The sequence below is a fragment of the Shewanella sp. 6_MG-2023 genome, from assembly GCF_030547195.1.
GTDB lineage: Bacteria > Pseudomonadota > Gammaproteobacteria > Enterobacterales > Shewanellaceae > Shewanella.
Genome location: NZ_JAUOQU010000021.1, coordinates 1 through 57,671, shown reverse-complemented (window position 1 = coordinate 57,671; position 57,671 = coordinate 1). Strand labels below are relative to the sequence as shown.

Below are 57,671 nucleotides of genomic sequence, written 5' to 3'. Positions count from 1 at the left end.
CTTGACAGCACTAACGGATAGCGGGCTTCAATAAGGGCTCTGACTTCTTCGCTAGAACAATGACGACTGCGTTTACGCTCATCAATAACCCCTAGTGGCATCTCTTCAATAAAGGTGATGTCTAGTTCACGATCACGGCAAAAGTCGATTAAATCTAAGATTTCATGATCGTTTTTGCCACGTAAAATCACGGCATTGATTTTGATATGCTTAAAGCCTGCGGCTTTAGCGGCATCAATACCAGCAATGACTCGTTCAACTTTACCGTTGCGAGTCATTTCAGTGAATAGCTCAGGGTTGAGGGTATCTAAGCTGATGTTCAAGCGCTTTAAACCAGCATCATGCATGGGCTGAGCAAGTTTACTTAAGCGTGAGCCATTGGTGGTCATCGATAAATCATCTAAACCAGGCAATTTACCTAATAACTCAATAAGCTTATCGCAATCGGTTCTTACTAAAGGTTCGCCGCCAGTTAAGCGGATTTTCTTTACTCCGAGTTCGGTAAAGGCTTGTGCAATCCATGCGAGTTCTTCTAAGGTAAGTACTTGCTCTCTAGGCAGAAAGCTTGGATCTTCGCTCATGCAATATACACAGCGAAAATCACAGCGGTCAGTGACCGATAAACGTAAGTACTCTACTTTTCGATTAAAACTGTCGACGATCAAACTCATGAATTAGTACATCTTATGGTTAGTTATAACAGTTCAGCAAAAGGCTGAATGAAGACTTGCTGGCCAGGCATGACGGCATCTTCGGCTTCACCGATAATAACCAGACAATTTGCCTTAACCATGGAGTTCAACATCCCTGAACCCTGTGCCCCTGTTGAGGTCACATGTAACCGTCCATCATTGCTTAACGAGTAAACACCGCGCACAAACTCTGTTCGACCTGTGCGGCTTTTTAAGATGCTATCTGTTATTGCTGGTAAATATTGTGGCTGCCAATTACTTTCGCCAGCCAGTTTACGAATTGCAGGTTGCACAAATTGTAAAAACGACACCATTACCGCCACGGGATTACCCGGTAAGCCAAAGAACAAACAGTCGTTGACTTGGCCAAAGGCTAATGGTCGACCTGGACGCATATTAATGCGCCAGAAGTTTATTTTACCAATTTTAGCCAATACTGTTTTGATGTAGTCAGCATTTCCGACAGAAACTCCACCGGAGCTGATCACAATATCGGCATCAACACTGGCTTGTTGTAGCGCAGCCGTTAATGATGCTTCGCTATCTTCAATAATGCCTAAGTCAATGACTTTACAGCCTAACTTTTGCGCCATTGATTTAATGGTGTAGCGATTAGAGTCGTAAATACAGTTGGCTTTTAACGGCTCGCCCGGTTGACTCACTTCATCGCCAGTGGAAAACACCGCCACAACCGGTTGTTTAACAACATCTGCAGAGGCTAAACCCAATGAGGCTAATAAGCCTTGTTCAGCGGCTTGTAAGCGATGACCTTTTGCTAATGCTAAGGCATCTTTGGCAATATCTTCACCTGCAAGTCTGACATGCTGACCCGCATCCACTTTGCCTTGTAATTGCACTTGGCCATCTTGTTCAACCACCAATTCACGTGCTTCGACAGTGTCTGCGCCAGTTGGCACGGTTGCGCCTGTCATAATGCGTACGGCTTCACCGGGGTTTAATGTGCCTGGATATTGGTGCCCAGCAAGCACTTCACCCATCAATTTTAATGGCGCAACTGGGTTGCTTGGGCTGTTATCAGTACTATAAGCAAAAGCATAACCATCCATTGCTGAATTGGTTTGCTGGGGCACGTTAACAGGTGAAATCGCATCGCTAGCTAGTACTCGATTTGCTGCGTCATCGATGGTGACTTGCTCACTAGCGGTAAGCGGCGTCACCATGGTCATGAGTTGCTCTAAGCCTTGGGCAACTGATAAAAATTTCTGCTCATCGCTTACAGGTGTTGCAACGGTTGGGATCGGTAAAGCCACTTCAGGTGTTTGCCACTTTTGACTGTATTCAATCACAAAGTCGGCAATTTGGCCGACGTTATTTAAATCGAGTCGGGTTAACTCGGCCGGTGTTTCGGTGTCGTCACAACACGCGATAGCGACAATGTTTTCATCATGGGTATGGATCAGTGGCTTGCCGTGGGCGGCGCGGTGCAGCTCAATTTTAGGCAGTTGCAGCTTTTTAAAGCCCTCAACAAGCACGATATCCACTTTGTCCGTTTCAATTTGCTTTAGTAAGTGCGGTAATTGTGGGTCACCATCAACCGCATCTTCAGTCATTAATGCCCAGCGAATATGGGAGGCAACCAGCATTTGCTTAGCACCTGCTTTACGCATTTCGTAACTGTCTTTTCCCGGAATATCCACATCAAAATTATGGTGTGCGTGTTTAATTACTGCTAAACGTAACCCTCGACGATTTAATTCGGGAATAAGTTGTTTTAACAAGGTGGTTTTACCGGTGCCGCTATAGGCACAGAATCCAAGAACAGGAATACTCAGCGGATTGGAAAACGGTATACTCATAAAGACCTCATTGTTGGCTTGTTACTGTGTTGCCACAGCTTACTTGGCATTCTCGATGACAAGTTTTTGTTCAAGTGTGTTCACATTAACAAATGCATTAGGTTGATCGGCAAAGCTGGTTACAACGTGTTTTTGCTTTTCATACCATAAAAATATTTTTCGATCGCCGGCATCTAAAAAGGCCTGCATCGATTGTTTTAATTCAGGTTTTAATAACATCACCACAGGTTGGTGATGTTCGCCATCGCTGGCTACCGCGATATCAGCATCGGCTTCTTTTAACGAGGCATACATGCGCTCACATAAATCTGTTGGTAGCATAGGGCTATCACAAGGAACCACTAATAATAACTCGGCATCAGTGTGCGCCATCGCGGTCACCATGCCTGCGAGTGGGCCTAAATAACCACTGTCATTGTCACTGATAACCTCAAAACCTAGCTCAGCATACTGTTGCTGGCTTCTATTGGCATTAATGATGATGCGATTCACTTGTGGCTGAACTCGCTCAATGGTGTGGCTGATCATTGGCTTATTATTGAGCTCAACTAAGCCTTTATCTATGCCGCCCATTCTTCTGGCCATGCCGCCGGCTAAAATAACGGCATCAATTTGCACTGACATATTGAAACTCCTGTGATTGTTCAACGCTAGGGATATGATTGCTGGCCACAACGTTGTTGTCAGCAATATGCCAATGCTTTTTGCACAAGGCTGTTAAGCCGCAGGTTTGATGACTACTAATAATTAGACCTGTGCCTTCTTGTTTTAATTGGTTAATCATCGCTAAAACCAGTTTTTGCGATTGCTTATCCATATTAGATATTGGCTCGTCTAGCATTAACAGTTTGGGTTGGCTTATCCAAGCTCTGGCTAGCGCTAATCGTTGGCGTTCACCGCCAGATAAATCAGTGGCATTACTGTGTAATAATGCCCCCAGCTGCGCCATATCAATAGCTTGACGAATACGCTGTTGAAGCTGCTCGGCGCTAAACTTGTCCTTTGGTAAGGCGTAGCGCAAGTTGTAGTCCACATTACCATCAAACAGGTAGGCATGTTGGTGAAGATAAACCGCTTTGCCTAGTAAGGTACTTGGTTGCCACCATTTTGGCGCGGCAAATCCTTCAGCTGTTACCTTACCTAATGACGGTTTTACGATCCCCGCTAATAGTTTCATAAGGGTGGATTTACCACTGCCATTGTCCCCTTGCAGGTATATGACATCGCCTTCACAAAAACTTAGGCTGTCAAAAGCAAACAACTTTCTTGCTTTAAATTGCACCTGAATGTTTTTCGCGGTCACTTTAACCATGATTACTGACTCCTTGGCATGGCCTTGCCACGCAGTGAGCCGATGGCAAAATTAATCACAATCGCTAAAATCAGCAGCACTAATCCTAGTGCGATAGCTTGGGCAAAGTCGCCTTTACTGGTTTCTAAGGCAATGGCGGTGGGAATATTACGGGTGTGGTGTAAAATATTGCCCCCCACCATCATTGAGCAACCCACTTCAGTCAAAATTCGGCTAAAAGCAGCAATAATGGCCAATAATAACGGTACGCGAAGTTCGCGACATACGGTCCAAATAGCACGCTGCCACGATGCGCCAAGGGTGCGGGAGGTTTCCCATGCACGGCGGTCTACACTACTAAATGCCGCTTGGGATAATGCGATAAGTACCGGGGCACAAATTATCATTTGTCCTAAGATCATTCCTTGTTGGGTAAACAACCAGCGTAAGTCGCCCATTGGCCCATTTCTGGTGAGCAGCAAATAAGCCAGTAAGCCGATCACAACTGTGGGGATTGATTGTAAGGTTTGCACAATATTGGTGACAAACCAGCGACCAGGAAATTGGTAAGATGCCAGCAAAAAGCCCAACACAATTGATGGGATCAAGGTGATGAGCAGCGCCGCAAAAGAGACGGAAAAAGATACACTTATGATAGACCATACATCAGGGTCTAACGAAAGCAGCAAGCTAAATGCTTGCTGCAGTAGGGCTAACCAGCCTTCATTCATTACTTATATGTTGCCTTAAATAATTGCTCTCCCTGAACTTTAAAGTCATTAATCATCTGCTGAGCCGCTGGGCTAATAAACCAATCGCTTAATGCCTTAGCACCTTGATGATTCAATTCAGGGTATTTTTCTGCGTTAATTAGGATAATTTGATAAGGGTTTGCTAAATCGGCGCCGCCTTCGAATGTAATTGCCAAATCTAATTTAGCTTTGTAAGCAACAAACGTTCCACGATCTGTCAGTGTATAGGCTTGTTTCTCATTGGCCATCAGTAACGTTTTACCCATACCTTGGCCAATTGAAGTATAGCCTGAAAAATCTGGCGTTACAGAAGCTTGTTTCCAAATTGCGAGCTCTTTCATATTGGTGCCAGAATTATCACCGCGTGAGATAAAACTGTTGCCCGATGCTGCGATTTTTTGAAACGCTTCAACGACATCATCGCTTGTTGCTAGTTTAGCGGGATCAGCAATTGGGCCTAAAACCACAAAATCGTTTTCCATGATCCCGCGAGGATTAGTGCCATAACCGTCTTTAACAAACTTAGCTTCAGCAGCAGGTGCATGGGTCATTACCACGTCTACATCACCTTGACTGGCCAGTTTTAGTGCTTTACCAGTACCTGTGGCGATAACCTGTACCTTATAACCAGATTCAGCTTCAAATGTCGGCAAAATAGCGCGTAAAAGACCTGAATTATCAGTGCTGGTGGTGGTCGCAAGCTTAATAATTTCTTCAGCATTTACTGTCGCGCTCATCATGGTGCTAGTTAATAATGCGACACTGAATGTTGCCGTTAAAGCTGATTTTAGACTAAACATTTTTAATTCCTTGAAGAGATAATCATTAAAACATCATATTTATGGTTAAAAAAACAACATTTACATTAACTTATCTTAGTTACAAATAGATACAGCAAATAATATGCCAAGGGCGTTTCTGAAAATTTGGATCACGACTAAATTTAAAATTGTGATCTAGATCGCGTGCGAATTATGTTTTTACAGACATATTGTCCCAGTAAGCTAATTCTGGTGGGCAAACTGACCCAGCAATAGATTTTTAGTGATACGATAAGCTTAAATATAGTCAAAATGTCCAAAGTAGGCCCTCATATGAACACCAATGACTCAAACGAAAAATCGTTACCAACTGCTGTTTCGGTATTGATTGTGGATGATGAGCCTGGAATGCGTAGCTTTCTCAAAAAGGCGTTGTCAAAAAAATTCGCTTTAGTAGAAACTGCCTCCACCATTGGCGAGGCAGAAAAGCTGCGTAGCCGTGGCCATTTTGATTTATTAATTGTCGATATTCGCTTGCCTGATCGCTCTGGTATCGATTGGCATGAGGCGCTAAATGAACCTGACCGCCAATCGGACATTATCTTTATGACTGGCTATGCCGATATGGATGTGGCGATTAAAGCCTTAAGAGCGGGCGCTTCAGACTTCATTATGAAGCCGTTTCATCTCGAGCAAATGATGACTTCGGTTGACCGTTGTATTGAACGAAGGTTATTAAAGCGTGAAAACTTCATGCTTCGTCGTGAGCTTTCAACTGGCCACTCAACCACCATGATTGGCAACAGCGATGCCATGATGGAAGTGAAACAAGTCATTGAACGCGTTGCGCCAACAAATGCCGTGGTGCTCATCGAAGGTGAGTCAGGTACTGGTAAAGAGCTGGTGGCAAGGCAATTACACCAGCTAAGTGGCCGCACTGGCGCATTTGTCCCAGTTAACTGTGGCGCCATTGCCCCCGAGTTGCTGAGTAGTGAACTTTTTGGCCATACCGCAGGTGCCTTTACTGGCGCGAAAGGCGCCCGTGAAGGGTTATTTAGTTTTGCGTCAGGCGGAACGATTTTCTTAGATGAAATTGGTGAAATGCCAATGAAAATGCAAACTGCACTATTGAGGGTTTTAGAGCAAAAATCTATCAGGCCCGTGGGCAGTGAAAAAGAAGTCGCCATTGATGTCAGAGTGGTGGCGGCAACAAACCGCTTGTTATCAGAAGAGGTAGCTGCTGGTAACTTCAGAAGTGATTTATATTATCGACTCAATGTACTCAATATCTTGATCCCTCCTTTACGCACACGTCCTGAGGATGTGATTGAATTAACCCATCATTTTACTTGGCAACTAGCCCGCGAGTTAGGGGTTAAAGAGGTGATTTGGAGCCATGAAGATATACAGGTACTGCAACAACATGAGTGGCCAGGGAATATTCGTGAACTGCGTAATATGATTGAGCGCTGTATTTTATTGGGTAAGCCGCCTGCAGAGTATTGGAAAAAAGCGCCAGAAACAGAAGCGATGACTCAAGCCGGTTACCCACTAAGTTGGCCACTAAAAGAAGTGGAAAAACAACACGTCATGAGTGTTGTCGATGCCAATAATGGCAATAAATCGGCGGCTGCCCGCGATTTAGGGGTGTCTCGAAAAACCTTAGATCGAAAATATAAAGAATGGTTTGATGCTGAACCGGATAAGGAAGCGTAAATCGTGTCGGTATTTAGTCAAATATTTGGAGTCAGCTGGCAGCAAATGCAGGCCAAAGTGCGTTATCGGATTTTAATCCTGACATTGCTGCCCATCTTACTGACCCTGATAAGCCTAGTGTTCATTACCATTTACTGGAATATCAGTTATACCGGTAAACAGTTGTTTATGAAGGTTAAGGCTGATTTGACTGTGGCCACCAATACCCTTGAAGAGGTTCAGCGACAACAAGAAATTCAATTGCTCAATGTGAGTCAATCATGGGACTTTCAGAATGCCTTCCAGCAAATCAAGCAGGGCGACTCATCCCAGATAGACAAAATTAATCAATACCTGGAACAACAAAAGCAGTTTTTACAACTTGATATATTAAGGCTAATCAAAGTTGAGCAAGCCGCGGCCGATCCCGATTTGCGGATAATGTTACCCAAAATCCAACAGCAACAACCCTTGTCTGGTTTGATGGTGTTATCAGCCAAGCGTTTGGCTCGTCTCGACCCCGATTTAGCCAGTATCGCCCGCATTCCTATATCGGCTACTTTAAGGGCGCAAGAGCCCACCAAAAGTGAAGAAACACGTGGCATGTTAAGCCGGAGTTTATTGCCCATATTAAATGAAAATGGCCAAGTGAATTGGTATCTTGATGGTGGGATTTTATTTAATCGCAACACGGTTATAGTCGATCATATTCGAGACTTGGTGTACGACGAGGGCACCTTGCCTGAGCGCTCAATTGGTACTGTGACTATTTTTCTTGATAATGCCCGCATTAGTACCAATGTGCCTATGGATCTATTTTCGACCCATGAAACAGCGAGCCAATCGAGGGCATTAGGCACCTTAGTGTCAGAAGATGTGCGCCAGAGAGTCTTGGTTGAAGGGGAGTCGTGGGTTGACCGTGCCTTTGTATTAAATGACTGGTTTATTTCAGGCTACTCACCCCTTAAAGATATTCGTGGTAAACGTATTGGGATGATTTATTCAGGTTTTTCTGAGTCGCCTTTTATACACACCTATATTCTCAATATCCTCGAGCTTGGCACCATTTTAATGCTGGTGTTGTTGGTGTCTGGTTTCTTGGTTTATCGAGGGGCTAATAGCTTACTTGAGCCCATTGAGCGCATTCATCATGTGGTAAAAGCGGTGCAGTCAGGCCGAGACTTACGTATCGGCGAGCTGGGATTAGAGCATGATAATGAGCTATCTAATTTGGCTGAGCAATTTGACCACATGCTGGACTTACTGCAGCGGCGTAATAACCAAATTCAGCTAGCGGCAGAGCAGCTTGAAGTGAAAGTGGAGCAACGTACCCGTAGCTTGCAAGATAAAACCGAAGAGCTGCAACGTAACGTGGCCTTGCTAAATGAAACAAGACATCAACTGGTCACCAATGAAAAGTTAACCGCCTTAGGGGAGCTTACAGCCGGTATTGCCCATGAAATTAATAATCCTACCGCGGTAATTTTAGGCAATATGGAACTAATGAAGTATGAGCTTGGCAGTAAGGCTGTTGCTGTTGAAGAAGAAATTGAATTAGTTATTCAGCAGGTTGGTCGAATAAGTACCATTATTCGCAGCTTGTTGCAGTACAGTCGCCCCGGTGAGTTTAATGCGCCGCTTGAAATGCACCCTGTGCAACCGATGATCGAAGAAATGTTAGTACTGGTTAGGCATTCGATTGAAAAGCAAGAAGTGGAGCTCATCAAAGACATTAATACCCAATGCACAGTGCAAGTGAATCAGCCGCAAATTTTACAAGTGCTCATTAATCTAGTAGTTAACGCTGCCCACGCCATTGAAAGTAAAGGGCGTATTTGGGTCAGAGCTAATGATTGGCTTGAACATGACGAGATTGTCGGCGTGAAAATTGAAGTGGAAGACGAAGGCATGGGGATTAAACCTGAGCGCTTGAGTCGTATTTTTGACCCTTTTTACACCACCCGTAAAGATGGTACTGGTTTAGGCTTATCGCTCAGTTACGGCATTATTAAGCGCATTGGTGGCACCATTGAGGTGAAGTCGACCCTAGGTAAAGGTACGGTATTTACTATCGGGCTTTATCATAAGGCGAAAGAAGAACAAGAAAATAATCCCTATGATGGACTGCATTTTGAAGACAGTAGCCGCTTAAATAGTGACTCTTAGCTGTTTATGGTATTAGTTGCTTATAGCGTTGATCATAGTAACTTATAGAAATGAGTATTAGTGGCTTATAGTATTTAACTTTGCTTAATCAACTGATTTTTATATATTTATAGCGTGTTGTGTGAGTGTTTTCGCTAGTGAGCTTTAGTGGCTTGGTTGAGGAATTCAGATTGCAATTGAGTCAATCGCAGATAAAAAAAAGCCAGGTGATGAGCCTGGCCACTAAGAGTGTATGAGCAATGTCGTGCTTGCAGACTCAGAGGGTATTAATAGGAGATGAAGCTATTAATAAGAACTGAGTTTTGGAACGCGCATGAATAGTAATCATTATCATTTAGATTTGCAACTTGTTAGTTAAATTATTTTCAACTTTACAAACCCTTTACAAATGCTCTGCGAGCTCTTTGAGGCAGTCGAATAACTTTTATCGTTCAAATCGACACTGCCTATCTTGGTTGTTAAGCTAATTCTTTATGCAAAAACAACTTGTTATCTGCCGAGTCAGTGGCTGATTCAACCTGCGTAATGTGGTATTGGTTAGTGACCAACATCGTCAGCATGGCGTTAAATTGGTTGCGAGTTTTAACTTCAAGGCGTTGATAACCTTGCTCTGTCGCCCACTTTTCTTGGTACTCGAGCATAGATTTTGCTAAACCAAGTTGCCTGAAATCAGCATCAACTCCGCCAAGCCAGCTGTAAAAACGCTTATTATCAAGTTGATATCCTATTTTAAACCCAGCAAGTTCGCCCTCAACATAAGCTAATAAAATCAAACAAGCTTGATTGTCTAATTTGCTATGTAATGATTCGATAGTTTGAGCGCGATCGAGTTCGTTGATACGGGCACTGATAGCGGCAATATGATTAGCCACCTCAGTAGTTAGCTCAGTATGAGCTTCAATTTGGATAGTTAGCATGTAAGATTTACTTTTAGTCGGGCCATGTGGCTTCAATATCAGCTCGGCTGATATTGAGCTAACAACAGCGAAAATATCGCCGCATGTTAACTCATCGTACCAGTTAATAATGCGGCATAGCTTAAAAAATCACTAGAAAGTGTGTTTTGTCAGCAGTGGCTAGCGGTGATTTATCGACATTAGAGCGCGGAAGAGGCGCGGGTTGTATCAGTTAAAACCAATCTATCAGTGAGCACTTTCAGTAATACCCCATATGCAGGTAAAAATAACCCTAAGCTAACCATAAGTTTAAAGGCGTAATCGACCGTGGCAATTTCAGGCCAGTGACTTGCCATAAACGGATCTGATGAGGCGTAAAATGCAATACTGAAAAACACGACAGTATCAACCAAGTTACCAAATAGAGTCGATGCGGCAGGGGCTACCCACCAGGCTTTAGCTTTACGCAATTTAGCAAATACAGTGATATCCATTAACTGTCCGACTAAGTAAGCCACAAAGCTGGCAAGTGCGATACGGAACACAAATTGATTCCACTGGGCTAATGAATCAGCGCCTTGGAAAACCCCTTGATGGAAAATCACCCCCATGACATAGGAGATCACCAATGCAGGTAACATGGCTTTGAAAATAATACTGCGAGCCGCTTGTTGGCCAAATATTCTGACGGTTAAATCTGTGGCTAAATAGACAAAGGGAAAGCTAAACGCCCCCCAAGTGGTGTGATAACCAAAAATCTGAAACGGGAGTTGTACCAAATAGTTGCTTGCGCAAATAATGATGATATGAAAACTGACAAGAAACATCAGTGCACGGCGACATTGCGCCTGAGAGAGCATTAACATGTTATGGCCTTTTTTATTGGGTTAGACGGGGTGAGGGAACCCGTATATCTATGTACTTGGCGTTGCTGATTATATATTTTAGCTGACTTTAACTTGCTCAAAGAGTTTATTGAGTGGTGTCATTTTCGCCAAGGAGGACGCATTATAGTGAGCAAAAAATAAGATGCAACTAGCAAGGGAGCGCAAATGCGCTATTTGTGACTAAAACCCAGCCGTCAGCGGCACATTTATGTGCAGAAAGACTTTTAAGTGATTGTTTAATTGGTTGATTATTTAGTTGGGTTACAGCTCAACTAAAATGGACAAAATAGTGGTGAGTTTATTTTCTAATTCTTGCCATTCAGCCAGTGGATCTGAACCGGCAACAATCCCCGCGCCAGCAAACAGATTAATTCGCCCTGGTTCAATTAAGGCGCAGCGAATGGCAACAGAAAACTCACTCTCGTACTTATTTAAATAACCACATGCGCCCGCATACCAGCCGCGATTATAGCCTTCACGTTGACGGATAAAGTTTAATGCTGATTCTCGCGGTAAGCCGCCCACGGCAGGGGTTGGGTGTAAACCTTGAAGTAATTGAAAGTCATTAACACCGGCTTTTAATTCAGCGCGAATAGAGCGATGTAAGTGCTGAATATGAGTTAATTTAAAAATTTTGGCAGACTCATCCGCACCAACGTAATGGCTTAATGGCGTGAGTACATCAACAATTTGCTGCCTAACCAGTTGGTTTTCATTGCTGTTTTTACTGTCTTCTAGTAGCTGATTGGCAAGAAAATCATCTTCTTCTTGGTTTAAACCGCGCACAGTTGTTCCGGCAAGGGCTTCGGTAAATAACTCTTTTTGGCGGCGTAAGTATAAACGCTCAGGCGAGCATGAAATAAAGGTGCGCTCAGGGCTAAATTGAAACCCAAATTGAAAGCTGTTGGGGTTGCGCCCTTGCCAGCAGGCTAATACCATCCAAGGATCGACCACATCATTAATTTCTAACTGAGTTTGGCGCGATAGCACCACTTTAGGGGTGGTGGCATTAAATTTAGGGTTAGTCACTTGCTCAACCAATTCTTTCCAGCGTGGGTAATTTGGCAAGTCACTGCGGCCCATTAAAGGCAGTTTATTAGGTGGTGACAATGGTTTGGCTGGTTTGAGCTGATTGATGGCTTCAATGGCCGCATTACACTCATCATCTTGACTATTATCTTCAAAATTTAAATTTACTAAAATTTTGATGATGTTGTCATGACGGCGCAGTTCTATGCGAGGCAGCACAAAGCGAGTGCGGCCAAATTCAGGCCAGCATTCTACGGTGCGGTCAAAGGCGACGCCGCCGTAGTAGCGAATATCTTGATTACTGCTTTTTCCACGCTGGGATTGGTAAATCGATGCCAGTAGCTCGTCATTAATTTCTTGTTCTTGCTTGAAGTCTTTGCAGGCGCCTACAGCGGCCACTTCTTCTTGTTTGTCACGGGCATGCCAATATATGCGTGGATATTGAGTTTGCGCCCCTAACCAAGATAATAACGGCAAGGATTTAGCTTCTACTGAGACCTGCACAATCGGCTCTTTGACGTGAGCCAACTTCATAGCGTGTAACTTTTTGATTAACTCGTTAAAGTGCTCAAAAAAAATATGGCCAGCCAATGCAGACTCCAGAGTCAATATCTCAAATAATTGAAATGAAAAAGCGTAAAAGGATTTATATGAATTATGCCTTAAGTTAGTTAAGGGTTCAAAAACTGTCAATCTTCAGGCATCGATGCTGTGATCATAATGGCTTATATCATCAGTTACTAGGCTGTTTTTAAACTTACTTATCATTGGCTGCGTTATTTTTACATGAGCTTACACTTTGCTATATTTATTTTAGTTAATTTTGCTTAAAAAGGATAAAATGCATTTTTAATAATTACATGTCGGGCACATAAAACTCAACATGTTAGCAATTATTTACATGATATTAAGGTTTTTAGGAGAGTTCCCCATCAATGACGGTATTACCTGAGTCCCAAGACATTATCCGTATTCCGGTAGAGCGCTTAAGTCTGGGGATGTTTGTGGTGGCGATTGATCGCAATGATAGCAAAGTGGCGATTAGTAATGCTGGGCAGATCAAGCATAAAGACGCCATGGTAAAGCTTGCCAAAGCCGGTATTAAAACCGTATGGGTTGATGTTGAGCGTTCAGCTGATGGCTGCGGTTTAAAGAAAAAGCCCAATTCCCCACTGGTAAAAAAGATAACCAACACCCGAGAATATAAACAAACTCAAGCTAAAAAAATCCTCACTGAAGCAAAAACATTAGTGCGTAAAGTATTGTCTGAAACCTACCAAGGCAAGGCTGTCGAGGTGGCACCATTTGAAGATGTGGCCGACAAAATGCTCGAGTCGGTGATGGATGATGCCGATGCACTTAGGTGTGTGTCAGCATTAAGAACCAAAGATGCTTATTTACTTGAGCATTCAGTTAACGTGGCATTTTTGCTAGTGACCTTTGGTAAGCACCTAGGTCTTGATGCCTCACTGCTTAAAGAGCTTGCTGTGGGTGGGATCTTGCATGATATTGGCAAGGTGCAAGTGGATAACAAAATACTCAACAAGCCAGGTAAATTAACGGCAGAAGAGTTTGAACTTATCAAGATGCATCAGGTGTATGCCATCGACATCATGAGTGATACCCAAGAGATATCTCAGGTGAGTAAAGATGTGTGTTTGATGCACCATGAAAAGCTTGATGGCAAAGGTTACCCCAAAGGCCTTAAAGGCGACGAGATCCCGCAACATGGGCGTATGAGTTGTATTGTGGATATTTATGATGCACTTACCGCGACCCGCTGCTACAAAGAAGCCATGAGCCCAGCTGCTGCATTTAAAATTTTAATGAGTTTGACCCCGTTCCATCTTGATCAAACATTGGTGTACGAATTTATCCGCTGTGTGGGCATTTACCCTGTGGGCTCATTAGTGCAACTGTCTGATGAACGTGTGGGCATTGTATGGGAGTCAGCAGGCAGAGATGCGTTACATCCAGTGGTAAAATGCTTTTATTCACAAAAGCATCAGCGCTATACCGAAGTTACCTTAGTTGATTTACGCAAATGTAACCTCAATATTGACCGCGGTGTATCGCCACGGTCATTAGCTGTGGACCCAAGCCCTTTTTATTAGCCAATACCAATCTCAATACCATGGAGTTGTAGATGAAGTCGCTACTGAGCATTGTTGTGATAATCCTGTCGCTGGCGCTATTAATTCCCGGGGTGACTCAACCCATTTTGACCATCCAAGGCTCCATCGAAAAGTCGGAGTTAGTTGAAGCCGGCGTGACCATGTTTACCGAAAGCTTATCTGAAGATAACCGCAGTAATGCCCGCAGTATGCTGGATATGGCGGTGAGTATGCTCGGGTTTGATAATATTGAAGGAGAGGTAGAGGTTTTTTATAAAACCCGCAGTATTGTTGATACCGTCAATGAGTTATATCAATCCAATAATATTTTAGTTGCAGCATTAGTGGGTTTATTCAGTATCGTTTTTCCGGCGATTAAGTTACTGACTATGTTGATGGTCAATCTGCCAATATTTAAGCCGTTGCAATATGGATTAATGAGATTCATTGGTGCGATTGGAAAGTGGTCAATGGCAGATGTATTTGTGGTGGCGCTAATCATAGTTTATATGGCGGGCAATGCTTCTGCCGGTATGGGCGAACTATTGACAACCACTGCCCACTTTGAAATAGGCTTTTATTATTTTAGTGCTTATTGTGTGTTTTCAATTGCCAGTCATTGGTTAATGGCCAGTAGCGTTAACAAGCGTCATACCAGTAAACCGTCGCTGTAATTGTATAACATAGTAAAAATAGATATTGGCGGCTTAAACGGACAGTTCCGATAATAACCTTTCATATTCAGAAAGGTTGTTATCTCATTATTATGTTTCGGCTGCTAAATTCAAAAATCATTAAAGCCTGCGCGATAGTTTGCCTGTGCATTATTGCCATTGTTGCCTCGGTGCAAACAACGGGTTTAACCCGCGCTGTGATTGAGCTACTAGCATTTAGTGGCCTGATTGCACTGGCGTTAGCTAAACCTGATATTCAGCAAGAACAGTCAGAGGTTATTAAGCAGCAGAATAACCAACAAGACCTTTAACAGCATTTCGCGCAGACATTGCCGCAACAGCTACTCAAGTTAATCTCCCGTCAATAAAATATACCCAAGTGATGTACTGCCAATCGCCAGCCATAATATGATCCCCAACATTAACGGTTTTGGCCCATTAGCGCGCATTTTACTGACCGTGATACCAGCGCCAATTAAAAACAAACACACAATAAGCAACTGCTTGGATACGCTAAACAGCACGTTATAAACGGGCTGGCCTTGTGGAATAAAGTAAGCAATAAGAATGGCTAAGCAATAAAAGCCAATAAAATACGGGATAGATATTTTTGATTTATCACCGTCAAAAATTATTGCACTCAATAACGCGATAGGAATGATCCAAAGCGCTCTAGCCAGTTTAATGGTAGTGGCGGTTTTAAGGGCTTCATCACCATAAACAGAGGCGGCGCCAACCACAGATGAAGTATCGTGAATGGCAATCGCACTCCAAACACCAAAATCATATTGGCTAAGTGATAACGCATGGCCAATGGTGGGAAATAAAAATAATGCAGCAGAGTTGAGTAGGAAAATACATGCCAGTGAAACCGCAATTTGATCGTTCTTAGCATTAATAGCAGGCGCGACTGCGGCTATCGCGCTACCGCCACAAATCGCTGTGCCGCAACTGATTAAATGGCCCGTCTTAACTTCTAATTTCATTAATCGGGTTAAACCAATGCCGAGCATGAGTGTAAAAAAAATAGAGCCGACGATTAAGCCAAGATTATGACTACTGGCAGCAAGCGCTTCAGGTAAATTAATTCCAAAACCTAAACCAACAATTGAATAGGCTAATAACTTTTTAGTGAGCTTATTTAAGTCAATATGGCTTGGCACCATGCCAATACTGGCAAGGGTGAAACCCATTAGCAAGGCAACAGGAGAAGAGATAACAGGCGTTAAGCAAACTAAGCCAACAACAATAAATAGCCACAGTTTAAAGCGCGAAGAAAAAGCAGTTGTCATGAGGCTTTGATGATCTCTGAAATTAAATGTTGCAGCGGTTTATGGCGAACTCTTGTGACAGCCGTCACCAAGTCTGCCCGCAGCGTCGATGCTTGAGTGTAACAACTAGATTGCCATGGCACGATTAAATTGAACTGAAAGTTTTTAATTATGCTGCATTTCAACGGCTACCTGTTGTTAATCGCCGCTAAAATCACAGCTTTATTGTTCACGAGTATATTGACATTGCTTGATGGTCAAAATACTATTTATGACAAATAGTTTGATTGTCAAACAAAGATGGCTTTTGAAATTTTTAAATCAACATCATCATCAATTTAGTTCGTTGCACAATAAAGGTGAGAAGCGCACCCTGTACGTGTTGATCTTAACCGTTACCGCTATGGTGGTAGAAATTGTCGCCGGTACGATGTACGGTTCAATGGCATTACTAGCCGATGGTTGGCACATGGGCACACATGCTGCGGCGTTTTGTATCACCTTATTTACTTATCGCTATGCTAGAAAACATGCTGGCAGTGATAAATTTTCCTTTGGTACTGGCAAGGTCAGTGTATTAGGTGGTTACACCAGCGCGATAGTGCTTGGGGTAGTGGCGTTATTGATGATGGCAGAGTCGATTCACCGTCTGTTTAACCCGCAAAATATTCAATTTAATGAAGCGATTATGGTGGCCTTTATTGGTTTGGCGGTAAATGTTGTCAGCATGTTCTTGCTTGGCGATCATCATCATGGCCATGATCATTCCCACGGGCATGCTCATTCCGATAGCCACTCACATCATCATTCACATCAGCACTCACATAACCATTCCCGCGATGAAACCGCGCAAGCAGAACATCAGCATGATCACCAACATAAGCCGCATCACGATCACAACTTAAGGGCGGCATATTTACATGTGTTAGCCGATGCATTGACCTCAGTACTGGCTATTGTGGCGCTTATTTTTGGTAAGTTTTATGGCTGGAACTGGCTTGATGCGGTAATGGGTATGGTGGGCGCTGTGGTGATTTGTAAGTGGACCTTAGGGCTATTAAAGCAAACTAGCCCAGTGTTACTGGATGAAAATATTGATCAGCATTATCGTCAGGCGATAACACAAGCATTACAGCCCTTTGCCAGCATCAAAGATATGCATATATGGAAAATCAGTGGCGATCATTACTCGGCGGCTATCATTCTTGAGTCTCATGTTGATAAAAGCATTGCTGAATACAAACAATTATTGGCGAATTTTGATAAAATTAATCATCTCACCCTTGAGGTTCATCCTGTTAAATAATGAAAAATCTACAAAACCTAAATCACTTACTAACTGAATTTTACGACAAGATGGCTTCTTGGGAGCAATCGGTGGTAAAAGAAACCGGCTATTCACTGGCGCAAACCCATACCATTGAAGTGTTGGGCAATCATGGTCCTTTACGCATGAAGGAGTTGGCGCAAAAGCTGGCGATAACCACTGGCACCTTAACTGTTCAGGTGGATAAATTAGTCCAAGCTCAGCTAATTGAACGCTGCGCTCACCCCGATGATAGACGTTCGATAGTGGTGGTGTTAACAGAAGCCGGGCAAGTGATTCATCGCCAGCATAATCAATTACATTTAGATTTAGTGGCTGACTTGAGCCGCAATATCGACCCAGAACATCTACAAGTTTTACAAAGCTGCTTAGCAAAGATGAACCAAGAGTTTTAGGGTTTACTTAACTCTGGCATAGCTCTAAACTCGGTGTGGCTTGAATCTGGCATAAAGCTTGAGTTTAGTTTTAGTACAAATGCCAGAAATAAAAAAGTCCAAGCTGTATGAATACAGCTTGGACTTTTTTAATGGGCTATTTTTGCTATCTTAAGCGATATAGAGAGTAACAATTAACGCTGATGCATAGCGTAGTCACTGCCATCTTTGGCGGTAAACACTTTGCAGTTACCTTCAGTTGGTAAACAACGTGAATGCAGCATGCTTACCCATTGCTTGTAAGGTGTCGGTAAATTCTTAATCGGCAGTGCCACTTGAATATCTTCAATATGCGCTGGGTCGTTAGCACCCAGTTCACCGTTTCGGTCAAAGCTCACTTCAACATGGGTATCGTTATTTTTTAACACGATAGATGTTGGGTCGCTTTTATGACCAGTTAACGCCACAAATTGACAAGGATTTTGCAATCCACATTGGCTGCCATCTTTCATAAATGCTAGCAGATGAGTGTAGTAAATCACGTAGCTACTTACATCGGCATGAGTCCCGCTAGCCAATGGAAAGTTATTATCTAAAAATATTTTCGCGTTGGTGATTTTATCTGCATTAGTGCTGGTGGCCACAATTTGTTCTTCAATGAAGCTGTTAAGGTCGTGAGCGGCTGTGTTGTGGTTCATAGTAGTCATAATCATAACCTTATCCTCTTCGTTTGATGTCGGCACTTGCTGGTTGTTTTCAGCAATTAATGCCCTGCGTACTGGTTTAACATTTACTGGCTTAAACGGGTTTTGTTAAAACAAACACTGTTTCCCGATTGCTTAATTTGTAGTCTAGTGTATTTTTCACTACAATTTCACAATAAAAATTTTACACTGTGAATTTTACAAAATGCGCAATGATCAAAGCTTGATGAGAAAGTCACATTTCCTTGGCACTAAGATTCGTAATTTACGTAAACGCAATCACCTGACCATGGAAGATTTATCCGCTCGATGTATTCGAGTGGATTCCAGTTCGGCGCCGTCAGTGTCGTACCTTTCGATGATAGAGCGCGGTAAACGTGTCCCCAGTGCAGGAATGCTGGCCGTGATCGCAACCGTGTTTCAAAAAGATGTGGAATGGTTTTTAGATGACATGCCAGAAGAGCAGTCAATCACCCCTGAAAAAGGCCGTCATGGCGGTGTTAGCGGTATGCCGCTTGAGCCTAGTTTCTTGTTTTCAAATGATATATTGCAAATTGCCATTCCAGAAATGTTATCGCAAACAGGTACATCAGGCAGGCAATTTGCCCAGTTACTTATTCGCGCCCATCAAGAGCATCATCAAAATCACTTCCCAGATTTAGAACGAGCCGCTGAAGATATTGGTAAAAAACAACTGCCTCTAGCGGCTGAAGAAATGCTTAATATCGCTAAAAGTATGGGGCTTAAAATCAAGTGGATTGATGAAATCCCCACAGAAGTGATCGATGAAACTGGCGCAAGTTCAGCCCGATTAACCACCTCATTTTTTGAGCCGCCAGCGACGATTTATATTAATAAAGCCCTGAAAGCCAATGTACCGCGATTAAAATATGACTTGGCGGTGCATATTGGCCATTGTGTTTTACACAATAAAGATGGCCTTAAAAGTGTGATGACCTCAGGGCGTCGGGTAGAAATTGATGATGACAGCTCAATGCAATCAAATACCCTTAATGCTCAAGATATTTTGCATGCATGGCGTGATTTTGAATCGAGCTTTTTTGCTGGCGCTTTATTATGTCCCAAGGTGCCATTTAGACAATTACTCGACCGTCATGGCTATGAAATTGCGGTACATAAACAACTGCAAGTGTCAGCATCAGTGGCAATGCGCCGCATGACGGTAGTGTCACCTTATCCACACTGGCATTACTTTGATGCCTATGCGCCAGGAAAGCTAAAAGCGGTTTATCGTGGCAATGGTATTCCACTGCCGTGGGGCAATATGCGCATTGTTGAAGATCCATGTCATCACTGGGCAGTGTTTAGAAAAATTAATGAACCTAGCACTGATGGCACCTCGGCGCAGATCTCGATTTTAAATGTCGGTAACGAGCCGCGAATTTACTGTTGCGAATCAATCAAAGTTGATGATTCTGCAGGCAATCCACATGTGCTATGTGCGGGCATTGATCTCAACCCTGCCATTGAAGCCCAAGGCAAGGATGCAAAATCCATTACCGCCGATTTAAAGAAAGCCTGTGTTGATAATGGCGGTTTGGTGGCCATTCCAAAACACATCAAAGCTGATTTAACCAGTGTGGCTAAAATTCTGAATATCAATTGGATTGAGCGCGGCATAGACAATGATGCTCGGGTGATTTGCTCTCGCGGCGCCGTGTGTCCACGCCAGCCAAGCTGCTACGCTGCGGGTAAAGCCTTGTGTGAAGAAAGCTAGCGCTGTTGTTAATAGGCGTCAAATTCTCTGCAAAGGGCAATTTGACCGCTTTAGCTAGCACTTGCAGATTCACTTGAGTGATAAATCAATTAGGTGACTGTTTACAAATACTTTTGTTCTGATACTTTTGTTCTGATATTGTTGTTAATCTTGAATTTTGGAGAGTTAATAGCGTTTTAATGCAAAACGACTTTAAACCCTCATTTAACACCATCTATTCGCTATTTAGATGCTTGGTGTTTGCTGTAAAGGAATACAGTTATGCTCGAATTTTTATTAATCAATGCCAATACACCCTATGCGATAGCATTGACTTTAGTGCTGACCCTAGCTGTTTTAGAGGGAGTTGGCTTAGTCATTGGTTTCAGTATTTCCAGCCTGTTAGATCACATATCCCCAATCGATTTAGATTTTGATGCAGGCATTGATGTTGCTCAAACAGGGTTAACGCCGTTACTGGGTTGGCTTTGCCTTAATAAGTTGCCATTACTTATTTGGTTAGTGCTGTTGTTAACCAGCTTTACGCTCCTAGGCTACAGTTTAAATTTCTTGAGCTACGTTTATGCTGGCCACTTAACCTCCCCAATAATCAGTACGCCTATAGTGCTGATCGCGAGTCTTTTTAGTACCTCAATACTTGGGCGACCTTTGACAAGAATTCTCCCTAAAAATGAGTCACTAGCGGTATCTACAGACAGTTTTAGTGGTCTGTCAGCCAAAATTACAGTCGGCACCGCCAAACTAAATAGTCCTGCAGAAGCGGTACTGGTAGATCAACATTCTCAGAAACATTATGTGATGGTGGCGCCAGAATTCGCAGAAGAAAGCTTTAGTCAAAATGAACAGGTCGTATTGCTACGTAAGTCTGGCAGTATTTGGCTAGTCGCTAGGCTTGAGCCGTTTTAAGCAATAAGTTTCAACACTGAAATATCAATAAGCTTCAAAAATTAAATCACGGATAGAACCATCATTTGTAATTATTAAAGGAATAGAAATGGACGCCCTAGAAATATCTTCAAGTTCAAATACCATGTTTATCTTAATCATGGCCGGTATAGCAGTCCTTGCTTTTATCACCATCGGATTAATCTTCGCTAAATTATACATTCGCGCCTCAAAAGAAATTGCCTTTGTACGTACCGGTTTTGGTGGCGAAAAAGTCGTAAAAGACGGCGGTACTATTTGCCTACCTGTGTTGCATGAAACCATTCCAGTCAATATGAATACCTTACGTATTGAAGTCGAGAAAACCCAAAAAGATGCGTTGATCACCAAAGACAGAATGCGAGTGGACGTTAAAGCAGATTTTTATTTGCGTGTGGCCCCAAGCCAAGAAGGCATTTCTATGGCAGCGCAAACGCTGGGTACAAGAACCATGCGTGTGGAAGAGCTTAAGAAGCTAATGGAGTCCAAATTCGTTGATGTACTACGCGCCGTTGCTGCTGAAATGACCATGACCGAAATGCATGAACAACGAACTGACTTTGTGCAAAAAGTACAACAAAGTGTTGCTAATGATCTAGAGAAAAATGGTTTAGAACTGGAGTCAGTATCACTAACAGGATTTGACCAAACTGACCTGCAATTCTTTAATGAAAATAATGCCTTTGATGCTGAAGGCCGCGCAAGACTGGCTAAAATTATTGAAGAAAAACGTAAAGAAACCAATGATATTGAACAAGAAAACCGCGTAAAAATCCAGCGCAGAAACTTAGAAGCTGAGCGCCAATCTCTAGAAATAAAAAAAGAAGAAGAGGAAGCACGCCTAAACCAAGAGCAAATAATTGCTTTTAAACGTGCGGATCAAAAAGCTGAAATTGCCAAAACCCGTGAGAGTAATGAGCGTGAAGAGCGTGAAGCTGAAATTGCAAAAGAACAAGCCATTGAAGCCGCTGAAATTGAGAAATCAAAAGACATTGAAACTCGTCAAATTGATAAGAAAAGGGCTCTTGCTCAGGCGCAAATTCAACAACAGCGCGACATTGAAGTGTCTGAACAAGATAAGCAAATTGCTGTCGCAGTGAAGTCAGAAGAAGAGTCAGCAGCAAGAACCAAAGCTGCAGGTGCTGAAAAAGACAAAGTGGAAAAAGAAGAAGCGGTTATTACTGCAAGACAGGTTGCTGAAGCAAACCGTCGTAAAGAAATTGAAGTGATTGACGCTAAGAAAGAAGCTGAGCGAGAAGCTGTCGGGGTGACAGTTCAAGCTGCGGCAGAGAAACAAGCTGCTGAAGATAGAGCCATTGCGATATTAACTGAAGCAAGAGCAGATTCAGATTCAAAGAAACTGCGAGCAGAAGCAGATGAAAAAGTGTTTGCTGTAGAAGCTGCTGGTAAACAAGCTTTGTATGAAGCTGAAAACACCTTGAAAGATGAGCAAATTGAGCTGCAAAAAGCCCTCGCGATATTAAAAGTGCTGCCTGAAATCGTGGCTAATGCCGTTAAACCTTTAGAAAATATAGATGGTATTAAGATTCTTCAAGGCTACCATGGTGCTGGGCCTGGTAACGATGCTAGCGTAGCAACAGGAACGTCAGGTATGGCGGAGCAAATTACCTCGGCAGCGCTTAATTATCGTGCCAATGCACCACTGGTAGACTCAATGCTGCAAGAGCTTGGGTTGGTAGACTCAAAATCTGGCACGTTAAATGACTTAGTGAGTGGTGAAAACTTCTTAACTGATGCAACTCGCAGCGCAATTAAGCAAAGTAATATGCCTCCAGTAACAGCAAATGGTAGTAAAAATTCAGAGGCTTTAGCGCCGAAGGCTAATTAACTGTACTAGCTCAGACTTGGGCTAGCATCTAAACCTAAAAAAGAGGATTAATAATCCTCTTTTTTGTTTTCTCTTGAGTATATTGAACACTGAAATTACAGCAAATTATTTAGCTTCCAGCTTTGCCAGCTTCTAAAATTGGCATTCCCGCTTCGGTAGGGATATAAATCCGCTCGCCACTGCCGTCTTGTAAGCCTTTTATCCAGATATAACGTAAGTAAGCTTCATTATCTTTTAATGATTCACCAATGATCTTGTTGGCTTCTGCTGCAGCCTTGGCAAGTTCGATATCAGCTGCGCCCTCAGATTTTGCTCGAACAATTAGCGCCTTACCTTCTGCTTCGGCAAGTGTGACTCTCGCTTTAGCTTGCATTAAAGCTGCTTGTTCTCTGGCTTTGGATTCTTCAATAAGGATCTGTTTTGACCATTGGGCTTCTTTTAACGCTGCCTGTCCATTGAGTTCCATTTTGTAGACGTTGTATTTTGGCCAAGCCCACAAGGCTAAGATCAATATGATGACCCCTGTGAAGGTCATAAATACTAGAGTTCCTAATGCGATAGCTTGTTTATTCTGGTACATGTTCTATGTGTCCTTACTTTTATTATTGTTATGAAGAGTAATCAACTGGCAACTGAGCCGTACTCATCTAAACTAGCTTTTTATATTATTCCATTATAATTCAGTATTTTGTTGGTAGTTAGCTTAGCGTAATAGATAATAGATAATAGAAAGTGAAGATCTACCGCAAATTTTGTTTGGGATGAGCTTGTTGTAATAGTCTGGTTTGTGAGCGTTTTATTTAACTGTTAATTTTTGAGCTGGCTAACGTTTCATGGTGGCATAGAGCGTAGAGTTAACTGATTAGGAATAAAACCATTATTAGAGCTTAACAAAGTAAAAGGTTTCCGCTACGAAATATATAATTAGCAGCTACAATTAAATTTAATAACACGTATGTTATGCGGAATAAAAATAAATTTAAAGGACTAAATTTTATCAATAATATAGCAAGAATTACCGCACTTTTTGTTTGTTTTCTTATCTCACTTGCCGTTGGTACGGTAAGTGCTAGCCCTTATGTTACGTTAGATGAACGCGATAAAATTGAAATTGTTGAGGAAAATCTCTGGTATAAAACTTCGCCCCTGATTTCAGATCCTCGATTTACCGATCTAGTGCTCTTATATGCCGATGCCAAGCAAGTGACTTCTACCTTGGGAGGAAACGGGGCTTTTGTGGCAAGGATACCACTAGCCAATAGTCGTGATATTCAGCACACTCGGTTTGTGAATTTATATACAAATTACTTAGACATAGGGACTGCATATTGGCAGTCAGAGCAAGGTGAAGTTGTTGCTTTAGCAAGCTTTGGGCAAATAACTGGTACAAACCCTAAATTAGCTCATTCACAAACCTTCTCACTGATGTTGAGTCAACAAGAGCGTGGTGTACTGTGGATTTTTATACAAGCCAAAAAATTCGCCACACCGGTAGACGTTAATATTTATAGTAAAGCGGCTTTCTATAACAAACAATTTATTACCAATAGCATTAATACTATGGCTTTCTCGGTGATGATTACACTCGCTTTAATTGCATGTTTTATCTATTTCAGAACCCGATATTTAGTGACCTTAGCCTGCGCCGGATATGTTGGTTTTCATGGTTTAGGTTGGCTTGTTGCCTCTGGAAGTTTCGGGCAGCTGTTTAGTGTCAGCGCTTTTAACCCTGTTTATATTGGCATCATGATATTTCCGTTTGCTATCGCTTCTGCAAGTCAATTTACTAAGCTACTGTTTAATTGCCCTCAGGAGCATAGTAAATTCGCAAAGCTATTTAATTTATTATCAATAGTCAGCGTTACTCTTGGCTTATTGATGCCTTTTCTATCCTTTAATAACAGCTTCTTAATATCCCATATTATTGCAGCTGTATGGATCCCAATAAGTATCGGGACAGGCATCTTTATGCTCACCACTTTGGATTTTAAAGCCAAATATTATTTAATAGGTAACCTGTTATATGGCTTGTCTCTGTTTGCTTATGTTTTATCTCATGCCCTAAAACTTGATTGGAATATCTCTACAGAATTGATTGTGCAAGTTGCATTAACAATTGATTGTATTTGTATTTTGTTATCATTGACTGAATGGTTGCAAATAAAACAGAAGGACTATCATCGCAGTTATACTATTTCTCGGATAGACCCATTAACAAAAATAGGCAATCGCTATGCTCAAAATGAAAAGCTCGCCAAGCTAACTGGGGGCTATTGTCTAACATTTATTGATCTTGATGGTTTTAAAGAGATTAACGATACATTTGGCCATGATGAAGGCGATAAATTATTAATTTCCACAGTCAATCTTATTCAACAAAAACTTCAAGGTTTGGGAACTATTTTCAGATCTGGAGGTGATGAGTTTATTTTGGTGGCTGAAATTACAAATCTTCAACAAACAGCTTCAGTGATTTCGCAATTGTCAGTAGCACTGCTCAAAACAGAGCAGGAATTACAGCGAACTAGGTGGAAGAATATAGGTTTAAGTTTTGGTATTGCCACAAGCTTTGAAACAGCAAATCAATCAGAGTGCTTATCACTAGCGGATCAACGAATGTATAAACACAAACAGGAAAAGAAAAAAGATAAGCCACTAATACCCAACATTACTATTAGCCAGTGCTAGTATCGTTAATGCAGAATCTAGCGACAAAATCTTAGTGGTCATTAGGCTTAAACATTGAGTCCAATAATGACATAAACCACAGCGCTAATTGCTGCTGCAATAGCGGCTTAGTTTCTGTACCGAATGGGCAATCATCTTTAAAGTGTTCAATTAAGGCGTGTATTTGTAGCTCATGCCACTCGGGATGAAACTGCAGCCCTAATTGACGCTGGTGGCGAAAGGCTTGCTGGTGACATAGTACTGAACTGGCTTCAATACTGACTTGTTTCATAGGCTTGTTTTCTTGGGCTTGCTGATTAAAATCAAACCCATAAAAATGCCATTGAGGCACCATTAGTGTTTCAGCGACTAATCCGTTTGATAACAGCTTAACCTCATGCCAGCCGAGTTCGGGCTGTTCTAATTTATACAGGCTGGCTCCCAGGGCTGTGGCTAATAGTTGCGCCCCTAAGCAAATGGCTAAAATCGGCATATCAATGTCGATAGCATCCTTTATTAATTCAAGCTCGGCCTGCATCCACGCCGGGTTGTCTGCCACATCCGTAGGCCCACCGAGAATGATAATACCATCAAAGCTACTTAGTTTAGGCAGCGCGCCTAAAGGCGCCATAAAACAGGTTAGCTGATGGCCGTGACTGTCACACCAATCTTGAATACGCCCCGGGCCTTCAGCGCTGTGGTGTTTGATCGCCGCTAGTGATAATGCGGCCATTACTGTAACTCGCCAGTCTCAAGATAGACTTCAATAACATCACCTTGTTGTAATTGTGGCTGATTTGTTTGCTCATTAAGCGCTGCAATAATCTCAGTGACAGATGGATGCATTGAGCTCGTTGCTACAGTGATTTGAGATATATCAGATAAGTCATGGCTGGTTACCCGCAATAAATGGTCGGCTTCAGGCCTACTTTCTAAGCGTTTAATTAAAAACTGGTTGGGGCTAGTGGGGCTTGCAGCAATATTAAGATAATCAGTAATGCTGGATTTTGGTTGGCCTTGTTGCATATCTAAGGTCGAAAACAACATGATTTTATCAATCATAATGGCTTGCTCGAAGAATTGACTGACACCACCACGTTCAAAGTGGCCTTCAACCACGTCAATGGTTAACTGAGGTAACGCATTATCGATGGTGGGTTTTAGCGTCATCAAATCAAATGGCTGCGGCACAATAGTCCATAGTTGTTGCGGCTGGGTTGCCTGCTGTTGCAGCTGTTTTTTTACTGCGTTATCAACTTGAATGTCGACAAAGTGAAACTGCATGATCATCTGCACGTTGTGGGGTTGGTGGTACATGGGTAAGTGTGAGGCAAACAGGCCATCTTCACCGCCAAATAACGTCATACCGTGGATGCCATAATGGGATGATGGTTGCTCAGTAGCTTGTGCTGGATTGAATAGACTGACTAATAGCGTAATGATGGCGAGAATAAAATGAGGTTTGAACATCTTGGGCTCCTATCTGTGTTTATCAGATGGGGCCGTCCCCTTATGGTATCAATTGTGGCTTGTGCGCAATTGCTGAGGTCGTCCTCAAAGACAATGTTACCTAAAAACAATTAGTATTAACAGCTTAGTTACAAGCTGCCCAGTTCAGTACGCTGTGAAATAAAGGTTATGTTTTTTGGAACTCATTCCAAAATGATTTACTCATTACATTTTTCCTGAAAACTCTACCTACAATTGATTAGTGACATAAAAATAACCACTTTCGACATAATTTAACATTGGTTCCCATTTTGGAATCGATTCCAGTTCTATTATATCGGTGTCAATCAAAACAAAAGGGTGATGACCGATGACTAAAATAGACTTATTGGGACGCCGTAAATTTATCACGGGTTTAGGCGTAGCAGCTGGCGCGGCAATGGTTGCTCCTGCGATGGCAGTATCAGAAAAAGCTGCAGGTGTTAAGTGGGATGAAGAATTTGAAATTGTGATTATTGGTTCGGGCTTTGCCGGATTAGCAGCAGCAATCGAAGCGAAAAAGCTTGGCGCCAAAGATGTGCATATTTTTGAAAAGATGTCCTACTTTGGTGGTAACTCCGCCATTAATGGCGGTCTGTTTGCTGCGCCGGGAACGCCAATGCAGCAACAAGAAGGCGTTGACGATTCAGTTGAGCGCATGGTGGCCGATCAAATGAAAGCAGGTCGTGGTATTGCAGATGAAGCCTTGTTACGTCATGTAGCAGAGCATGCTGTTGAAGCACTGCAAATGACCTTAGATGCAGGTTCTGAATATCATCCTTATTTACAACAACTTGGTGGTCACTCAGTAGCTCGTACTTATCAAACAACCGTAAGTTGCGGCGCGGGGATCACTCAGCCATTACTTAAAAAATGCCGCGAGTTAGGTGTTAACACCCACAACCGTTCGAAGTTTGAAGGCTTCTTAGTCGGTGAAAAAGGTGAAGTATTAGGCGTTAAAATGCGTCAAAACTATCACTTTGAAGAAGACCAACCAGGCAAAGTGATTAATGTGAGAGCGAAACGTGGGGTGATCATGGCCACTGGTGGTTTTGCTCAAAATGTTAATTTACGTATGGCGCAAGATCCAACACTTACTGCTGAAGTGGGTTGTACCAACGCACCCGGCGCAACAGGTGAAGGCATGTACGAAATGTTCCGCTTAGGCGCGGTGCCAGTTCATTTAGCTCATATTCAATCTGGCCCATGGGCATCTCCTGATGAAGGGGGTTTTGGCTATGTGTCTAACTACTCAATTTATAATTTCCCACATTCAATGGCGGTAAACCGCTTAACCGGTAAGCGTTTCATGAATGAAATTGCGGACCGTAAAACACGCGCCGATGCTGAGTTAAGTTGTCGTGACGAGCAAGGTAATCCATATCCTCCATTGCTGATCACCAGCTATAAGGATTCTAAAAAGCATCCAAATACCAAGAAGGTGATTAAGTATAACGTCGGTTGGAAGTTTGAGTCGGTTGATGAATTAGCGACCCATTTCAATGTGCCACTTAAAGCACTCAAAGCGCAGATTAAAGAATATAATCAATATGTTAAATCTGGTGAGGATAAGCAGTTTGGTAAGAACATGACCAAGGCTGCTGGTAAGTACATTGAAGCACCATTTACCGTGGTGCGTTTATGGCCAAAAGTGCATTACTGCCAAGGTGGAGTGCAAATTACTACTAAAGCTGAAGTGAAAGACAGTTTCACAGGACAAGCGATAACAGGTTTATTTGCTGCAGGTGAAGTGTGTGGTGGGATCCATGGGGTCAGCCGTTTAGGAAGTTGTTCGATACCTGAATGTATGGTGATGGGTATGACTGCCGCTCGTAGCATGATGAATGCTTAACATAGCAAGTAAACAAGAGGAATTATTGATGAAAACATTAAAGATTATGCTTGCACTGGCTATGCTTAGTTTCGCCAGCTTATCAGCTCAAGCAGTAGAAATACGTGACTACCATAAAGACGTTATCGGTAAAGATTGTAAAGCGTGCCATGACCAAGGCATGAAGCAATATCCATCTGATGAATCGTGTTTAGCGTGCCACAATGTAGATGATTTAGCTGAACAAACTGCTCGCAGTGAAGAAGATAAGTGGCAAAACCCGCATAACAATCTGCACTATGGTAAAGAGCTACCTTGCCAAGAGTGTCACAGCGAGCATAAAGCGAAAAAGCCACTGTGCAGTAATTGTCACACCTTTGAGTACGGCAAGCATAAAGAATAAGCTTACAGCTTAGTGTTATCCCCAAACAAAAGGAGCGTTTATCGCTCCTTTTTTATGTTTTTATTTCGGTAGCAGGTGTTTAAAAAGACGTTTTAAGAGAGGGTTAAACCTTTGCAGATGCCAGTGATACCACATTGGCTTTGATCAAGTTGACTAATTGCTCCGTGACAGGGCTTTGAGTTTCTGGATTAACGTACACCGACTCATTAAATACCGGCAATGGCGGCAAACCATGCTCAATAGGATCCAATATTTGCATCTTATCGTTAATGCGAAATTCAGCAATAGGGGCAATGGCTAAGTCATTTTCCACCGCCATGCACAGCGCATTAGGTGAGGGTGAAGACAGCAATACATTGATTGGTCGCATCGATAATTGATGATTAGCAAAAACTTGCGCTCGAATTGGGCAGTTTTCAGGATACAGCGCCATTGGAATGGTACTGTGCAAATGGGCATTGCCATTTTTAGCTGCGACCCAATGAAATTGGCGTTCAAATAACAACTCACCATTAACGGGAGCCTGCCAGTGGGTGGCCACAATCACATCAAATTCACCCTGTTGCAGCCGCTTATATAAGTTGCCGCTAACATCGGTATCGATCACTAATTCAATGCGGGTAAATTCACGAATAAATTCTAATAAACAACTATTTAAATAACGTTTAATGTAATCAGTTGGGACGCCAAAGCGAATAGTTTGTTTGTTGGAATTATCTTTAAGTTCATCCAATATTTGTGAATTGAGTTGGATCATCTTATAGGCGTAATTAAGTAGGGTTTCACCGGATTCAGTCAGTGACACCCCTTTGTTATCTCTAAGTAGCAAAGTTTGACCGACACTTTCTTCAAGCTTTTTGATTTGTAGGCTTAAAGCTGATTGGGTGCGGCAAATTTTTTCTGCAGCTTTAGATAAATTGCCACACTCGGCAACCGCAATAAAACTTTCTAACAATTCAACTTTTAACATTGGCTATTACAATTGTTCATAGTGGTATTAGTATTACTCAGTATAGGGTTTCCTTAAAGCTTGTTATTGTTTGAATGTGAAGTTGAAACAATAAATTTACATAAAGTATACCGAGGTCAGGATGAGCAGTTGGGATCAGCGGGGAGACTATTTAGTTGAGGTTTCTCAAAGGTGCTTAAAAGGACATAAAATCTTTGATTTATGCCGTTCTCACTTGGTGAAAGCAAGTCAAATATCCAAAGGGACAATCTACAATCACTTCACCACTGAGGCTGATTTGATAGTGGCAGTTGGCTGTGCCCAGTTCGAGCAGTGGTTAGCGCAAATTGAGTCAGATACAGCAATGTACCCCGATCCCTATCAACGTTTTATTTTCCATCACTGCCAGCGTTTGTTTAGTATTTTATCTGAGCAACATTTTGTCATTGAGCGGGTTCTGCCCAATGAAACTCTACTGAATAATTGCAGCGATTATTATCGTCAACGTTATGAGAAATTGACCGCTGAGTCTTATCGCTGGAATGAAAATACCATACGTGAAATAGGTGAAGTGGCAGGCTTTGACCGGGTTGAGTTGGTGATGAATTACTTACGCGGCGCAGTAATTAATATCGATGATGGCCATAAGCAGCATGACGATCCTAAGTTATATCATCAATTTAGTTATGCGTTAACGCAATTGCTAGGTCACTCAGCAAAACGTATCCCCACAGAAAAAGATTTTAAAAGCTGGCTGAAAACCAAAGTGCATACTGCACATTAAGCTGTCAAAAATAAGCGATTTTGATTTTGTAGTTAAAAAAAGCGATAAAAAAGCGAGAAATGACTTCTCGCTTTGCTTTAAATCATTATTTAACGATGACTTATCTCATGGTAACAAACTCTTCAGCACCAGTTGGATGAATCGCTACCACGGCGTCAAAGTCAGCTTTAGTTGCGCCCATTTTCATGGCTACGCCGAAACCTTGTAAGATTTCATCCATACCAAAACCGATACCGTGAATCCCCACAACCACTTCCGTGTCGCCAGCGCAAATCAGCTTCATTTTACAAGCTTGACGATGGGCGGTAACCGCTGTGTACATAGAGGTAAAGCCTGAGCTGTATACCTTAACGTTGGCTTCACCATATTGCTCAATAGCTTCTGGTTCAGTTAAGCCCATAGTGCCAATTGGCGGGTGGCTGAATACCACTGTAGGAATAACCGAGTAATCCATTTTGGCATCTGTCATGCCGTTAAATAGACGCTCTGATAATAAGCGCCCAGCTTTAACTGCAACTGGCGTCAGTTCAACACCGCCTTCCATGATGTCACCAACACAATAAATACCTTTTGCGGTGGTATTCTGCTGTGCATCGGTAACCACGTAACCTTTAGGATTTAGGGTGACATCAGTATTTTCTAGACCAATGTTGCCAGTTGATGGGCTGCGACCAATGGCCCAAATTAAGCAATCAATCGTGAGTGACTCACCGTTTTCAAGCTCTAACGTTAAGCTGCCATCAGTATTTTTAGTCACTGATTTTGGAATACTATGAGTGTGAAGTTTAGGGCCATCAGTTGCCATTGCTTCAACTAAGGTTTCAATTAAAATAGGGTCGAAATTACGTAGCGGGGCGTGTTTGCGCACTAATAAATGGGTTTCGCTGCCAAGGGCGTGTAATACACCGGCAACTTCTACCGCAATGTAACCAGCACCAACAACAGCAACGCGTTTAGGTTGTTCACGTAAAGCAAAGAAACCGTCAGAGTCAATACCGTATTCAGCACCAGGAATGTTAGGAATAGTCGGCGCGCCGCCAGTGGCAATAGTAATATGGTCAGCGGTGTATTGCTCGCCGTTCACTTCAATAGTGTTACTGTTAATGAAGCGACCGTAACCATTTACTAAGGTGACTTTATTGTTAGCAAAGCCGCGCCCATAGGCATCGTGAATACGGCTAATATATGCTTCGCGATTATCAACTAAGGTATTCCAGTCAAACTTATTTACCGTAACATCAAAACCATAATCTTTTGCATATAGGTTCATGGCTTCAGCGACATGAGCACCGTACCACATGACTTTTTTAGGTACACAACCCACATTTACACAGGTACCGCCAACATGCTTGGCTTCAATTACTAATACCTTGGCGCCGCGCTGTGCGGCACGGTTTGCTGAAGCGATACCGCCACTACCTGCGCCTAGGCAGATATAGTCAAAATGTTGAGCCATGTTAACCCTCTCTAATTGTATTTTTACAGCTTGTTATTTGGAGGTTTTTACCTCGAACAAGTGGTTTCTTAGGATAAGAATATTTCATTTGCAGCCATTGTAGGGCGGAATTCAGCCACAAGCTAGTCTCCTAGGCCGCTTAAGTCGGGAATTGGTTTTACGGTGGCTAAAAAGTTTTTATGGTTTGTTTAGCGCCGATACTGACATTGGGAGTATTGCTCTTGGCTTGGGCCTGAGGTTGAGCATTGCAAGCAATCCCACTCAGTTTGTCGATGAGATAGCTCAGTTTCAACATGTTCTGAGTAGTGCCTTTTTAATTGCACCCTCAGTTGTTTAATCCGATTACCTAGCCAGCGACAACTGGGGTCGTTAGCGGTCTTTTTTGCTAGTCTGAGCGGTTTATTTTTGCTGGTGGCTTTTTTATTGTTTGCGGTGCTTGTATCACGCTTTACTGCTTGCTGAGTAGACGACGGTTCTAGCAGCATCTCATCAGCAGAATAGTCCAGCGCTGATTGTGTGGCGGGTAGCTCGATTGCTTGACCTTGATGATCAAGTACCACATTCATCGGCAATGACTTCATTGATAGTGATGCTTGGTTGGGTTGCTTGTTCTCGCTGGCCGGTTTACTGACTAATTGCTCAAATTCGTTGGCCTGAGGTGAGTCAATGGTCATAAATAATGGCGCTATTTGGCTAATTATAAACACAAAAATAAGCGGGAAAATCCCTTTCAATATGGTCATAAGCATTCCTTTGCTTCAAGTGAGTCATGGTTCACCCGCTTAGCTTAGAATATGCGGTAGACTTTCGCCATAAATCTATGGCGTTTTTTACGCTATTTTTATAAAGGTTTAGAAACTAAAGGTTTAGAAACTAAAGCTTAAATTAACCCCTGCATAAGTTTGATCTAAACTGCCCGTGACGCCTTCATTGCGGGCTTGCTGCTTAATATCTTCCATTGCAATCGAGTGACTAACATGGGCGCTAATAGCAATTTCTGAGCTGATTTCATAACCCGCTTCAACTCCGAACTGAAAATGATTGGCACCATCGTTGTCTTGGCTGGCATAGCGAAAATCAAATCCTTGAGTCACATAGGGCGTAACAGAGAAACGTTCACTGATTTGCCAGGGGCTATGTAAACTCAGTTCAACAAAATAACCACTGGCCTCGGTGGCAAAGGTATAAGCCAGTGAAGGAATTAGCCAAGGCACGCCGACGTAGGCAATTTCAGCAAATAATTCATTATCATTAGCGCGCTCATCACCATAAAACTCAAGCCGTTGGTAGCCGATTAAGGTTTCTAAGTCATCATGGAGCTGCAAACTATATTCAACACCAAAGTTCCATTCAGTGTAATGAACACTGTCACCACGGCCAACAACTGCATAAGTGGTTAGATTGCCCGTTTCTATGGCAGCGCCAGCCCAATAGATGCCGCCATCTTCAAGGTTATTACGCCCTTCTGAGATGTATTTTGAGTCCCAACCTAAATCAACTGCGACAGCAACATCACTGGCATTCGCTGCTGACATAAAAGGGGAAATACTCAATAGGGATACAGCTAACAATGACAATGTTGGTTTCATATTTAGTATCAGACTCAAAAGGAATTAATTTTTAATGAGAATACATTAACTTTCTCAAATAAAAATGATAACGAGTACGATTTGTGATCAGCTTGTCGAATATTTGTTTATAAAAAGTGGCTGACTGAGGTTGAGATCTTATTCACAGTTATTGTGTTGGCTTTCAGTTAGTGAGTGATAATTGCGCTGCTGGCATTTAGTTAATGCACTTAGGGGTTAACAATGGTTGGTCACTATGATGCTTTTATCCTGCTTATGATGATTGCTTACCCTTGAAATTCGCCACTTTAACCCCTATTAACAATGAAGGTGATATTGAATCGACTTCCCGAGGAATCAAAGATGAGCAACCCATTGCTAAGTGACACTGAACTGCCGCAGTTTTCGAAAATCAAAGCGGAGCATATCCAGCCAGCAGTTGAGCAGGCTATTGCAACTTGTCGAAGTAAAATTGAACAAGTGCTAAGCAATAACTCTGTTTACACTTGGGAAAACTTAATTGCCCCCCTTGAAGAAGTGGACGATCAATTAAGCAAAATTTGGTCGCCAGTATCACACATGAACTCAGTGGTTAGCACTGATGAATGGCGCGAAGCGCACGATGCATGCTTACCGTTATTATCTGAATATGGCACTTTTGTGGGTCAGCACCAAGGGTTATACCAAGCTTATAAATCATTGCAACAATCTGACGGTTTTGCAAAGATTACTACCCCGCAGCAAACCTTATTGACCCATAGTTTACGTGACTTTGAGTTATCGGGTATTGGCTTAAATGATGAGCAAAAACTGCGCTATGGCGAAATAGTAAAACGCCTATCAGAGCTTACCAGTAATTTTTCAAATCAATTGCTTGATGCAACCCAAGCATGGACTAAGCTGATTACCGATGACACTGAATTAGCGGGTTTACCTGATTCAGCTATTGCGGCAGCTAAAGCAATGGCAGAGGCCAAAGAGCTACAAGGCTGGTTATTTACGCTAGACTTCCCTTCATATTTACCGGTAATGACCTACAGCGAAAATCGTCAATTACGTGAAGAATGCTATCGCGCATTTGTCACCCGCGCATCGGATCAAGGCCCCAATGCAGGCGAATTTGATAACAGTGCCAATATGGACGAAATCTTGTCGTTGCGTCATGAGTTAGCCCAGCTATTGGGTTTTGACAGCTATGCTGATAAATCTTTAGCAACTAAAATGGCCAATGATCCTAGTCAAGTATTGTCATTTTTAAATGAATTAGCCCTACGCTCAAAAGATCAAGCCAAAGCTGAACTTGCTGAGTTAAAAGCTTTCGCTAAAGAGCATTATGATGTGACTGAAATGGCATCGTGGGATTTAAGTTTCTACGCAGAAAAATTACAGCACCACAAGTACGAAGTTTCTCAAGAACTACTACGTCCATATTTTCCTGAAAACACAGTGCTATCAGGCTTGTTCTACACAGTGTCACGCCTGTTTGGCTTAACCATTGAAGAGCAACATGAGTTTGATAAGTGGCATGATGATGTGCGTTTCTTCCACATTTATGATGCTGATAAAGTCCATCGTGGTAGTTTCTACCTAGATTTATACGCTCGCAGCGGCAAACGCGGCGGCGCTTGGATGGATGACTGTCGTGGTCGCCGCGTTACATCCACAGGTTTGCAAAAGCCTGTGGCCTATTTAACCTGTAACTTTAATGGCCCAGTGGACGGTAAACCTGCTTTATTCACCCATGATGAAGTGACCACCTTATTCCATGAATTTGGTCATGGTATTCACCATATGCTGACTCAAATTGAAGTGGGCGGCGTATCGGGTATCGATGGTGTGCCTTGGGATGCGGTAGAGCTGCCAAGTCAGTTTATGGAAAACTGGTGCTGGCAAGAAGAGGCATTAGCGAAAATTTCAGGTCATTTTGAAACCGGCGAGCCATTACCAAAAGCTTTATTGGATAAAATGCTGGCGGCAAAGAACTTTCAATCTGGGATGATGATGTTACGCCAACTTGAGTTCTCATTGTTTGATTTTAGAATGCACCATGAGTTTGATGTAGCTAAAGGCGCAGATATTCAAGGCATTTTAGATGAAGTTCGTAGCCAAGTAGCGGTGAATGTGCCACCGGCATTTAATCGTTTTCAACATGGTTTTGCGCACATTTTTGCTGGTGGCTATGCTGCGGGTTACTACAGCTATAAATGGGCTGAAGTATTATCGGCAGATGCGTTTTCTCGTTTTGAAGACGAAGGTATTTTTAACCCTGAAACCGGTAAAAGCTTCTTAAATAACATCTTAGAAATGGGTGGCAGTGAAGAGCCAATGACCTTATTTGTACGCTTTATGGGTCGTGAACCTAATACCGATGCACTATTGCGTCATTCAGGTATAAACGCCTAGTGAGTTAAGCTTGCGAGAGTTATGACTATTTCAAGGGTGCCTTAGGGCACCTTTTTATTATTTAAAGATCACACAGTTTCATTTTAAGTCACTAAATATGCTTAATTTATTGTTGTGAATGCACTAGAATGTTGCTGATAAAAATTAGAATGGAATCGTATTTTGACCGCACAAGTTGAACAAATATTTTTTAGTTTAATGCCAGGTAATTTGGTTGATCTACAAATAAACTCCCCGGTTAAATTTAGAACTAAAGCCACGTTAGTGGGCTACGAGATTGGTAAGTATATTATTCTCAAACATCCAGCTCCGCTTCAGATGAATAACCATCAAGATGTTTTTGCTCATGGTAATGGTGTGGTCGTGCGTTATTTGTTGGAAGGCCAGCAAGGTGAGTGTTTTGCATTTAAAACCACCATTAGAAACATCACTAAATTTCCTGAAAAATTCATATTTCTCACCTATCCCAAAGAAATTGAGAATCGTCAATTACGCACCCATCAACGCTTTGTGACCCATTTACCGTCTTCAATACAGGCAAGAGAAGACAGTGAAGGTAAGCTCGGCTCTGAACTCAAAGGGATTATTGCTGATATTTCTGCCAAGGGATGTGGCTTCTTGTTTAAGACCGACAATGAAAACCTAAAAGTTAACGAGAAAGACATTTTCGTTAATATTCGCAACGCCAATGACACGAATATCACCATACCAGCCAAAGTATGTAATAGCCGTTTTGAAAATGGCAAAGTCAATGTAGGTATTAAGTTTGAAGATAATGATCCGAAAATTAAACAGCTTTTAAACCAGTTATTTATCGACTTGTAAGCATGATTTAGAGTTCATCTAATTGGCCGACATATTACTGTCGGTTTTTTTATGACTGCAGCTTATAAATCAATTTTTATCATTATCTAATCAACAGAGGTAATTATCGTTTAACGGTAATTAGTTGCTGTTAATTATTAATTCTGTTAACGTTTAATTAACTTTAGCCGACCCTAAATTAATCATGGATAGAATAGTTTTACTTAGTAAATGGATTAAATTACTTATTATATTTTTAGCCTTGCTACAAATCAGTAGTTATGGCGCCACTATGGTATTTGGTGAGTTTCGAGAAGGCGAATACGTAATGACGATCGACTGGTGGGGCTGGTTTAACAGTTACCTGGCTGTCGACTTTGGTGCGCCGTGGAAAATCCTAGCCGAGACACTTTATGCTGAAGGTTTTCATGCTGGAGTGATATTAGGTAGCGTCGAAATTTTACCCTACTTACTTATTTATACTTTTCTATATCAGTTATTTGACCTTTATCAGCAAGGCTTAGTGTTCACAAAAAACAACTTCCGTTGCTTACGTCATATCGCGCTGGTATTTGTTTGGTGGATTGTATTGAGCCTGTTTTACCCGATGATTGTGGCTTCTGTACTGCACTTTAGCGGTCTCAGTAGTGCAGTGCCGATTTACTTTAGCCTTGGTAGTTATGAACTTAAGTTTGCCTTGTTCGGGTTAGTTTTTTATTGCATCGCATGGGTGATGAAGCATGCGACTGAATTACAACAAGAGGCAGATCTGACAATTTAATGGCCATAATTATTGAACTCGATGTGATGTTGGCAAAACGGAAAATGAAGTCAACTGAACTGGCTGAACTCGTTGGGATTACGCCACAAAATCTATCGGTGCTGAGAAGTGGCCGCGCTAAAGCTATCCGGTTTTCGACGTTAGATGCGATTTGCCAGCATTTAGCGTGTTCACCGGGTGATATTTTACTGTATCAGGATGAAACCTAGACCGTTTTTTATAAAGGAAGATGAGATGAAAAGTTTGATTAAAAATATATTCTCTGGGGCCGTAGTTGGCTGCATGATATTGATGACAACCGCTTGTACCATAAGGATCAGTGAAGATACGTTTATTGTTAGTGATGAGCAACCAGCCGCCTATCAAACTGATTTTGTTGATCAATTACAACAAGTCATGCCTAACAATATCATTACGCCAGTGAGTATTGATGCCAGCGAACAAGTCAGGTTGAAAGGCTTTTACATCGATAACCCTACAAGTGATACGACCTTGATGTTTTTTCAAGGTAACGGCATGAAAATTGAGCCTGACAGTTTATCAATATTAACCAGACTATCAGAACTCAATACCGACATTTTCATTGTTGATCGTCGTGGATTAGGGGCCAGTGAAGGTCAGCCTCGAATTGAAAATTTAATCGCCGATGCACAGTTGCAACTTGACTATTTACACCAGCATTACCCAACAAATAAAGTCATTGTGCATGGCTATTCTCTAGGCAGTTTCATTGCTGCGCAATTAGTAAAAACCAATAGTGTCGACGCATTAGTATTACAAGGCTCTGCCACCAATGTTGATGATTGGATTGATGAGAAAACACCTTGGTATCTATTATTTACCCGTATCGAAATGCCAGAAGATTTCCGTAAAGCAGATAATGAGCAAGTGGTAGCGCAATACTACCAAGGCCCATTACTGGTCATTGGCGCAGAGAATGATGATCAAGTACCAGCAGAGTTGTCTGAAAAATTATTTGATGCGAGTCAGTCAGAGGTTAAAGCGTTAATCATGGTGCCAAATACTGGCCACCAAGGAATGCTAGATAACGCTCACGCGATGAGCCGCTATCAAGCGTTTGTGAATAACTTATAAAGCTGAAAATTAAAAAGAGACGTATATTCGTCTCTTTTTACCATTTTATTTATAACAGAGCTTTGAAATAGATGCTCTTTATAAACAAGCCTTAGGCTAATTTCAAGTCATGCTGCAAGCGATACATCACCATATCTTCAATGGTCAATACTGGCATATTGTGCTTTAAACCAAAGGCGACAATTTCAGGCGCTTTGGCCATAGTGCCGTCTTCGTTCGTTACTTCACACAAAACACCTGCAGGAGATAAACCGGCCATTTGCATTAAATCAACCGTGCCTTCAGTGTGACCACGGCGAGCCATAACGCCACCTGCACGCGCGCGCAGTGGAAATACATGTCCCGGACGAGCGAGGTCGCTGGCTTTCGCATTTACTGCTGTAGCCGTTTTTACTGTCGTTACTCGATCTTGAGCTGAAACGCCTGTAGTCACTCCTTCTTTAGCTTCAATTGAAACCGTAAAAGCAGTTTGGTTAGCACTGTTATTGTCTTGCACCATTGGCGGCAGTTCAAGTTTGTTGGCTTGCTCGTCCGTTAAACATAAACACACAATGCCGCTGCATTCGCGGATCATTAATGCCATTTGTTTTGCGGTTAAGTGCTCGGCTGAATAAATGATGTCACCTTCGTTTTCACGATCTTCATCATCGAGTAATAACACACCGTTACCTAATCGTAAGGCGGCTAAGGCTTTTTCAACACGTTCGATTGGATCACCAAATGGCGAAAGTAGTGTTAGCTGATTCATGGTTTACTCCTAAAAAAATACCAGAATCAGGGCTTTGAAGAGTGGCTTTACGCCAAACGAAATGCACCAGCATACCTAAGTAGTGGTGTTTTCTATTCTCTTTCATCCGGACTATAACCGTCGGCTCTGGACTGTTAGGCGTACTTCATGTGAAAACATGGCCTAAGTCACCAGATCTGCTGACCTCGAAAAATATCGAGCGCTCGCGGGCTCATCTTGGCGCATTTAGTCGCCTCGATTTACCGCCGGTGGGGAATTGCGCCCCGCCCTGAGAATTTAAATTGTGATGCTTAATAAAGTTAAGCGCGGCCATTTTATGGCAAAAATGACTATAAAAAAAGGGCTTATGCTCACAGTCTTAGATATAAAATGTCATCAAGAGTGGGGCGTTTTAGGGGGTGACTGGATAATTTTGTGAACAAACTTGCTCGCTGGTATGACCTCTGATAGCCTTTGCCGCTGACAAAGGAGTTGTAGCCCCATGAATTTATATTTTCGTCTGTTTTGGTTGTTTGTCTGGCGTATTCGTCACTGTAATCACATCGATTTTTTAGGTACCAGTCGTATTTCATATCGCGCATTACCGCTCGATTGCGATATCAATATGCATCTTACTAATTCTCGCTATCCTGCCTTTTTAGATTTAGCTCGTACTTATATGATTGCTGAAATGGGTTTAATGAAGCGATTTTTAAAACTTAAATGGCTGCCCATTGTAAACGCATCTGAGTTTACCTTTATTAAAGATATTAAGCCGCTGGAGAAATTTGACATTGAAACCAAGATAGTTGGTTGGGATGAGAAATATTTCTATATTGAGCAGCGCTTTGTATCTAATCGTGGGGTTCATTGTATTGCCCATGTGCGTGGTGTGTTTGTTTGCAAAGGTAAGCAAGTGCCTATCAGTAAGTTAATTGCCGAAGCGGGCTACGACGGCGCTATGCCAGTAATGACTGCTGAAGTGGTTAAGTGGAAACAATTTCTGCAAGTAAAAAAAGATCAGAATATTGCCCCTAAGCTGAGTCAGGTAGCATAATAAGCGCTAGTCATTTATTTAACGGGGTTAGCTTGTGGCCAAATTAGAAAAATTCAGCGATATTTTTGACCGCGCCAGTGAGCGAAAAGGTGGCAGTAAGGCGTTAGCTCATTTATTGCCTCTGACCCTTGAAGCGGATGAGATTGGTCAATTTTCTGATGCACAACTTTTGTCTGCCATGAGCAAGCAAGTGTTTCAAAGTGGCTTTGTGTGGCGGGTGGTTGAGAATAAATGGCCTGCGTATGAAAAAGCCTTCTTTGATTTTGAACCGTTTAAAGTATTAATGCTGTCACCGGATCAAATTCAGCAGCGCGCCACTGACGCAACGCTTATTCGCCATCAAAAGAAAACCCAATCTATTGTTGATAATGCCTATATGGTGCAGCAAATTGCGGCTGAGCATGGCAGCTTTGCTGAGTTTATTGCTAATTGGCCATCGGAAGATATCACAGGACTTTGGCAAGTATTAAAAAAGAAAGGCAGTCGTTTAGGTGGCAATACTGGGCCGTATTTTTTACGTAATGTGGGTAAGGATACGTTTTTATTAACCACTGATGTGCAGTCATATCTCAAAGCCACTAAGGTGGTTGATGCCGGATTTACCTCGCAAACGGCATTGCGCCAATCCCAAGCGGCTTTTAACCACTGGCAGCAAGAGTCAGGACTCACCTTGGCTGAAATAAGCCGCATTATTTCACTTAGTGTGGGTGAAAATAGGCTTTAAACCTCATATCGGGCTAAAAACATTTTTGCGCTTTCATCGGCTAAATGCTGCCGTTGTTGATCATTTAACAGTGGGTTACAGGTTAAAATTTGCGGCCAAAAACATTGGCCTTTGATTAAATGCAGCAGTTGTTCATTGGCAAACATCGCATCTTCTATTTGAATCCTTCCATCTAAAGCTGCGGCTTTAATCCAGCGTAATATCGCCGTTTCATGCTGTTTCATTTTTTCAATTTCACGAACCATTTCTTCACTATTGTAAAATAAGTGCCCAATAGCGACGCGTGCCATATCAATATGCTCTCGAGAGTTCATAAATTGAATCTCGGTCAAAATGATGGCTGATAACTGCGAAAACAGCGCTTGTTGCGGCTGATATTGCCCTTGATTGCTGGCCATGGCTTCAAACCATAACTCACTTACAAGGTGCATGACTAAGGCTTCTTTAGTGGCGAAGTGATTGTAAACAGTGCGCTTAGACACTTGTGCCTCTTCTGCCAGTTTATCCATGCTGGTCGCCGCTACACCTAGTTTTTTGAACATCCGCTTGGCTGCGTCAACTATGGCCTCATGCTTTTGCTGGCTGAGGGTTTTCTTGGTTATTGTCATATCTGTTTACAAATCTTCGCTGGGAGTCGTGCAAGTATATTACACTGAGTAGTTTACTTTTCAACAATGAATCAATAAACTGCACCGTGTAGTTTACATTTGCTGTATGAATGTTGAACTGCTACATGCTATTAGTTCAGCCATTTATGGCAATGAGCATTATGATCATTTTAATAAAGCCGTCGTATTGGTTTCAAAGATTGGCAAAATATTTTAATGCCTCAATCAATAAGTAGACTATCTTTTTATTGATTGAAGCATTCCTGACCGTTTTAGTGTCGCAACAAGGTGGTAAAAAGCAGGTGAGCTCAGGTTCGTCGTAACCTCAGCTGAGTGCATTACCTCACCTTGGTATATTTGAGCGCTATATCAATTTATAGGCAAGTTGGGATCACTAAGGCTAAAAAATAAACTATTCTTTAATGGCGATGGTGCTTACCAATCTGCGCTAAAGAGATTTGTTAGCTTTGACGGGATATGTTTATTTTATCAGAAGGCTAGTGATCGTGGTCGAGTCAGCGTATGACAACTTACGCTGCTGTGGTTAAGCAGTATAAAGCATCCTGACAAGGCTCATGATGGTGGCGGGATATGCTGATTAACTCTGTATTCGTGCTACAAGTGCCACAATTAATATTGTAGGTAGGTATTTTTTCAGGATTTAATACTAGGCGCACACCTTTTTTGATTAGAATGTTGTATATTTACGCACTTTTAAAAGTGAGCCAGTTAACCTTTTTGTAACACTTTCGTGTGTATTTTTTGTTGTTGCTACAGCTAAGTCAACAAAGCGTATACAAAGTATCTAAGTTTATTATTTGTTTACAATTTATAATTTTTTAATTGGTTGTAATGGTTGTTGAGCTCGCAAGTGTATGGGATAACAACGTCCATTAAAATTTCAAGCTTAAAACGTTGAAAAACGTTGAAATATATATCCAGCAAATATTTACCCTTCAAACAAGGTGAAATTTACTGATGATGTCATTAGGAGTAGGAGCAGTCATGCGCAAAGCACTGAAAATAGCCTCAGTTATCACTGCGGCTTTATGGATTACCGCTTGTGGTCAAGCCGAACAAGGCCAAGGCCAACAAAAAGCACCACCCGCACCAGTAGGGGTGATGAGTGTGACTGAGCAATCTCAAGCCATTTATGTTGAATTACCAGGTCGTAGTCGTGCTTTTTTAGAAGCGGAAGTACGCCCACAGGTATCAGGCATCATCACCAACCGTGGTTTTGTTGAAGGTAAAGATGTCGAAGCGGGTCAGTCACTGTATCAAATTGACTCTGCAACTTACAAAGCTGCTTTAGTTAGCGCAGAAGCAGATTTAGCCAGCGCGAATGCAGCCTTGGCTTCTGCGAAAGCTACAGCAGACCGTTATGCAGCCTTGGTTAAAACCAATGCTATTAGTGCCCAAGACTTTGATGAAGCTGATGCAGCCTACAAAGAAGCAATCGCTAAGGTGACTGTTGCTGAGGCAGCAATTAATACTGCTAAAATCAACCTTGAATACACAGAAGTACGTGCACCAATCTCTGGTCGTATTGGCACATCAAGTGTCACTCCTGGTGCACTAGTTACTGCTAATCAATCAAATACACTGGCGAAAATTCAGCAACTTGATCCAATCAATATCGATATTGCTCAATCAAGTGCACAACTATTACGTCTTAAGTCAAAACTTAGACAAGGCAAGTTACAGCAAAGCGAAAATGCTGAAGTGACCCTTATTCTTGAAGACGGTAGCACTTACGAGAACGTAGGTACATTGCAGTTCTCTGAAGTGAGCGTCAATGAAGCAACAGGTTCGGTGATTATCCGTGCTGAATTCCCTAACCCTGATGGGGTGTTGTTGCCTGGTATGTATGTGCGCGCGATTTTAAATGCCGGACAAGATCCATCAGCCATTTTAGTGCCGCAAAAAGCCATTACCCGTAACACAAAAGGTGAAGCGGTAGCTATGATTGTTAATGCTGATAATCAAGCTGAAGCGCGCGTGGTGAAAACAGCAGAGGTGATTAATCACCAATGGCGTATTACTGAAGGCTTAAAGGCTGGCGACAAATTGATTGTCGAAGGTCTGCAAAAAGTTCGTCCTGGCGCTGAAGTTGCTCCACAAGTTTTAACCGAAAACACTCCAACTAAATAGGGTAACGTTATGGCTCGTTTCTTTATCGATCGCCCTATTTTTGCATGGGTGATCTCAATTCTAATCATGTTGGCAGGGGTCTTAGCAATTAAAGATCTTCCTGTGGCGCAGTACCCGAGTATTGCACCGCCAACAGTTGAAATAACCGCGTTTTATCCTGGCGCGTCTGCAAAGACCATGGAAGATACAGTAACTCAGGTTATTGAACAACGTATGACGGGTATTGACCATCTGCGTTATATTGCCTCAAGCAGTGATAGTTTTGGTAATGCAAAAATCACCTTAACCTTTAATGCTGAAGCCGATCCGGATATTGCTCAAGTACAAGTGCAAAATAAGCTGCAAGCTGCGATGACCTTGTTACCGCAAGAGGTGCAATCTCAGGGTGTTAACGTGGTTAAATCAAGTGCTGGTTTCTTGATGGTTGCAGCGTTTGTATCTGAAGATGGTTCGCTGGATAAAACCGATATTGCCGATTATGTTGCTGCCAATATTCAAGATCCGTTAAGCCGTGTTGCTGGTGTAGGTGAATTGCAATTATTCGGAGCCCAATATGCAATGCGTATTTGGCTTGATCCGTTAAAGCTGACGCAATACAACTTAACTAGTATTGATGTTATGGCCGCGATTCGTGAGCAAAATGCGCAGATTTCAGCGGGTCAATTAGGTGGTGCGCCATCAATTGCTGGCCAAGAATTAAATGCGACCATTACTGCCCAAAGCCGTTTGCAAACTCCTGAGCAATTTAAAGGGATTATTCTCAAATCTGACACCTCTGGTGCTAACGTTTACCTGAGCGACGTAGCTCGCGTTGCACTGGGTTCTGAAAGCTACTCAGTGGAATCATTCTTTAACGGTAAACCCGCTGCTGGTATTGGTGTGCAGTTAGCCACAGGTGCTAACGCGCTTGATACCGCAAAAAATGTTCGTGAAATGCTTGCTGACTTGCAAACTTATTTCCCTGACAGCTTAGAGATTTATTACCCATATGACACTACGCCATTTGTTGAGAAATCAATTGAAGGTGTTGTGCATACCCTTATCGAAGCAGTGATTTTAGTGTTCCTGATCATGTATCTGTTCTTGCAGAACTTCAGAGCAACACTAATTCCAACGATTGCGGTACCCGTGGTATTACTTGGTACATTCGCCATTTTATCAGCGACTGGTTTCTCTATTAACACCTTAACCATGTTCGCTATGGTACTGGCTATTGGTCTGTTAGTAGATGATGCGATTGTTGTGGTGGAAAACGTCGAGCGTGTTATGTCTGAAGAGGGCTTAAGCCCACTTGAAGCCACCCGCAAATCGATGGATCAAATTACTGGCGCACTTGTGGGTATTGGTTTAACCCTGTCAGCAGTATTCGTACCTATGGCATTTATGTCAGGTTCAACTGGTGTTATTTATCGTCAGTTCTCGATTACGATTGTGTCTGCAATGGCGCTGTCTGTTTTAATCGCGATGATTTTAACCCCGGCATTATGTGCCACCATGCTTAAGCCAATTCCAAAAGGCCATACCCATATTAATACTGGGTTCTTTGGCTGGTTTAACCGTAACTTTGATAAGTTAACCTCGCGCTATGAAGCGGGTGTAGCAAAAATCCTTAAGCGTACTGTGCGCATGATGGGTGTCTATCTTGTACTGGTTATCGCGACTGGTTGGATTTTCATGCGCATGCCAACAGCATTCTTGCCAGATGAAGACCAAGGCATCTTGTTTACCCAAGCAATTTTGCCAACTAACTCGACTCAAGAAAGCACCATGAAAGTGCTTGAGGATGTGAGTGACTATTACTTGGAAGAAGAAGGCGATATCGTTAAATCTGTATTTAGTGTTGCAGGTTTCAGTTTCGCTGGCTCTGGTCAAAACATGGGTATTGCTTTCGTCGGTCTTGAAGACTGGGCTGAACGTGGTGGTGAAGGGCAAGATGTTCAATCCTTGTCTAACCGTGCAATGGGTCGTTTCATGCAGATGAAAGACGCCTTAGTGTTTGCCTTTGTACCGCCAGCGGTAATTGAATTAGGCACGGCCAATGGTTTTGATATGTACCTGCAAGATCGTAGTGGTCAAGGTCATGAGGCGTTAATTGCAGCCCGTAATCAGTTATTAGGTATGGCAGCGCAGAATCCGAACCTTGTGGGCGTACGTCCTAATGGGCAAGAAGATGCACCTATGTACCAAATCCATGTTGATCAAGCTAAAATTCGCGCCTTAGGTGTGGATATCGATGATGTAAACAGTGTACTAGCAACCGCTTATGGTGGTTCGTATGTGAATGACTTTATCGACCGTGGTCGCGTTAAGAAAGTATACGTACAAGGTGATGCTGAATACCGTATGCAACCAAGTGATTTAGAAACCTGGTTTGTGCGTAACTCAAAAGGTGAAATGGTACCTTTCTCGGCCTTTACTACTGGTTCATGGGAATTTGGTTCGCCACAATTACAACGCTTTAACGGTTTACCAGCGGTCAATATTCAAGGTGCAACTATGCCCGGATATAGCTCTGGTGATGCAATGCTTGATTTCGAGAGAATGGTGCAAGATTTACCACCAGGGTTTGGTATCGAGTGGAATGGCTTATCTTATGAAGAGAGATTATCAGGTAACCAGGCACCAGCGTTATACGCACTATCTATTTTAGTGGTATTCCTTGTACTAGCAGCACTTTATGAAAGTTGGACGGTACCATTTGCGGTAATCCTAGTTGTGCCATTAGGGGTTATCGGGGCACTGCTGGCGATGAATGGTCGTGGTTTACCTAACGATGTATTTTTCCAAGTAGGTCTACTGACGACGGTAGGGCTGGCAACCAAGAATGCCATCTTGATTGTAGAATTCGCCAAAGACTTCTATGACAAGGGTGCAGGACTGGTTGAAGCGACTTTGCACGCAGTGCGAGTACGTTTACGTCCAATCTTGATGACATCTCTAGCCTTTGGTTTAGGTGTTGTACCGCTAGCAATTAGTACCGGTGTTGGTTCTGGTAGTAAGAATGCACTAGGTACAGGCGTACTTGGTGGCATGATGAGTTCTACCTTTATTGGTATCTTCTTAATCCCACTGTTCTTCGTGGTGGTTGAGAAAATCTTCAATAAGAAAGAGCGTAAAGGTTATGTACCACCTGAAACGAAAAGTGATTCAGCTGAATAAGCGCTAATCACTGTAGTTATCCTTAAAAAGCCCAGCAGATGCTGGGCTTTTTGTTGCTCGTTATTTAAGGCTTATTGCCTTTAATCAGCCATGCTATCGCTTAAGTTGATGAGCTGACTCAGGGAGAAGTGTGCCGTTACTGTGACCTAACATAGTGAGATATGCTTAATGGCATGGGCGCAGATTAACGGCGCTATGACAAGAACGACCGGATCAGTGGGAGCACCTTGTATTGCAATAACTCGAGTCAGTTAAGTTGAGTTCGATGCTTTGGTTGCAGAACCTCGGTTATAGCTAGCAAATGCAACTAACCCAATTCCTGTTATTAATGAAATAGTGCCATCAATGAAATACTCCTATCAATAAATACCTATCAATGAATACCTATCAATGAATACCCCTCCATGAAAGAGTCACTGTCAAAAACGCAATAAAAAGCCCTGTAAATACAGGGCTAATAAGCTAATCAGTTTCAGTCATTATGGTATGACAACGACATTCGTTATGGCGTGTAATAAGTTGCAGCGCCAGGACCTACAGGGAAGCCTAAAACAAATACCCATAGGAAGAAGAACAGCGTCCAACCGATAAAGAACACGATTGAGTAAGGCAGCATGGTGGCAATCAAGGTACCGATACCTAGATTCTTCTTATAACGGCTTGCAACCGCCAGAATTAGACCGAAATAGCTCATCATTGGCGTTATCAAGTTAGTGACCGAATCACCTATTCGATACGCTGCCTGAATGGTTTCAGGGGCATAGCCTACTAGCATTAACATAGGTACAAATATCGGCGCAGTAACTGCCCATTGCGCCGAAGCACTACCGAGCATTAAGTTGATAAAACCACACAACATAATAAACAGTACAAATACTAATGGCCCAGTTAAACCAATACTGCTCAAGGCATCCGCGCCAGTTACCGCTAATACCGCGCCTAAATTGGTCCATTTAAAGAAAGCCACAAACTGCGAGGCAAAAAATACCAACACAATATACATACCCATGGTACTCATACTGTGAGACATGGCATTAATGATGTCGGTGTCTTTTTTCATGCTGCCGACCACTTTACCGTACACCAAGCCCGGGATAGCAAAGCCGATAAAGATAAACGCCACAATGCCTTTTAAAAATGGTGAGCCTGAAACTAAGCCGGTTTCAGGATTTCGTAGTGGGGCGCCTTCAGGAATAATGGTCAATGCCAATAAGCTTGATAAGACCAATACAGAGAAACCCGCCACCTTTAAGGCATGTTTTTCTTCTGTAGTGACAATATCCATTTTCTGTTCAGATAAGTCATCAGCCGCTTCAGATACATCGTATTTTCCTAGTTTGGGTTCAACGATTTTTTCGGTAACCAGTGCGCCTAATATAGTGATTAAAAAGGTCGACACAAACATGAAGTACCAGTTGACCTCTGGTCCAACAATATAATCTGGGTCAATCATTTGCGCCGCAGCTTCAGTGATACCTGATAGTAAAGGGTCGACCGTGCCTAATAGTAAGTTAGCGCTGTAGCCGCCGGATACCCCAGCAAAAGCGGCTGCTAATCCGGCTAAAGGATGACGCCCAAGGGAGTGAAATATCATTGCCGCCATTGGGATCAGCACCACATAACCTAGCTCTGATGCGGTATTGGACACAATACCCGCAAACACAATCGTTAGTGTAACAAGGCGCTTTGAAGTGCCCATGACCAATAAACGCATAGCGGCAGATAATAACCCTGAGCGCTCAGCAATACCGACACCCAGTAAGGCCACTAATACAGTGCCCAATGGGGTGAAGCCGGTAAAGTTAGTCACTAAGTTGGATACGATCATCCGCAAACCTTCAGCATTCATCAAGCTGACCACATGGATTAAGCCATCCTCACTGCGACCTGAGCTGCCCATAGGGCGAGGGTCTGCAACTGTCATTTCGAAATAACCCGCAATACCACTAATGGCAATGACAGCTAAGCAGAACATGGCAAATAAGGTAATTGGGTGAGGTAATAAATTGCCTAATCTTTCGACAATGTTAAGAAAACGGACAAAGGTGCCACTTGAGGCGAGGTCCTGAGGCGTACCCTTATTAGGCACAGCTTTAGATGGATCAAGGTTCATGAATATCCCTTAAATAGGCTTAATTATTAGAGTTTGAGATTTTGCCAATCTACAGACTATATGACCTATTTTAAAATAAGCTTAAATCTAGGCGGAAAAAGCTGATAAATATCAGTTAACATCAAATTTTCATTGAGTCTAACTCAATAACAACTAATTATCGAAAAAAAGCGCTATTTAGTTGTACTGATGTTGTAAGTTGGTATAAAAAACACTCATTCTTGTTTTTGCTTAAGGTGCTGTTTTGAAAGAGTTAAAAAATATTTTTAATCATTTTGTTCTATATTTTTTACCTTTTTGAATGGTAGCGTCAAAGCTTGCTGTTAAGTTAAGCTTTTTAATGGTTTTAACCATGGTATTTGTCGGGTTTCTATATGAGTTGTAAAAAATCGTGCAAAAAACAACATCTGCATTGAGTGTATGTTTAGTGAACAGGGTGTTGATTCTTCGCTATGATGAGGCAAGCTAGTCAGTGCTCAATATAAACGTGATAATAATAATGATAAAAATACCTTTACATATTTTAGCTTCAAACTTGGCTTTTACGGTCAACACATACATAAAGCGATTACTCAGGCAGAGTTGCGCAAACGCCTTAATAAGCGGTTGCGGTGTAAGTTTACTGATCTTATTCAGCGCTTCCGTAACTGTTACCCAAGCCAATACCGGAGCTGGGTTTGAAATACAGGCACAGCAGAAAGCTAAAATTCAACTGACAATGACTGCGCCAGTTAAACCGCAAATAATTGCCAAAGCACAAACGCAGATTGAGCAAAGCAAACCGAATCAGAAACTTACTCCCACAGCAGCGTCGTTAGGATTAACTGAAAAATCGCCGCAAGCGGATAAAATTACTGCGTCGCAAAGTGAGCGCATAAAACCTCAAAAGCAGCTTGCAACCAGCACTAACGTGCAGCCTAAAGTGATTAAAGTGGCGACTATGCCGACGCCCCTAGCCCAAGCGCCCAAGCGTCAACAAGTCTTGCATGCGCCTATTGTGGTATTACCTTTAGCAAGTGACACGGGTGATGCTGAGTCTGGCTCTCAAGTTAAACCCCGCTCTCAAGTTAAACCAAAGAAACAACAGGTATTACACCCTCCGGTCGTGGCGCTTAAGCAGCCAGCAAAACCTGCTATGGTGTTAAAGCCCAAAGTGATTGTTGAACAAACTGCGATAAAATCAGCGGCTGTTGTAGAGCGTTATCAGCCTCCTGCAAAGAAGAAGTATTTTTCGCGCCAGCCGTCAGCGGATAATGCAGCACCAACAATGGTTTCAAGCGCATTAACCGCAAAAAGTACCTTGACCGCAGGTAGTCAGACTAAAAAACCAAAACGTAAAATCTATCAGTATCAACAAAATGGCGTGACCACTTTTTCAAATGTCGTGCCCACCACTGAGGACTTTGACGTTTTATTGTATGACTGCTTTGCCTGCCAAGTAGACTCGCAGCTTGATTGGCAGCGTATTCCCATATTTGTCTCTAAGCATAAACAGTTAGTCGAGGATGCTGCCAAACAATTTCAGTTAGATCCTGCGTTAATTCGGGCGGTGATCCATGCGGAATCAGCATTTAATGCCAAAGCGCACTCAAAGGTGGGGGCAATTGGATTAATGCAATTAATGCCTGCCACAGCCAAAGAGTTGGGCGTGACCGATGCTTATAACGTGCGGCAGAATATTCTGGGTGGTAGCCAATATTTAGCGTACTTACTTGAACGATTTGATAATGATATTGAGCTTGCCTGCGCCGCCTATAATGCTGGCCCAACAACCGTGACTAAGTACCAAGGAATCCCGCCATACCCAGAGACTCAAGCCTATGTTGAGCGGGTAAAAATCTTGCTAAAACGCTATCAAGCAGCATTAGCGAGCTAATAATCTAAAGATTTAAGAGGATGATATGAACAGGGATACACACACAATAACCATAAAAAAGTGCTATCAAGTTATTGGCGTACTATCGCTATTAAGCGTTAATATTGTTGGGTTTAATGCGATTGCAGCCCAGCAAAGTCATCTCGCGCCATCAGAAGAAGATCTGCGTTTATATGATATTGCCACAGCGCCGCAGGCTAAGCGTTTACGCACAGATGTAGAAACGCTGGTGAGCTTTGGCACTCGTCATACCTTATCTGAAACACAATCTGATACCCAAGGTATTGGCGCAGCAAGGCGCTGGATTAAAGCTGAATTTGAACGGATATCTGCTGATTGTGGTGGCTGTTTAGAAGTTGTCATGGTGGGCGAAACGGTTAGTGGTAAACGCATTCCTGAACCCACTGAAGTGGTAAATGTATTTGCGATTCAGCGAGGCACAACAGATCCTAACCGCGTGGTAATGATGAGTGGTGATATTGACTCTCGGGTAACCGACCCGATGGATTTTACCTCGGTATCTCCGGGGGCCAATGATAATGCCTCTGGGGTTGCTGGCGCTTTAGAGGCCGCGCGAGTGCTGTCGAAATATCAATTCAATGGCACAATTGTTTATGCGGCGCTTTCAGGTGAAGAGCAAGGTTTATATGGCGGTGATGTGCTGATTAATTATGCTAAAAAGCATGACTGGCAAATCCAAGCGGTGTTGAACAATGACATGATTGGCAATATTGCTGGCATTAACGGGGTTATTAACAATTCTACTGTAAGAGTATTTTCTGAAGGGGTCAGAATTGCAGAAACTCCTGAGGAAGCCAAACAGCGTTATTTCAGCGGTGGCGAAAATGATTCCGCTTCACGTAATCTGGCACGAAAAATTAAATCCTTAGTTGATCAATACATGACTAACCTTGATGTGATGTTGGTATATCGTCTCGATCGCTTTGGCCGTGGCGGCCATCATTTACCGTTTAATAAAGCAGGTATGCCTGCCGTTAGAGTGATGGAAGCTAATGAGCATTATGATCGCCAGCATCAAGATATTCGCACTGAAAATGCTATTGAATATGGTGATGTGCTTGCTGGGGTGGATTTTGACTTTAATGCCAAGCTCACCGCACTTAATGCCATTAGTTTGGCTTCAATGGCGTGGGCACCAGAGCCGCCAAAAGGGGTGAACATCGAAGGTATTATGCAACCCGATACCAAACTGCAATGGCAGCCACAACCGAATAAGAATATATTAGGTTATCGGGTCTATTGGCGCTCAGCCACAGAATCTGAATGGAGTCATAGTCGTTATGTTGGTAACGTGAATGAATTTATTATGAAAAACATGGTCATAGATAATTATGTCTATGGTGTTGCCAGTGTCGGCGACAACGGTAATACCAGTCCAGTGGTATTCCCTGGAGCGGCTGGTGCTTTTTAACTTTATGATTTATTGAGGATAAATATGAAAAGGATATTCATAGCTAGTTTAGTATCGGTTATTTTAGTTGGTATTAGCGGGTGCTCATCAATGACGGCACAAAATGCAACCTGTGATTTTATTCAGGGAGCGCATGATAGTGCTAAAGAACGTGAAGAGCGGGAAGCTAGGCCTGGGGCTACAGCATCTTTGAGTAAAAATAAGGATGTTCAAGAGGGGTTTATCTCTGCAATTTTTGGTTCTATTTTTCGTTCAAGTGATGATGAATGCGAATTGAAACCTTATACAAGCTGATAAACTTGAGTAATGCCCATGCAAATATGACATGGGCTTTTTTATTGAGCTTAAACCATTAAAAGAGCGGCTTAAGCTCAGTTAGTTTAAATTATTCAGGCACTTCTAACTTAACCACGGTTTTACCACCGCTTTGGCCAAGACAGCGCTCTAGGTAATCTAATGTCTCTTTCGCGGTAGTATCTAGCTTCCATGGTGGGTTTATCACCCATAAGCCTGCTGCAGTCATACCAAATACATTGTTGTCAGGGGTAATTGATTGTTCAATCCGCAGCTGATTTTTTATACCACTATCAGCCAGTATTTTTAACATGGACTCAGTTTGAGCTCTATCAACCACCGGATACCACAGCATATAAACACCAGTAGCAAAGCGTTTGTGTGCTTTGATAATGGCATGGGCAACATCTTGATAATCGGTTTTCATTTCATAACTTGGGTCAATCAAGGCAACCGCGCGGCGCTCAAGAGGAGGCACTGCAGCTATCAAACCTTTTAAGCCGTCACCTTTAACGACACGAACATGTCTGTCATCAGCAAACTGTTCATCAAGTGAAGCAAAATCAGTACCGTGTAACTCATGTAAAACCATGCGATCTTTTTCACGCATGTTCATATCAACAAAAGCAGGTGAACCCGGGTAAAAAGACAGTTCTTCCTCACCTTGGTTGAAGTGTTTTACATCGTCAATATACAGCTGCAAAGGCTCAGGTAAATCATCTTTACCCCAAAGCTTAGCTACGCCATCTAAATATTCGCCAGTTTTCTTTGAAAACTCATCAGTTAGTGAGTAACCGCCTGCACCCGCATGGCTATCGATATAGGCCATAGGCTTATCTTTTTTGTGCATCAATTTAAGTACTTGCAGCAACATAGTGTGCTTAAGTACATCGGCATAATTGCCAGCATGAAAACCGTGGCGGTAACTTAACATGAGAGTGTCCGAAAATTAATAAGCAGTCTAAGCTGCAAGATAGCTACATTATAGGGGCTAAGTCTAAGCAGGTATAGGTATTCACTCTGGCGGGCTTTTGGCATAATAGCCTTGAGTCTACTAAATATCTGGAAATACTTTTGCAAATACCGATTTTTTTTAATCAGCAATATCCGTCACTGGTTGATATCAGTGAGCGTTGGGGTTTTGAGTGGAGCAAAGAGGCGCAGTTTGAATTGCGTTTTGAGCACAACACCTTAAGCCTGCACAAACGTGATGAACCTAAATTAGATGGTATAAGTGTCGATTTTGTTTCAGGTGCTGTTGCTCACCGTCGTAAATTTGGTGGCGGCCGCGGCCAATCAATCGCCAAAGCGGTAGGCCTTAAACAAGGGGTAACCCCAACCGTGGTTGATGGCACCGCAGGTTTAGGCCGCGATGCTTTTGTGTTGGCTAGCCTAGGTTGCAAAGTGATTATGGTTGAGCGCCATCCTGTAGTAGCAGCGTTACTTGAAGATGGACTGCGCCGTGCTTATGAAGACGCTGAAATTGGTGAGTGGATGCGTGAGCGCATGAGTTTATTTCATGGATCGAGCCTTAGTGCCTTAGCTGATGCTGCTAAAACGACCGCGACAGAAATTGATGTGGTTTATTTAGACCCCATGTATCCCCACCGCGAAAAGTCAGCCTTGGTAAAAAAAGAAATGCGCGTATTCCAAACATTAGTGGGCGCAGACCTTGATGCCGATGGCCTGTTGGCGCCAGCAATGGCATTAGCCACTAAGCGAGTGGCAGTAAAACGCCCTGATTACGCTGAAGATCTTGATGGAGTAAAACCGAGTATGGTTATTGCGACTAAGAAAAACCGTTTTGATGTGTATGTGAAAGCGGCAATGAAGTAGGGCTTCACATTTTTTAGCTATAGTTTGATTTTTTTGTTGCTGAAACCATACATTGACATAATATAACCATAGTTTGACAAATTTAAAGCATAGTTTGACATAAAAAGATGTTTTGTAATTTTCACACATGTTAAAAATTGTTTTTAATCAGTTGTTTGCGTTTATTTTAAACCATAGTCTGACAAGTTTGACAAAATATTGAACCGCTGTACGCTTATTGTACTGATATATCTCTTATGTTTTTTACATGTACATTAGAAATTTACGCAAGCCTTCGCCCAATAAAAATGTCTTTAAGTTTGCGAGTGCAAAATTTAACGAAACAATAATGTGTGAAAGCTCGCTAGAGTTCGATGCATGCTTCCATCATGAATATAACGAGTCAGTAGAGACTTTTGGTAGTCAGCCTGAAGGTTTTTATTATTATTTTGAGGGTAAAAGATTACCTTATACACCAGACGCGATACTTCACTATATTGATGGGACGACAAAGTTTCATGAATATAAACCTTACAGTAAGACATTCGACCCTGTTTTTAGAGCAAAGTTTGTAGCTAAAAAAGAGGCTGCTCGGGTATTTGGCACTGAGCTTATTCTCGTTACAGATAAGCAAATCCGTGTAAATCCAATCTTAAATAATCTCAAATTATTACACCGATACTCTGGTATCTATGGTGTGACCGATATTCAACGTGAGTTGCTCCAGTTGATTCGAAAGTCAGGAATAATTCAACTGGATGATGTTGCGGCTGAATATTAACTTTCAATCGGTGAAACCCGTTCTTTACTTTATTCGTTAATGAATAAAAGCTTGATAAAAGCAGATTTGAATCAAGACGACCTTTCTTGCAACCCATCTGTTTGGTGTAATACATGATGGACTTTGAAGATGAGTTTACAGAGTCTACATCTGTCAAAAAGCCTGAAACCCCAGCTCAATACGTCAAGCTAGATGATTCAGAATTAGTTAAGCGCGATCTTGATACTTTCCCTGAATTCCTTAAAGAAAAAGCGCTCGATAAATATAAACTAATTAGTTTTATTGAGCAGGAAAACTCGGCGGCAAAGTCGGTGATGGCAAGCAAGGTCATCATGTTATCCCTCAAGCTGAATGGAAGCGTAATAAACCATTTTTAGATAATATTGGCCTTGGCAATAGAATGAATAAGCCTGAAAATGGCATCTTGTTGCCTAATAGCGCAGGAGGGATTACGCCCGGTGGGCCACAAACGGCTCACAGTGGATCACATCCTAACTACTCTAAGGTCGTGAATAGCAAGCTGAAAAAAATTAAGGATAAATTTGATGCTGGTAAATATGATAAAAGGCAAGCACGGGATGCCGTGCGTAAAGCGCAAATGAAACTAAAAAATGAATTGTTTAATGGCGAGTTTGCAAAAAATCGTTGTGGAGGGTTAGGCTAATGACCGAGCAGTATTTTGTATTAATGGAAGATAATAATAGCCCTTATTATTCAGCCTATCCTTATGGCATTTTATCCCAAGAGCCTGATATTGAGCTTCCAGTCAAGGCTAGTCAATTTAACTTTCCTTTTGACGTTAAAGATATCAGCGGTGATGAAATCTTTTGGAATTTTGATAAACCAGAGCCCTTGTTGTTTGATTATTGTCAGTTTGATGGGCACGTAGTGTCTGCTGAGATAATGGCAATACTCGATAGTCTCAGGTTAGCGCCGTACTTTAAGAAGCGTTTAACGGTGTATATGCAAGGCAAGCAAACCGAGCACGATTATTTCTATATCGCATTTGAGCGTGGCGAGTGGTTAAAAGGTGTGCAACAAGACCCGCAGTTTATTTTTTATGATGAACAAAACTCTGAGTTTCAGTTGGATAGAGAGGGAGATATATTGCCCACAGGTCATATCGCGCTTACCGCAGTTGCAACAAAGTATGATGTTTTCGAATTCACCAATTGTTGTTTTTTATCCTCATACATAGTGCTGAACGCTGAAGCAAAAGAAAAGCTTGAACAGCAAGGGATGAAAGCGGGCAGGTTTGTTCCCTTGCAAGAGGCGTTTAATACTGTACTAGCTGAGTCTATGGATGAGCTGAGCGATTTATTACCTAAGGTGAAAAAGCCTATCAAACCTTGGTTTGCTGATGTTAGCAAGAAAAGTTAGCGCTAAAAAATACCTTAATAGGAAAAATAATGAAACAAGGACTGTTGCTCTTATTAATTGGCTTCTGCCTCTATAAAGCCTGGCAAGACTTTGGCCCAAAGCCTAGCTTGCCTCCTTTGTATAATGAGCCTTATATTGCTGTTTACGGGCGAGACTCATGTGGCCACACCCAAAGGCTACTGCAAGGCTTGAAACAACAGGGCATTGAGCCCCATTACTTAAATGTTGATGATATGAATATTGCCGACAGTTTGCGCGCGCGAATGGAGAAGCAAAATATTGAAACACAGCGCTACAACTTACCTGTCGTGGATGTCAATGCATCACTAACAATACGCCCGACATTGGCGAGCGTACAAGATAG

At 42.3% G+C, this 57,671-nt stretch carries 53 protein-coding genes, 1 pseudogene and 1 riboswitch (1 of these 55 running past the window's edge); of the genes and pseudogenes, 32 read left to right on the top strand and 22 right to left on the bottom strand.

The genetic code is table 11. The annotated features are described in order from the left end of the window. The 6 genes in view from moaA to Q4533_RS13165 are tightly spaced (at most 39 nt apart) and all read right to left on the bottom strand, a layout consistent with a single transcriptional unit that may run on beyond the window. Window positions 1-671 carry the 5' portion of a GTP 3',8-cyclase MoaA gene (moaA, locus tag Q4533_RS13190; protein WP_303502889.1) on the bottom strand. It extends 316 nt beyond the left edge of the window, so the window shows 671 of its 987 coding nt (coding positions 1-671); the start codon lies at window positions 669-671; the stop codon falls past the left edge of the window. Window positions 672-694: 23 nt separating this feature from the next. Further along, the gene (locus Q4533_RS13185) at window positions 695-2,509 is read right to left on the bottom strand and encodes a bifunctional molybdopterin-guanine dinucleotide biosynthesis adaptor protein MobB/molybdopterin molybdotransferase MoeA (protein WP_303502888.1); all 1,815 of its coding nucleotides are present in this window, start codon (window positions 2,507-2,509) and stop codon (window positions 695-697) included. 39 nt (window positions 2,510-2,548) lie between these two features. Next, on the bottom strand, window positions 2,549-3,133 hold the full coding sequence (gene mobA, locus Q4533_RS13180; protein WP_102475988.1) for a molybdenum cofactor guanylyltransferase MobA: 585 nt from the start codon (window positions 3,131-3,133) through the stop codon (window positions 2,549-2,551). Beyond that, window positions 3,117-3,821 carry an energy-coupling factor ABC transporter ATP-binding protein gene (locus Q4533_RS13175; RefSeq protein WP_102475987.1) on the bottom strand — a complete coding sequence of 235 codons (705 nt, stop codon included), beginning with the start codon at window positions 3,819-3,821 and terminating at the stop codon, window positions 3,117-3,119. Before Q4533_RS13175 ends, mobA begins: the two co-directional genes overlap by 17 nt. Window positions 3,822-3,823: 2 nt before the next feature. Then, window positions 3,824-4,531 carry an ABC transporter permease gene (locus Q4533_RS13170; protein ID WP_303502887.1) on the bottom strand — a complete coding sequence of 236 codons (708 nt, stop codon included), beginning with the start codon at window positions 4,529-4,531 and terminating at the stop codon, window positions 3,824-3,826. Further along, on the bottom strand, window positions 4,531-5,292 hold the full coding sequence (locus tag Q4533_RS13165) for a substrate-binding domain-containing protein (RefSeq protein ID WP_241903543.1): 762 nt from the start codon (window positions 5,290-5,292) through the stop codon (window positions 4,531-4,533). Before Q4533_RS13165 ends, Q4533_RS13170 begins: the two co-directional genes overlap by 1 nt. 354 nt (window positions 5,293-5,646) lie before the next feature. On the opposite strand from Q4533_RS13165, the gene Q4533_RS13160 reads away from it, so the two are divergent. Both Q4533_RS13160 and Q4533_RS13155 read left to right on the top strand, forming a co-directional pair. Next, window positions 5,647-7,029, top strand: a complete 1,383-nt coding sequence (locus Q4533_RS13160) for a sigma-54 dependent transcriptional regulator (RefSeq protein ID WP_102439343.1) — start codon at window positions 5,647-5,649, stop codon at window positions 7,027-7,029. A 3-nt stretch (window positions 7,030-7,032) separates the two neighbouring features. Beyond that, window positions 7,033-9,174 carry a cache domain-containing protein gene (locus tag Q4533_RS13155; protein ID WP_303502886.1) on the top strand — a complete coding sequence of 714 codons (2,142 nt, stop codon included), beginning with the start codon at window positions 7,033-7,035 and terminating at the stop codon, window positions 9,172-9,174. Window positions 9,175-9,632: 458 nt separating this feature from the next. Here Q4533_RS13155 and Q4533_RS13150 read toward each other — a convergent pair whose 3' ends face one another. The 3 genes from Q4533_RS13150 to Q4533_RS13140 form a co-directional block, all read right to left on the bottom strand. Next, window positions 9,633-10,091 carry a GNAT family N-acetyltransferase gene (locus Q4533_RS13150; RefSeq protein WP_102439345.1) on the bottom strand — a complete coding sequence of 153 codons (459 nt, stop codon included), beginning with the start codon at window positions 10,089-10,091 and terminating at the stop codon, window positions 9,633-9,635. A gap of 179 nt (window positions 10,092-10,270) precedes the next feature. After that, on the bottom strand, window positions 10,271-10,936 hold the full coding sequence (locus Q4533_RS13145; RefSeq protein ID WP_303502885.1) for a 7-cyano-7-deazaguanine/7-aminomethyl-7-deazaguanine transporter: 666 nt from the start codon (window positions 10,934-10,936) through the stop codon (window positions 10,271-10,273). A 282-nt stretch (window positions 10,937-11,218) separates the two neighbouring features. Beyond that, entirely contained in the window at window positions 11,219-12,520 is a 1,302-nt protein-coding gene (locus tag Q4533_RS13140; RefSeq protein ID WP_102439440.1) for an isochorismate synthase MenF, read from the bottom strand. 401 nt (window positions 12,521-12,921) lie between these two features. Between Q4533_RS13140 and Q4533_RS13135 the strand changes: the two genes are divergently transcribed. From Q4533_RS13135 to Q4533_RS13125, 3 genes are all read left to right on the top strand, one after another. Then, a complete protein-coding gene (locus Q4533_RS13135) occupies window positions 12,922-14,100 on the top strand; it encodes an HD-GYP domain-containing protein (protein WP_102530642.1) in 1,179 nt (392 codons plus the stop codon). Between the two features lie 32 nt (window positions 14,101-14,132). Next, window positions 14,133-14,774 (top strand): paraquat-inducible protein A, encoded by a 642-nt coding sequence (locus tag Q4533_RS13130; RefSeq protein ID WP_303460230.1) that lies wholly within the window; start codon window positions 14,133-14,135, stop codon window positions 14,772-14,774. A 92-nt stretch (window positions 14,775-14,866) separates the two neighbouring features. Beyond that, on the top strand, window positions 14,867-15,085 hold the full coding sequence (locus Q4533_RS13125; RefSeq protein ID WP_102439350.1) for a hypothetical protein: 219 nt from the start codon (window positions 14,867-14,869) through the stop codon (window positions 15,083-15,085). 39 nt (window positions 15,086-15,124) lie between these two features. Here Q4533_RS13125 and Q4533_RS13120 read toward each other — a convergent pair whose 3' ends face one another. After that, window positions 15,125-16,066 (bottom strand): YeiH family protein, encoded by a 942-nt coding sequence (locus tag Q4533_RS13120; protein WP_303502884.1) that lies wholly within the window; start codon window positions 16,064-16,066, stop codon window positions 15,125-15,127. A gap of 286 nt (window positions 16,067-16,352) precedes the next feature. Here Q4533_RS13120 and dmeF point away from each other — a divergent pair, with 286 nt between their 5' ends. Together dmeF and Q4533_RS13110 are read left to right on the top strand one after the other, a co-directional pair. Next, window positions 16,353-17,351 (top strand): CDF family Co(II)/Ni(II) efflux transporter DmeF, encoded by a 999-nt coding sequence (dmeF, locus tag Q4533_RS13115; protein WP_303502883.1) that lies wholly within the window; start codon window positions 16,353-16,355, stop codon window positions 17,349-17,351. Further along, window positions 17,351-17,767, top strand: a complete 417-nt coding sequence (locus Q4533_RS13110) for a MarR family winged helix-turn-helix transcriptional regulator (protein ID WP_102439355.1) — start codon at window positions 17,351-17,353, stop codon at window positions 17,765-17,767. Before dmeF ends, Q4533_RS13110 begins: the two co-directional genes overlap by 1 nt. 173 nt (window positions 17,768-17,940) lie before the next feature. Here the strand turns inward: Q4533_RS13110 and Q4533_RS13105 are convergent, their stop codons facing one another. Continuing rightward, entirely contained in the window at window positions 17,941-18,453 is a 513-nt protein-coding gene (locus Q4533_RS13105) for a malate synthase (RefSeq protein ID WP_241901072.1), read from the bottom strand. Window positions 18,454-18,655: 202 nt separating this feature from the next. Here Q4533_RS13105 and Q4533_RS13100 point away from each other — a divergent pair, with 202 nt between their 5' ends. From Q4533_RS13100 to Q4533_RS13090, 3 genes are all read left to right on the top strand, one after another. After that, window positions 18,656-20,188, top strand: a complete 1,533-nt coding sequence (locus Q4533_RS13100) for a DUF3612 domain-containing protein (RefSeq protein WP_102475979.1) — start codon at window positions 18,656-18,658, stop codon at window positions 20,186-20,188. Between the two features lie 261 nt (window positions 20,189-20,449). Then, window positions 20,450-21,094 (top strand): OB-fold-containig protein, encoded by a 645-nt coding sequence (locus Q4533_RS13095; protein WP_303502882.1) that lies wholly within the window; start codon window positions 20,450-20,452, stop codon window positions 21,092-21,094. A gap of 88 nt (window positions 21,095-21,182) precedes the next feature. Further along, on the top strand, window positions 21,183-22,961 hold the full coding sequence (locus tag Q4533_RS13090; RefSeq protein WP_303411418.1) for a flotillin family protein: 1,779 nt from the start codon (window positions 21,183-21,185) through the stop codon (window positions 22,959-22,961). 109 nt (window positions 22,962-23,070) lie between these two features. On the opposite strand, the gene Q4533_RS13085 is transcribed toward Q4533_RS13090, so the two are convergent. Next, window positions 23,071-23,541 carry a hypothetical protein gene (locus Q4533_RS13085; protein WP_102475976.1) on the bottom strand — a complete coding sequence of 157 codons (471 nt, stop codon included), beginning with the start codon at window positions 23,539-23,541 and terminating at the stop codon, window positions 23,071-23,073. 380 nt (window positions 23,542-23,921) lie between these two features. Here Q4533_RS13085 and Q4533_RS13080 point away from each other — a divergent pair, with 380 nt between their 5' ends. Next, window positions 23,922-25,649, top strand: coding sequence for a diguanylate cyclase (locus Q4533_RS13080; RefSeq protein ID WP_303445855.1), 1,728 nt, complete (start codon window positions 23,922-23,924; stop codon window positions 25,647-25,649). A 31-nt stretch (window positions 25,650-25,680) separates the two neighbouring features. Here the strand turns inward: Q4533_RS13080 and Q4533_RS13075 are convergent, their stop codons facing one another. Together Q4533_RS13075 and Q4533_RS13070 are read right to left on the bottom strand one after the other, a co-directional pair. Then, on the bottom strand, window positions 25,681-26,361 hold the full coding sequence (locus Q4533_RS13075; protein ID WP_303502881.1) for a type 1 glutamine amidotransferase: 681 nt from the start codon (window positions 26,359-26,361) through the stop codon (window positions 25,681-25,683). Next, entirely contained in the window at window positions 26,361-27,098 is a 738-nt protein-coding gene (locus Q4533_RS13070; protein ID WP_303502880.1) for a hypothetical protein, read from the bottom strand. Before Q4533_RS13070 ends, Q4533_RS13075 begins: the two co-directional genes overlap by 1 nt. A 349-nt stretch (window positions 27,099-27,447) precedes the next feature. On the opposite strand from Q4533_RS13070, the gene Q4533_RS13065 reads away from it, so the two are divergent. Continuing rightward, window positions 27,448-28,968 (top strand): flavocytochrome c, encoded by a 1,521-nt coding sequence (locus tag Q4533_RS13065; RefSeq protein ID WP_102439370.1) that lies wholly within the window; start codon window positions 27,448-27,450, stop codon window positions 28,966-28,968. 28 nt (window positions 28,969-28,996) lie between these two features. Then, the gene (locus Q4533_RS13060) at window positions 28,997-29,350 is read left to right on the top strand and encodes a cytochrome c3 family protein (protein ID WP_102530965.1); all 354 of its coding nucleotides are present in this window, start codon (window positions 28,997-28,999) and stop codon (window positions 29,348-29,350) included. 103 nt (window positions 29,351-29,453) lie between these two features. On the opposite strand, the gene Q4533_RS13055 is transcribed toward Q4533_RS13060, so the two are convergent. Next, window positions 29,454-30,320, bottom strand: a complete 867-nt coding sequence (locus Q4533_RS13055; RefSeq protein ID WP_102439371.1) for a LysR family transcriptional regulator — start codon at window positions 30,318-30,320, stop codon at window positions 29,454-29,456. A 121-nt stretch (window positions 30,321-30,441) separates the two neighbouring features. Between Q4533_RS13055 and Q4533_RS13050 the strand changes: the two genes are divergently transcribed. Beyond that, the gene (locus tag Q4533_RS13050) at window positions 30,442-31,083 is read left to right on the top strand and encodes a TetR/AcrR family transcriptional regulator (RefSeq protein ID WP_102439372.1); all 642 of its coding nucleotides are present in this window, start codon (window positions 30,442-30,444) and stop codon (window positions 31,081-31,083) included. A gap of 100 nt (window positions 31,084-31,183) precedes the next feature. On the opposite strand, the gene gorA is transcribed toward Q4533_RS13050, so the two are convergent. The 3 genes from gorA to Q4533_RS13035 form a co-directional block, all read right to left on the bottom strand. Beyond that, a complete protein-coding gene (gorA, locus tag Q4533_RS13045) occupies window positions 31,184-32,539 on the bottom strand; it encodes a glutathione-disulfide reductase (RefSeq protein WP_102439373.1) in 1,356 nt (451 codons plus the stop codon). Window positions 32,540-32,727: 188 nt separating this feature from the next. After that, window positions 32,728-33,282: a hypothetical protein gene (locus Q4533_RS13040; RefSeq protein WP_303445858.1), complete on the bottom strand. Its 555-nt coding sequence runs from the start codon at window positions 33,280-33,282 to the stop codon at window positions 32,728-32,730. A 123-nt stretch (window positions 33,283-33,405) separates the two neighbouring features. Further along, window positions 33,406-34,128, bottom strand: a complete 723-nt coding sequence (locus Q4533_RS13035) for a hypothetical protein (protein ID WP_102439375.1) — start codon at window positions 34,126-34,128, stop codon at window positions 33,406-33,408. 342 nt (window positions 34,129-34,470) lie between these two features. On the opposite strand from Q4533_RS13035, the gene prlC reads away from it, so the two are divergent. The 5 genes from prlC to Q4533_RS13010 all read left to right on the top strand — a co-directional run bounded on the left by prlC (window position 34,471) and on the right by Q4533_RS13010 (window position 39,190). Next, a complete protein-coding gene (gene prlC / locus Q4533_RS13030) occupies window positions 34,471-36,510 on the top strand; it encodes an oligopeptidase A (RefSeq protein WP_303502879.1) in 2,040 nt (679 codons plus the stop codon). Between the two features lie 162 nt (window positions 36,511-36,672). After that, window positions 36,673-37,335, top strand: coding sequence for a flagellar brake protein (locus tag Q4533_RS13025; protein WP_241904035.1), 663 nt, complete (start codon window positions 36,673-36,675; stop codon window positions 37,333-37,335). 184 nt (window positions 37,336-37,519) lie between these two features. Then, entirely contained in the window at window positions 37,520-38,095 is a 576-nt protein-coding gene (locus Q4533_RS13020) for a DUF2975 domain-containing protein (RefSeq protein WP_102475968.1), read from the top strand. After that, window positions 38,095-38,304, top strand: a complete 210-nt coding sequence (locus Q4533_RS13015) for a helix-turn-helix transcriptional regulator (RefSeq protein ID WP_102439378.1) — start codon at window positions 38,095-38,097, stop codon at window positions 38,302-38,304. The genes Q4533_RS13020 and Q4533_RS13015 overlap by 1 nt, the downstream gene beginning before the upstream one ends. A 25-nt stretch (window positions 38,305-38,329) precedes the next feature. Next, complete coding sequence (locus Q4533_RS13010; RefSeq protein WP_303502878.1) at window positions 38,330-39,190, top strand: alpha/beta hydrolase; 861 nt, start codon at window positions 38,330-38,332, stop codon at window positions 39,188-39,190. A 91-nt stretch (window positions 39,191-39,281) separates the two neighbouring features. Here the strand turns inward: Q4533_RS13010 and ribB are convergent, their stop codons facing one another. Then, window positions 39,282-39,938, bottom strand: a complete 657-nt coding sequence (gene ribB / locus Q4533_RS13005) for a 3,4-dihydroxy-2-butanone-4-phosphate synthase (RefSeq protein WP_102439380.1) — start codon at window positions 39,936-39,938, stop codon at window positions 39,282-39,284. Window positions 39,939-40,028: 90 nt separating this feature from the next. After that, window positions 40,029-40,218, bottom strand: a riboswitch (FMN riboswitch). Window positions 40,219-40,419: 201 nt separating this feature from the next. On the opposite strand from ribB, the gene Q4533_RS13000 reads away from it, so the two are divergent. Both Q4533_RS13000 and Q4533_RS12995 read left to right on the top strand, forming a co-directional pair. Continuing rightward, window positions 40,420-40,974 carry a thioesterase family protein gene (locus Q4533_RS13000; protein WP_102439381.1) on the top strand — a complete coding sequence of 185 codons (555 nt, stop codon included), beginning with the start codon at window positions 40,420-40,422 and terminating at the stop codon, window positions 40,972-40,974. 34 nt (window positions 40,975-41,008) lie between these two features. Next, the gene (locus Q4533_RS12995) at window positions 41,009-41,698 is read left to right on the top strand and encodes a DNA-3-methyladenine glycosylase I (protein ID WP_102439382.1); all 690 of its coding nucleotides are present in this window, start codon (window positions 41,009-41,011) and stop codon (window positions 41,696-41,698) included. Here Q4533_RS12995 and Q4533_RS12990 read toward each other — a convergent pair. After that, on the bottom strand, window positions 41,695-42,306 hold the full coding sequence (locus Q4533_RS12990) for a TetR/AcrR family transcriptional regulator (protein WP_102439383.1): 612 nt from the start codon (window positions 42,304-42,306) through the stop codon (window positions 41,695-41,697). The genes Q4533_RS12995 and Q4533_RS12990 overlap by 4 nt on opposite strands. A 1,005-nt stretch (window positions 42,307-43,311) precedes the next feature. Between Q4533_RS12990 and Q4533_RS12985 the strand changes: the two genes are divergently transcribed. Both Q4533_RS12985 and Q4533_RS12980 read left to right on the top strand, forming a co-directional pair. Beyond that, complete coding sequence (locus Q4533_RS12985; protein ID WP_102439384.1) at window positions 43,312-44,457, top strand: efflux RND transporter periplasmic adaptor subunit; 1,146 nt, start codon at window positions 43,312-43,314, stop codon at window positions 44,455-44,457. A 9-nt stretch (window positions 44,458-44,466) separates the two neighbouring features. Next, the gene (locus Q4533_RS12980; protein ID WP_102439385.1) at window positions 44,467-47,616 is read left to right on the top strand and encodes an efflux RND transporter permease subunit; all 3,150 of its coding nucleotides are present in this window, start codon (window positions 44,467-44,469) and stop codon (window positions 47,614-47,616) included. 502 nt (window positions 47,617-48,118) lie between these two features. Here Q4533_RS12980 and Q4533_RS12975 read toward each other — a convergent pair. Next, window positions 48,119-49,729, bottom strand: a complete 1,611-nt coding sequence (locus Q4533_RS12975) for an AbgT family transporter (RefSeq protein WP_102439386.1) — start codon at window positions 49,727-49,729, stop codon at window positions 48,119-48,121. 1,330 nt (window positions 49,730-51,059) lie between these two features. Between Q4533_RS12975 and Q4533_RS12970 the strand changes: the two are divergent. From Q4533_RS12970 to Q4533_RS12960, 3 genes and pseudogenes are all read left to right on the top strand, one after another. Then, window positions 51,060-51,605: pseudogene (locus Q4533_RS12970) on the top strand (lytic transglycosylase domain-containing protein); the annotation flags it as partial. A 25-nt stretch (window positions 51,606-51,630) separates the two neighbouring features. Then, window positions 51,631-53,037 carry a M28 family metallopeptidase gene (locus Q4533_RS12965; RefSeq protein WP_303502877.1) on the top strand — a complete coding sequence of 469 codons (1,407 nt, stop codon included), beginning with the start codon at window positions 51,631-51,633 and terminating at the stop codon, window positions 53,035-53,037. Between the two features lie 24 nt (window positions 53,038-53,061). Further along, window positions 53,062-53,331: a hypothetical protein gene (locus Q4533_RS12960; RefSeq protein WP_303502876.1), complete on the top strand. Its 270-nt coding sequence runs from the start codon at window positions 53,062-53,064 to the stop codon at window positions 53,329-53,331. A 91-nt stretch (window positions 53,332-53,422) separates the two neighbouring features. On the opposite strand, the gene Q4533_RS12955 is transcribed toward Q4533_RS12960, so the two are convergent. Next, window positions 53,423-54,265 (bottom strand): 23S rRNA (adenine(2030)-N(6))-methyltransferase RlmJ, encoded by an 843-nt coding sequence (locus Q4533_RS12955; protein ID WP_102439389.1) that lies wholly within the window; start codon window positions 54,263-54,265, stop codon window positions 53,423-53,425. A gap of 134 nt (window positions 54,266-54,399) precedes the next feature. On the opposite strand from Q4533_RS12955, the gene Q4533_RS12950 reads away from it, so the two are divergent. The 6 genes from Q4533_RS12950 to Q4533_RS12925 form a co-directional block, all read left to right on the top strand. Then, entirely contained in the window at window positions 54,400-55,167 is a 768-nt protein-coding gene (locus Q4533_RS12950; protein ID WP_198589950.1) for a class I SAM-dependent methyltransferase, read from the top strand. Between the two features lie 247 nt (window positions 55,168-55,414). Next, window positions 55,415-55,927 (top strand): Tn7 transposase TnsA N-terminal domain-containing protein, encoded by a 513-nt coding sequence (locus Q4533_RS12945; protein WP_241903541.1) that lies wholly within the window; start codon window positions 55,415-55,417, stop codon window positions 55,925-55,927. Window positions 55,928-56,040: 113 nt separating this feature from the next. Further along, complete coding sequence (locus Q4533_RS12940) at window positions 56,041-56,304, top strand: hypothetical protein (protein ID WP_241903542.1); 264 nt, start codon at window positions 56,041-56,043, stop codon at window positions 56,302-56,304. Next, on the top strand, window positions 56,265-56,591 hold the full coding sequence (locus tag Q4533_RS12935) for an AHH domain-containing protein (RefSeq protein ID WP_102439391.1): 327 nt from the start codon (window positions 56,265-56,267) through the stop codon (window positions 56,589-56,591). The genes Q4533_RS12940 and Q4533_RS12935 overlap by 40 nt, the downstream gene beginning before the upstream one ends. Continuing rightward, window positions 56,591-57,307: a hypothetical protein gene (locus Q4533_RS12930; RefSeq protein WP_303502875.1), complete on the top strand. Its 717-nt coding sequence runs from the start codon at window positions 56,591-56,593 to the stop codon at window positions 57,305-57,307. The genes Q4533_RS12935 and Q4533_RS12930 overlap by 1 nt, the downstream gene beginning before the upstream one ends. Before the next feature lie 29 nt (window positions 57,308-57,336). Then, window positions 57,337-57,671, top strand: a 335-nt coding sequence (locus tag Q4533_RS12925) for a glutaredoxin domain-containing protein (RefSeq protein WP_303502874.1), incomplete at its 3' end; no start/stop codon positions are given.

Coding starts and splice junctions, on each gene's coding strand:
- Q4533_RS13070 (WP_303502880.1), bottom strand. CDS start 27,098: ATGTTCAAACCTCATTTTATTCTCGCCATCATTACGCTATTAGTCAGT.
- Q4533_RS12990 (WP_102439383.1), bottom strand. CDS start 42,306: ATGACAATAACCAAGAAAACCCTCAGCCAGCAAAAGCATGAGGCCATA.
- Q4533_RS13035 (WP_102439375.1), bottom strand. CDS start 34,128: ATGAAACCAACATTGTCATTGTTAGCTGTATCCCTATTGAGTATTTCC.
- Q4533_RS13170 (WP_303502887.1), bottom strand. CDS start 4,531: ATGAATGAAGGCTGGTTAGCCCTACTGCAGCAAGCATTTAGCTTGCTG.
- Q4533_RS13140 (WP_102439440.1), bottom strand. CDS start 12,520: ATGAAGTTGGCTCACGTCAAAGAGCCGATTGTGCAGGTCTCAGTAGAA.
- Q4533_RS13000 (WP_102439381.1), top strand. CDS start 40,420: ATGAATTTATATTTTCGTCTGTTTTGGTTGTTTGTCTGGCGTATTCGT.
- Q4533_RS13055 (WP_102439371.1), bottom strand. CDS start 30,320: ATGTTAAAAGTTGAATTGTTAGAAAGTTTTATTGCGGTTGCCGAGTGT.
- Q4533_RS12930 (WP_303502875.1), top strand. CDS start 56,591: ATGACCGAGCAGTATTTTGTATTAATGGAAGATAATAATAGCCCTTAT.
- prlC (WP_303502879.1), top strand. CDS start 34,471: ATGAGCAACCCATTGCTAAGTGACACTGAACTGCCGCAGTTTTCGAAA.
- Q4533_RS12975 (WP_102439386.1), bottom strand. CDS start 49,729: ATGAACCTTGATCCATCTAAAGCTGTGCCTAATAAGGGTACGCCTCAG.
- Q4533_RS13050 (WP_102439372.1), top strand. CDS start 30,442: ATGAGCAGTTGGGATCAGCGGGGAGACTATTTAGTTGAGGTTTCTCAA.
- Q4533_RS12960 (WP_303502876.1), top strand. CDS start 53,062: ATGAAAAGGATATTCATAGCTAGTTTAGTATCGGTTATTTTAGTTGGT.
- Q4533_RS13065 (WP_102439370.1), top strand. CDS start 27,448: ATGACTAAAATAGACTTATTGGGACGCCGTAAATTTATCACGGGTTTA.
- Q4533_RS13040 (WP_303445858.1), bottom strand. CDS start 33,282: ATGACCATATTGAAAGGGATTTTCCCGCTTATTTTTGTGTTTATAATT.
- Q4533_RS13085 (WP_102475976.1), bottom strand. CDS start 23,541: ATGTACCAGAATAAACAAGCTATCGCATTAGGAACTCTAGTATTTATG.
- Q4533_RS13120 (WP_303502884.1), bottom strand. CDS start 16,066: ATGACAACTGCTTTTTCTTCGCGCTTTAAACTGTGGCTATTTATTGTT.
- Q4533_RS13015 (WP_102439378.1), top strand. CDS start 38,095: ATGGCCATAATTATTGAACTCGATGTGATGTTGGCAAAACGGAAAATG.
- Q4533_RS13145 (WP_303502885.1), bottom strand. CDS start 10,936: ATGTTAATGCTCTCTCAGGCGCAATGTCGCCGTGCACTGATGTTTCTT.
- Q4533_RS13060 (WP_102530965.1), top strand. CDS start 28,997: ATGAAAACATTAAAGATTATGCTTGCACTGGCTATGCTTAGTTTCGCC.
- gorA (WP_102439373.1), bottom strand. CDS start 32,539: ATGGCTCAACATTTTGACTATATCTGCCTAGGCGCAGGTAGTGGCGGT.
- Q4533_RS12985 (WP_102439384.1), top strand. CDS start 43,312: ATGCGCAAAGCACTGAAAATAGCCTCAGTTATCACTGCGGCTTTATGG.
- Q4533_RS13080 (WP_303445855.1), top strand. CDS start 23,922: ATGCGGAATAAAAATAAATTTAAAGGACTAAATTTTATCAATAATATA.
- Q4533_RS13020 (WP_102475968.1), top strand. CDS start 37,520: ATGGATAGAATAGTTTTACTTAGTAAATGGATTAAATTACTTATTATA.
- Q4533_RS13150 (WP_102439345.1), bottom strand. CDS start 10,091: ATGCTAACTATCCAAATTGAAGCTCATACTGAGCTAACTACTGAGGTG.
- mobA (WP_102475988.1), bottom strand. CDS start 3,133: ATGTCAGTGCAAATTGATGCCGTTATTTTAGCCGGCGGCATGGCCAGA.
- Q4533_RS13095 (WP_303502882.1), top strand. CDS start 20,450: ATGCTCGAATTTTTATTAATCAATGCCAATACACCCTATGCGATAGCA.
- Q4533_RS13010 (WP_303502878.1), top strand. CDS start 38,330: ATGAAAAGTTTGATTAAAAATATATTCTCTGGGGCCGTAGTTGGCTGC.
- Q4533_RS13165 (WP_241903543.1), bottom strand. CDS start 5,292: ATGATGAGCGCGACAGTAAATGCTGAAGAAATTATTAAGCTTGCGACC.
- Q4533_RS13090 (WP_303411418.1), top strand. CDS start 21,183: ATGGACGCCCTAGAAATATCTTCAAGTTCAAATACCATGTTTATCTTA.
- Q4533_RS13135 (WP_102530642.1), top strand. CDS start 12,922: ATGACGGTATTACCTGAGTCCCAAGACATTATCCGTATTCCGGTAGAG.
- Q4533_RS12945 (WP_241903541.1), top strand. CDS start 55,415: ATGTACATTAGAAATTTACGCAAGCCTTCGCCCAATAAAAATGTCTTT.
- Q4533_RS13075 (WP_303502881.1), bottom strand. CDS start 26,361: ATGGCCGCATTATCACTAGCGGCGATCAAACACCACAGCGCTGAAGGC.
- Q4533_RS13100 (WP_102475979.1), top strand. CDS start 18,656: ATGCGCAATGATCAAAGCTTGATGAGAAAGTCACATTTCCTTGGCACT.
- Q4533_RS13175 (WP_102475987.1), bottom strand. CDS start 3,821: ATGGTTAAAGTGACCGCGAAAAACATTCAGGTGCAATTTAAAGCAAGA.
- Q4533_RS13130 (WP_303460230.1), top strand. CDS start 14,133: ATGAAGTCGCTACTGAGCATTGTTGTGATAATCCTGTCGCTGGCGCTA.
- Q4533_RS13160 (WP_102439343.1), top strand. CDS start 5,647: ATGAACACCAATGACTCAAACGAAAAATCGTTACCAACTGCTGTTTCG.
- Q4533_RS12980 (WP_102439385.1), top strand. CDS start 44,467: ATGGCTCGTTTCTTTATCGATCGCCCTATTTTTGCATGGGTGATCTCA.
- Q4533_RS12940 (WP_241903542.1), top strand. CDS start 56,041: ATGATGGACTTTGAAGATGAGTTTACAGAGTCTACATCTGTCAAAAAG.
- Q4533_RS13185 (WP_303502888.1), bottom strand. CDS start 2,509: ATGAGTATACCGTTTTCCAATCCGCTGAGTATTCCTGTTCTTGGATTC.
- Q4533_RS13105 (WP_241901072.1), bottom strand. CDS start 18,453: ATGACTACTATGAACCACAACACAGCCGCTCACGACCTTAACAGCTTC.
- Q4533_RS13125 (WP_102439350.1), top strand. CDS start 14,867: ATGTTTCGGCTGCTAAATTCAAAAATCATTAAAGCCTGCGCGATAGTT.
- Q4533_RS12955 (WP_102439389.1), bottom strand. CDS start 54,265: ATGTTAAGTTACCGCCACGGTTTTCATGCTGGCAATTATGCCGATGTA.
- Q4533_RS13110 (WP_102439355.1), top strand. CDS start 17,351: ATGAAAAATCTACAAAACCTAAATCACTTACTAACTGAATTTTACGAC.
- ribB (WP_102439380.1), bottom strand. CDS start 39,938: ATGAATCAGCTAACACTACTTTCGCCATTTGGTGATCCAATCGAACGT.
- Q4533_RS12965 (WP_303502877.1), top strand. CDS start 51,631: ATGAACAGGGATACACACACAATAACCATAAAAAAGTGCTATCAAGTT.